This window comes from Nocardia sp. 852002-51101_SCH5132738, assembly GCF_001665695.1.
GTDB lineage: Bacteria > Actinomycetota > Actinomycetes > Mycobacteriales > Mycobacteriaceae > Nocardia > Nocardia nova.
This window is the reverse complement of the sequence record NZ_LZML01000073.1, coordinates 1-56829: the sequence shown is the minus strand read 5'-3', so window position 1 is coordinate 56829 and position 56829 is coordinate 1. Positions and strand designations below refer to the sequence as shown.

57 protein-coding genes and 2 pseudogenes (1 of these 59 only partly in view) are annotated in these 56829 nt (G+C 67.4%); 21 read left to right on the top strand and 38 right to left on the bottom strand.

Going from position 1 to position 56829, the window contains the following annotated elements:
• Positions 1–252, top strand: the end of a protein-coding gene (locus tag A5789_RS11265; protein ID WP_064903337.1) for an acetate--CoA ligase family protein. 1887 nt of this gene lie to the left of the window's left edge; the window shows 252 of its 2139 coding nt (coding positions 1888–2139); its start codon lies beyond the left edge, outside the window; its stop codon occupies positions 250–252.
• 86 nt (positions 253–338) lie between these two features.
• On the opposite strand, the gene A5789_RS11260 is transcribed toward A5789_RS11265, so the two are convergent.
• The 3 genes from A5789_RS11260 to A5789_RS11250 all read right to left on the bottom strand — a co-directional run bounded on the left by A5789_RS11260 (position 339) and on the right by A5789_RS11250 (position 4978).
• Positions 339–1484: an RNA-guided endonuclease TnpB family protein gene (locus tag A5789_RS11260; RefSeq protein WP_064903336.1), complete on the bottom strand. Its 1146-nt coding sequence runs from the start codon at positions 1482–1484 to the stop codon at positions 339–341.
• Positions 1485–1718: 234 nt separating this feature from the next.
• Positions 1719–3578: an acyl-CoA dehydrogenase gene (locus tag A5789_RS11255; protein WP_064903335.1), complete on the bottom strand. Its 1860-nt coding sequence runs from the start codon at positions 3576–3578 to the stop codon at positions 1719–1721.
• A 200-nt stretch (positions 3579–3778) separates the two neighbouring features.
• On the bottom strand, positions 3779–4978 hold the full coding sequence (locus tag A5789_RS11250; protein WP_064903366.1) for an acyl-CoA dehydrogenase family protein: 1200 nt from the start codon (positions 4976–4978) through the stop codon (positions 3779–3781).
• A gap of 641 nt (positions 4979–5619) precedes the next feature.
• Here A5789_RS11250 and A5789_RS11245 point away from each other — a divergent pair.
• Both A5789_RS11245 and A5789_RS11240 read left to right on the top strand, forming a co-directional pair.
• The gene (locus A5789_RS11245) at positions 5620–6660 is read left to right on the top strand and encodes an LLM class F420-dependent oxidoreductase (RefSeq protein ID WP_064903332.1); all 1041 of its coding nucleotides are present in this window, start codon (positions 5620–5622) and stop codon (positions 6658–6660) included.
• 29 nt (positions 6661–6689) lie between these two features.
• On the top strand, positions 6690–8624 hold the full coding sequence (locus A5789_RS11240) for an NAD(P)/FAD-dependent oxidoreductase (RefSeq protein ID WP_064903330.1): 1935 nt from the start codon (positions 6690–6692) through the stop codon (positions 8622–8624).
• A 60-nt stretch (positions 8625–8684) separates the two neighbouring features.
• On the opposite strand, the gene A5789_RS11235 is transcribed toward A5789_RS11240, so the two are convergent.
• The 11 genes from A5789_RS11235 to A5789_RS11185 form a co-directional block, all read right to left on the bottom strand.
• Complete coding sequence (locus A5789_RS11235) at positions 8685–10220, bottom strand: long-chain-fatty-acid--CoA ligase (protein ID WP_064903328.1); 1536 nt, start codon at positions 10218–10220, stop codon at positions 8685–8687.
• A gap of 145 nt (positions 10221–10365) precedes the next feature.
• On the bottom strand, positions 10366–10776 hold the full coding sequence (locus tag A5789_RS11230; protein WP_064903327.1) for a hypothetical protein: 411 nt from the start codon (positions 10774–10776) through the stop codon (positions 10366–10368).
• A 1-nt stretch (position 10777) separates the two neighbouring features.
• Complete coding sequence (locus A5789_RS11225) at positions 10778–11869, bottom strand: phosphotransferase family protein (protein WP_082940620.1); 1092 nt, start codon at positions 11867–11869, stop codon at positions 10778–10780.
• Between the two features lie 25 nt (positions 11870–11894).
• Positions 11895–12701 (bottom strand): SDR family NAD(P)-dependent oxidoreductase, encoded by an 807-nt coding sequence (locus A5789_RS11220; RefSeq protein WP_064903325.1) that lies wholly within the window; start codon positions 12699–12701, stop codon positions 11895–11897.
• A complete protein-coding gene (locus tag A5789_RS11215) occupies positions 12698–13840 on the bottom strand; it encodes an acyl-CoA dehydrogenase family protein (RefSeq protein ID WP_064903322.1) in 1143 nt (380 codons plus the stop codon). Before A5789_RS11215 ends, A5789_RS11220 begins: the two co-directional genes overlap by 4 nt.
• 1 nt (position 13841) lies before the next feature.
• On the bottom strand, positions 13842–15980 hold the full coding sequence (locus A5789_RS11210; protein ID WP_064903362.1) for a 3-hydroxyacyl-CoA dehydrogenase NAD-binding domain-containing protein: 2139 nt from the start codon (positions 15978–15980) through the stop codon (positions 13842–13844).
• Between the two features lie 65 nt (positions 15981–16045).
• Positions 16046–17257 (bottom strand): acetyl-CoA C-acetyltransferase, encoded by a 1212-nt coding sequence (locus A5789_RS11205; protein ID WP_064903320.1) that lies wholly within the window; start codon positions 17255–17257, stop codon positions 16046–16048.
• 111 nt (positions 17258–17368) lie between these two features.
• On the bottom strand, positions 17369–18937 hold the full coding sequence (locus A5789_RS11200) for an AMP-binding protein (protein WP_064903318.1): 1569 nt from the start codon (positions 18935–18937) through the stop codon (positions 17369–17371).
• Positions 18938–18986: 49 nt separating this feature from the next.
• The gene (locus A5789_RS11195) at positions 18987–19976 is read right to left on the bottom strand and encodes a hypothetical protein (RefSeq protein ID WP_064903316.1); all 990 of its coding nucleotides are present in this window, start codon (positions 19974–19976) and stop codon (positions 18987–18989) included.
• A 37-nt stretch (positions 19977–20013) separates the two neighbouring features.
• The gene (locus tag A5789_RS11190) at positions 20014–20853 is read right to left on the bottom strand and encodes an enoyl-CoA hydratase-related protein (protein ID WP_155525793.1); all 840 of its coding nucleotides are present in this window, start codon (positions 20851–20853) and stop codon (positions 20014–20016) included.
• 14 nt (positions 20854–20867) lie between these two features.
• On the bottom strand, positions 20868–21719 hold the full coding sequence (locus A5789_RS11185; RefSeq protein WP_228795425.1) for an SDR family oxidoreductase: 852 nt from the start codon (positions 21717–21719) through the stop codon (positions 20868–20870).
• Between the two features lie 241 nt (positions 21720–21960).
• Here A5789_RS11185 and A5789_RS11180 point away from each other — a divergent pair, with 241 nt between their 5' ends.
• From A5789_RS11180 to A5789_RS11135, 10 genes and pseudogenes are all read left to right on the top strand, one after another.
• Positions 21961–23145: a lipid-transfer protein gene (locus tag A5789_RS11180; RefSeq protein WP_064903310.1), complete on the top strand. Its 1185-nt coding sequence runs from the start codon at positions 21961–21963 to the stop codon at positions 23143–23145.
• Positions 23145–23600: a MaoC family dehydratase N-terminal domain-containing protein gene (locus tag A5789_RS11175; RefSeq protein ID WP_064903308.1), complete on the top strand. Its 456-nt coding sequence runs from the start codon at positions 23145–23147 to the stop codon at positions 23598–23600. Before A5789_RS11180 ends, A5789_RS11175 begins: the two co-directional genes overlap by 1 nt.
• The gene (locus tag A5789_RS11170; protein ID WP_064903306.1) at positions 23597–24013 is read left to right on the top strand and encodes a MaoC/PaaZ C-terminal domain-containing protein; all 417 of its coding nucleotides are present in this window, start codon (positions 23597–23599) and stop codon (positions 24011–24013) included. Before A5789_RS11175 ends, A5789_RS11170 begins: the two co-directional genes overlap by 4 nt.
• 54 nt (positions 24014–24067) lie before the next feature.
• Entirely contained in the window at positions 24068–25312 is a 1245-nt protein-coding gene (locus A5789_RS11165) for a TetR/AcrR family transcriptional regulator (protein ID WP_082940619.1), read from the top strand.
• Between the two features lie 37 nt (positions 25313–25349).
• Positions 25350–26129, top strand: coding sequence for an SDR family NAD(P)-dependent oxidoreductase (locus A5789_RS11160; protein WP_064903304.1), 780 nt, complete (start codon positions 25350–25352; stop codon positions 26127–26129).
• Positions 26130–26794: 665 nt separating this feature from the next.
• Complete coding sequence (locus tag A5789_RS11155) at positions 26795–28000, top strand: cytochrome P450 (protein ID WP_064923266.1); 1206 nt, start codon at positions 26795–26797, stop codon at positions 27998–28000.
• Positions 28001–28039: 39 nt separating this feature from the next.
• A complete protein-coding gene (locus A5789_RS11150) occupies positions 28040–29029 on the top strand; it encodes a PDR/VanB family oxidoreductase (protein WP_064903359.1) in 990 nt (329 codons plus the stop codon).
• A 37-nt stretch (positions 29030–29066) separates the two neighbouring features.
• On the top strand, positions 29067–29894 hold the full coding sequence (locus A5789_RS11145; protein ID WP_064903300.1) for an SDR family NAD(P)-dependent oxidoreductase: 828 nt from the start codon (positions 29067–29069) through the stop codon (positions 29892–29894).
• Between the two features lie 177 nt (positions 29895–30071).
• Entirely contained in the window at positions 30072–30392 is a 321-nt protein-coding gene (locus A5789_RS11140) for a hypothetical protein (protein ID WP_064903297.1), read from the top strand.
• An 84-nt stretch (positions 30393–30476) separates the two neighbouring features.
• Positions 30477–30772 (top strand): annotated as a pseudogene (locus tag A5789_RS11135) (transposase); the annotation flags it as partial.
• Here the strand turns inward: A5789_RS11135 and A5789_RS37755 are convergent.
• Positions 30759–31031 (bottom strand): hypothetical protein, encoded by a 273-nt coding sequence (locus A5789_RS37755; protein ID WP_227462989.1) that lies wholly within the window; start codon positions 31029–31031, stop codon positions 30759–30761. The pseudogene A5789_RS11135 and the gene A5789_RS37755 overlap by 14 nt on opposite strands.
• Before the next feature lie 294 nt (positions 31032–31325).
• Positions 31326–31946 (bottom strand): hypothetical protein, encoded by a 621-nt coding sequence (locus A5789_RS37750; protein WP_227462990.1) that lies wholly within the window; start codon positions 31944–31946, stop codon positions 31326–31328.
• A gap of 118 nt (positions 31947–32064) precedes the next feature.
• On the opposite strand from A5789_RS37750, the gene A5789_RS35455 reads away from it, so the two are divergent.
• Positions 32065–32199 (top strand): recombinase family protein, encoded by a 135-nt coding sequence (locus A5789_RS35455; protein ID WP_227462991.1) that lies wholly within the window; start codon positions 32065–32067, stop codon positions 32197–32199.
• A gap of 590 nt (positions 32200–32789) precedes the next feature.
• Complete coding sequence (locus tag A5789_RS11125; RefSeq protein WP_064903295.1) at positions 32790–33566, top strand: glycoside hydrolase family 19 protein; 777 nt, start codon at positions 32790–32792, stop codon at positions 33564–33566.
• An 85-nt stretch (positions 33567–33651) separates the two neighbouring features.
• Here the strand turns inward: A5789_RS11125 and A5789_RS11120 are convergent, their stop codons facing one another.
• Positions 33652–34269 (bottom strand): TetR/AcrR family transcriptional regulator, encoded by a 618-nt coding sequence (locus tag A5789_RS11120; RefSeq protein ID WP_064903293.1) that lies wholly within the window; start codon positions 34267–34269, stop codon positions 33652–33654.
• A gap of 102 nt (positions 34270–34371) precedes the next feature.
• Between A5789_RS11120 and A5789_RS11115 the strand changes: the two genes are divergently transcribed.
• Positions 34372–34596, top strand: a complete 225-nt coding sequence (locus tag A5789_RS11115; protein ID WP_036525741.1) for a hypothetical protein — start codon at positions 34372–34374, stop codon at positions 34594–34596.
• Positions 34597–34807: 211 nt separating this feature from the next.
• Here the strand turns inward: A5789_RS11115 and A5789_RS11110 are convergent, their stop codons facing one another.
• Both A5789_RS11110 and A5789_RS38495 read right to left on the bottom strand, forming a co-directional pair.
• Positions 34808–35929, bottom strand: coding sequence for an epoxide hydrolase family protein (locus tag A5789_RS11110; RefSeq protein ID WP_064903291.1), 1122 nt, complete (start codon positions 35927–35929; stop codon positions 34808–34810).
• Positions 35930–36147: 218 nt separating this feature from the next.
• Positions 36148–36474: a MarR family transcriptional regulator gene (locus A5789_RS38495; RefSeq protein WP_227462993.1), complete on the bottom strand. Its 327-nt coding sequence runs from the start codon at positions 36472–36474 to the stop codon at positions 36148–36150.
• Between the two features lie 257 nt (positions 36475–36731).
• Between A5789_RS38495 and A5789_RS11100 the strand changes: the two genes are divergently transcribed.
• Entirely contained in the window at positions 36732–37367 is a 636-nt protein-coding gene (locus tag A5789_RS11100) for an MBL fold metallo-hydrolase (protein ID WP_064903289.1), read from the top strand.
• A 77-nt stretch (positions 37368–37444) separates the two neighbouring features.
• On the opposite strand, the gene A5789_RS11095 is transcribed toward A5789_RS11100, so the two are convergent.
• Together A5789_RS11095 and A5789_RS11090 are read right to left on the bottom strand one after the other, a co-directional pair.
• On the bottom strand, positions 37445–38461 hold the full coding sequence (locus A5789_RS11095) for an SMI1/KNR4 family protein (RefSeq protein ID WP_064903287.1): 1017 nt from the start codon (positions 38459–38461) through the stop codon (positions 37445–37447).
• Positions 38462–38778: 317 nt separating this feature from the next.
• A complete protein-coding gene (locus tag A5789_RS11090; RefSeq protein WP_369817523.1) occupies positions 38779–39795 on the bottom strand; it encodes a sigma-70 family RNA polymerase sigma factor in 1017 nt (338 codons plus the stop codon).
• A 146-nt stretch (positions 39796–39941) separates the two neighbouring features.
• Between A5789_RS11090 and A5789_RS11085 the strand changes: the two genes are divergently transcribed.
• Positions 39942–40541: a dihydrofolate reductase family protein gene (locus A5789_RS11085; RefSeq protein ID WP_064903283.1), complete on the top strand. Its 600-nt coding sequence runs from the start codon at positions 39942–39944 to the stop codon at positions 40539–40541.
• Positions 40542–40666: 125 nt separating this feature from the next.
• On the opposite strand, the gene A5789_RS11080 is transcribed toward A5789_RS11085, so the two are convergent.
• The 3 genes from A5789_RS11080 to A5789_RS11070 form a co-directional block, all read right to left on the bottom strand.
• Positions 40667–41026 carry a nuclear transport factor 2 family protein gene (locus A5789_RS11080; protein WP_064903280.1) on the bottom strand — a complete coding sequence of 120 codons (360 nt, stop codon included), beginning with the start codon at positions 41024–41026 and terminating at the stop codon, positions 40667–40669.
• Between the two features lie 188 nt (positions 41027–41214).
• Positions 41215–41745 carry a DoxX family protein gene (locus tag A5789_RS11075; protein ID WP_064903278.1) on the bottom strand — a complete coding sequence of 177 codons (531 nt, stop codon included), beginning with the start codon at positions 41743–41745 and terminating at the stop codon, positions 41215–41217.
• 28 nt (positions 41746–41773) lie between these two features.
• Positions 41774–42556, bottom strand: a complete 783-nt coding sequence (locus A5789_RS11070; protein WP_064903358.1) for a dioxygenase — start codon at positions 42554–42556, stop codon at positions 41774–41776.
• Positions 42557–42641: 85 nt separating this feature from the next.
• On the opposite strand from A5789_RS11070, the gene A5789_RS11065 reads away from it, so the two are divergent.
• Positions 42642–43121 (top strand): MarR family winged helix-turn-helix transcriptional regulator, encoded by a 480-nt coding sequence (locus A5789_RS11065; RefSeq protein ID WP_227462992.1) that lies wholly within the window; start codon positions 42642–42644, stop codon positions 43119–43121.
• 32 nt (positions 43122–43153) lie between these two features.
• On the opposite strand, the gene A5789_RS11060 is transcribed toward A5789_RS11065, so the two are convergent.
• Both A5789_RS11060 and A5789_RS11055 read right to left on the bottom strand, forming a co-directional pair.
• Positions 43154–43954 carry an aldose epimerase gene (locus A5789_RS11060; RefSeq protein WP_064903276.1) on the bottom strand — a complete coding sequence of 267 codons (801 nt, stop codon included), beginning with the start codon at positions 43952–43954 and terminating at the stop codon, positions 43154–43156.
• A gap of 202 nt (positions 43955–44156) precedes the next feature.
• Positions 44157–45026, bottom strand: coding sequence for a LysR family transcriptional regulator (locus tag A5789_RS11055; protein ID WP_064903274.1), 870 nt, complete (start codon positions 45024–45026; stop codon positions 44157–44159).
• Positions 45027–45134: 108 nt separating this feature from the next.
• On the opposite strand from A5789_RS11055, the gene A5789_RS11050 reads away from it, so the two are divergent.
• Complete coding sequence (locus A5789_RS11050; RefSeq protein ID WP_155525794.1) at positions 45135–46133, top strand: 4,5-dihydroxyphthalate decarboxylase; 999 nt, start codon at positions 45135–45137, stop codon at positions 46131–46133.
• 48 nt (positions 46134–46181) lie between these two features.
• Here A5789_RS11050 and A5789_RS11045 read toward each other — a convergent pair whose 3' ends face one another.
• The 9 genes from A5789_RS11045 to A5789_RS11005 all read right to left on the bottom strand — a co-directional run bounded on the left by A5789_RS11045 (position 46182) and on the right by A5789_RS11005 (position 54223).
• Positions 46182–46934, bottom strand: a complete 753-nt coding sequence (locus tag A5789_RS11045; protein ID WP_064903271.1) for a polysaccharide deacetylase family protein — start codon at positions 46932–46934, stop codon at positions 46182–46184.
• A complete protein-coding gene (gene galE / locus A5789_RS11040) occupies positions 46931–47914 on the bottom strand; it encodes a UDP-glucose 4-epimerase GalE (protein ID WP_064903266.1) in 984 nt (327 codons plus the stop codon). Before galE ends, A5789_RS11045 begins: the two co-directional genes overlap by 4 nt.
• On the bottom strand, positions 47911–48828 hold the full coding sequence (locus A5789_RS11035) for a DMT family transporter (RefSeq protein WP_063018631.1): 918 nt from the start codon (positions 48826–48828) through the stop codon (positions 47911–47913). Before A5789_RS11035 ends, galE begins: the two co-directional genes overlap by 4 nt.
• On the bottom strand, positions 48825–49937 hold the full coding sequence (locus tag A5789_RS11030; RefSeq protein WP_064903264.1) for a glycosyl hydrolase: 1113 nt from the start codon (positions 49935–49937) through the stop codon (positions 48825–48827). The genes A5789_RS11035 and A5789_RS11030 overlap by 4 nt, the downstream gene beginning before the upstream one ends.
• A 2-nt stretch (positions 49938–49939) precedes the next feature.
• A complete protein-coding gene (locus A5789_RS11025; RefSeq protein ID WP_197516592.1) occupies positions 49940–50878 on the bottom strand; it encodes an NAD(P)-dependent oxidoreductase in 939 nt (312 codons plus the stop codon).
• Between the two features lie 19 nt (positions 50879–50897).
• Positions 50898–52025, bottom strand: coding sequence for a DegT/DnrJ/EryC1/StrS aminotransferase family protein (locus tag A5789_RS11020; protein ID WP_064903262.1), 1128 nt, complete (start codon positions 52023–52025; stop codon positions 50898–50900).
• Between the two features lie 304 nt (positions 52026–52329).
• Entirely contained in the window at positions 52330–52674 is a 345-nt protein-coding gene (locus A5789_RS11015) for a hypothetical protein (protein ID WP_146101110.1), read from the bottom strand.
• Positions 52671–53702 (bottom strand): SDR family oxidoreductase, encoded by a 1032-nt coding sequence (locus A5789_RS11010; RefSeq protein WP_064903258.1) that lies wholly within the window; start codon positions 53700–53702, stop codon positions 52671–52673. Before A5789_RS11010 ends, A5789_RS11015 begins: the two co-directional genes overlap by 4 nt.
• Before the next feature lie 86 nt (positions 53703–53788).
• A complete protein-coding gene (locus A5789_RS11005; RefSeq protein WP_063018649.1) occupies positions 53789–54223 on the bottom strand; it encodes an SPW repeat protein in 435 nt (144 codons plus the stop codon).
• A 118-nt stretch (positions 54224–54341) separates the two neighbouring features.
• Between A5789_RS11005 and A5789_RS11000 the strand changes: the two genes are divergently transcribed.
• Entirely contained in the window at positions 54342–54791 is a 450-nt protein-coding gene (locus tag A5789_RS11000; protein WP_064903256.1) for a MarR family winged helix-turn-helix transcriptional regulator, read from the top strand.
• 21 nt (positions 54792–54812) lie between these two features.
• Here A5789_RS11000 and A5789_RS10995 read toward each other — a convergent pair whose 3' ends face one another.
• The 3 genes and pseudogenes from A5789_RS10995 to A5789_RS37295 all read right to left on the bottom strand — a co-directional run.
• A complete protein-coding gene (locus tag A5789_RS10995) occupies positions 54813–55829 on the bottom strand; it encodes a lysophospholipid acyltransferase family protein (RefSeq protein WP_064903254.1) in 1017 nt (338 codons plus the stop codon).
• Positions 55830–56013: 184 nt separating this feature from the next.
• A complete protein-coding gene (locus A5789_RS10990) occupies positions 56014–56322 on the bottom strand; it encodes a hypothetical protein (RefSeq protein WP_064903252.1) in 309 nt (102 codons plus the stop codon).
• Between the two features lie 315 nt (positions 56323–56637).
• Positions 56638–56829, bottom strand: a pseudogene (locus A5789_RS37295) (hypothetical protein); the annotation flags it as partial.

Below are 56829 nucleotides of genomic sequence, written 5' to 3'. Positions count from 1 at the left end.
CCGGCGCCGTTGACCCGCATCGACGCCGAAGCGCTCATCGAGGAGTTCCGCGAGCTGCGGATCATGCACGGCTACCGGGGATCGCAGCCGTGGCATCTGGACCGGCTCGCCGAGCTGCTGGTCGGATTCGGCCGCCTGGCCGCGGCCTGCCACAGCTGGCTCGAGTCGCTGGACGTCAATCCGCTGCTGGTCACCGCCGATGGATTGCTCGCTGTCGACGCGCTGTTCATCGTGCGCGAGGGCGCCGATTGACGTCCTCCCGGCCGTGAACGACCGGGATTCCTCCTGAACCCTGCGGTTCTCCGGTGGGCTCCTGTTTCACCGGGGCGTGCCCTCCGCTAAGCGGCTGGACTTACAGCCCCTCCGCAGGCGTTTAGCCTCTCGGCCCGTCCGGCCGCGAGGATGTTGATCGCCGCGTTCAGATCGCGGTCGTGGGTGGTCCCGCACCCGCACGTCCATTCGCGGACATGCAGGGCCTTCGCCTCTCCGATCACCCCGCAGTTCGAGCACATGCGGGTGGACGGCAACCACCGGTCCACCTTCGAGAAGGCCCGTCCATACCGGGCGGCCTTCTCCTCGAGCATGGTCACGAACATCGACCAACCCGCATCGTGAACCGATTTCGCCATACGCGTGCGGGCGAGACCTTTCACGCACAAGTCCTCCACGAATATCGCTTGGTTCTCGCGGATGATCTTCGTGGACTGCTTGTGCGCCCAGTCCCGCCGCGCATCCGCGACCCTGGCATGAGCCTTCGCCACCTCGACCCGGGCCTTGGCCCGGTTCTTCGACCCCTTCTCCTTACGCGACAGGGCCTGTTGCGCCTTCTTCAACCGACGTTCGGCCTGCCGCAGAAACTTCGGGGACTCGATCCGCTGCCCGTTCGACAAAACCGCGAACGTCGCCAACCCCAGGTCGATACCCACCTCGGACTCCACCGGCGGCAACGGCTGGTCGTCGGTGTGCACGACGAACGAGGCGAAGTATCTGCCCGCCGCGTCCTTGATGACCGACACCGACGACGGCGCCGACGGCAGTACCCGAGACCAGCGGACCGGAACATCCCCGATCTTCGGCAACCGCAACTTCCCGCCCAGGGTGACCGCGAACCGGGAATTCCTCGTGAACCGGATCGCCTGCCTGCTGTCCCGACGCGACCGGAACCTAGGCGGACCGACCCGTGCACCTTTCCGCTTCCCCGTCACCGAGGACAGGAAATTCCGGTAGGCGACGTTCAGATCGGCCAGCGCCTGTTGCAGCACCACCGAGGACACTTCCCCCAGCCACGCCCGCTGCGGGGTCGCCTTCGCAGCGGTCAACCGCTTCGACAGTTCCGCGTCGCTGATCCGCTGCCCCGCCTCGAACGCTTCCCGCCGCGCAGCGAGGGCATCGTTGTACACCACCCGCGCCGAACCGAACGCCCGAGCCAGCGCTATCTGCTGGCCGGGCGTCGGGTAGATGCGGAAGTTGTACCGAAGCTGCACACCCTGACGCTACCATTTCAGCACCTCAACCATGTTCGGGGACAACATGATTCACGCTCCCCATCCAGGGCATGCTCGGGCCTTGGCGGCCCTCCCGCGTGGGCCTTCGCCCCGCCCTGAAGGGCGGAGCACTAGCCCACATTTCGGTAGCGCAGCGGACAGACGAAACGGCGCGCCCGACTGGAAGTCGGGCGCGCCGTTCGTTTCCCGGCAGTTGTTCTGCCGGCGGACAGCTCAGAAGGCCGCTTCGTCCAGGGCCATGACCGAATCGTCCACCGCGCGGGCGATCGTGGCCTCCGCGGCCGTGACGGGCAGGACATTGCGGGCGAAGAACCGCGCCGCGGCGACCTTGCCCTCGTAGAACGCCGTGTCCTCGGCCGAGGCGCCGGCCTCGAGTGCGCGCAGGGCAATCGCGGCGCTGCGCAGCAGCAACCAGGCCACCAGGACATCGCCCAGCATGTAGAGCAGCCGGGTCGCGTTCAACCCCACCTTGTAGATCTCGGTCTCCGCGCCGCCGGCCTTCGGGTTCGCGGCGAGCAGGTCGGCGGTCATCTTCTCCACGACCGCCGAGACAGCGCCGACCGCCTCGACCAGCAGGTCGCGCTCGAATGCCAACTCGGCGCCGGCAGCCGGATCGTCGGCGAACGATGTCATCTCCCGGACGAGATGCCCGAACGCGACGCCGGAGTTCCTGGCGATCTTGCGGAAGAACAGGTCCTGGGCCTGGATGGCGGTGGTGCCCTCGTAGACGGTGTCGATCTTCGCGTCGCGCACGTACTGCTCGAGCGGATAGTCCTGCAGGTATCCCGATCCGCCGAAGGTCTGCAGGCATTCGGTGCCCAGCACCGTCCAGGAGCGCTCCGACCCGTAGCCCTTGACCACCGGCAGCAGCAGGTCGTTGACGGCCTCGGCCAGTGCGGTGTCCTCGCCCGCCGCGGCGGCGAGCGCGATCTCGTCCTGCCAGGAGGCGGTGTAGAGGACCAGCGAGCGCATTCCTTCGGCGTAGGACTTCTGGGTGAGCAGCGACCGGCGGATGTCCGGGTGGCGGGTGATGACGACCCGCGGCGCCCCCTTATCCGACGACCGGGTCAGATCGGCGCCCTGCACGCGCATCTTGGCGTAGTCGAGTGCGTTGAGGTAGCCGCTGGACAAAGTCGCGATCGCCTTGGAACCGACCATCATCCGGGCGTCCTCGATCACCTCGAACATCTGGTTGATACCGTCGTGCACCTCGCCGAGCAGCCAGCCGCGGGCCGGTTCGTTCTCGCCGAGAGTCATCTCGCAGGTCGCCGAGACCTTCACGCCCATCTTCTTCTCGACATTGGTGACGTAGACGCCGTTGCGTTCGCCGGTGAGTTCACCGGTCTCGAGGTCGAAGTGGAATTTCGGGACGAGAAAGAGGCTGAGCCCCTTGGTGCCCGGGCCGCCCACGCCCTCGACGCCCATCGGCCGGGCCAGCACGAGATGGATGATGTTGTCGGACAGATCGTGCTCGCCCGCGGTGATGAAGCGCTTGACGCCGACGATGTTCCAGGTGCCGTCCTCGTTCGGGATCGCCTTGGTCCGGCCGGCGCCGACATCGGAACCGGCGTCGGGTTCGGTGAGCATCATCGTCGCGCCCCACTGCTTCTCGGCGGCGATCTGCGCGATCCGCTTGTCGCGTTCGGTGCCGTTGCGGTACACGACTCTGGTCGCGGTCGGGAAGCCGACATAGGTCCACAGCGTGGGGTTGGCGCCGAGCACGAATTCGGCGAGTGCCCAGTTCAGTGAACTCGGCGCGTTCGTCCCGCCGAGTTCCGGCAGGACCCGCAGCCGCCACCACTCGGCGTCCATCCAGGTTTTGTACATGGCCGTGTACGCGGGCGGGATGGCCACCGTGTGCGCGGCGGCGTCGAAGACGGGCGGATGGCGGTCCGCCTCTTCGAAGGACTCGGCGAGATCCTCGCGGGCGAGGCGGTCGACCTCGCGCAGTGCGATCTTCGCGGTGTCCACGTCGACTTCCTCGAAGGGCCCGGCCCCCAGCACCCGGTCGCGTTCGAGCAGCTCGAACAGATTGAACTCCACATCGCGGAGATTGCTCTTGTAATGGCCCATCGTGGGTGCCTCTCACGCTTGTCGACCCACCCACGGCAGGTCGGGAAATATTTCGTGCACTTCGTGGCTCGACGGCGGGACCAGCGGAGGCGTCGGCCACGACCGGTGGGCATGCCGTGCTCACGCGGCATGCCCACCGTGTCATGTACGGCGACCGGGTCCGGCCTGGTCAGATGCTCACGCCTCGGCGGCTCGGATTCTTACGCCTCGGCGGCGTAGACCGGAAGCAGGACCGCGGCGGCGTCGACGAACATCTTCGGGTCGACGAGCAGGTGCTGAGTCGCCACGTTCATGTCCCGCACGAAACGGCCCAGCGTGCTGGTCCGGCCGATGCTCTGGCTGCCGCCCCAGCGATGCGCGAACATTACGATCTCGGCGGTGACCTCGTGCACCCACGACAGCATCTGCGCCGCGCGGGCGACCTGTTCGGGCGTCACCGGCTGCCCGGCGCTCACCGCGGCCTCGGCCGACTCGACGACGTCGTAGCAGTACAGGCGGGCGGCCTGCAGGTCGGCTTCCTTACGCGCGAAATCGAGCCGGAAGATGTCGGCTTCGCCGACCGGAACGGAGTAGGTGGGACGCACCTTGCCGTCGGTGATCTTCGCTACCAGTTCCAGTGCGCGAGTGGCGATTCCGAGCACGATCGGCGCGTGGCAGATGCCGCCGACGAACTCGTTGCCCAGCTTGTACAGGACCTCGGAGCGAGTCGGCGTGCCGCCGAAGGTCTGCGTGGTGTACTCCGCGGGCACGAACTTCTTCGAGATCGTGTAGTCGTGGCTGCCGGTGCCCGCCAGCCCCCAGACGTCCCAGTTGTTCTTGAACTCGACCTGCTCCTTGGGCAGCAGGGCGATGCGCGCCTGCGGCTGACCGTTGGCGCCCAGGATCGGATTGCCCTGTTCGTCGGCGACGTAGAAACCCGCACCGATCCAGGTCGCGTGATCCGAACCGCTGGCGAAGGAGTAGCCGCCGTCGATGATGTAGCCACCCTCGACCTGCACGCCGGGATGCCTCGGGAGGAGCTGACCCGCGACGATGAAGGGCTCGTCCCTGCTCAGCAACGCGTCCACGACCTCGGGCGAGAGTTGGCCGATCACGCCGGCGGTGCCCCAGGTGCTGGCCATCATGGCCCAGCCGGTCGAGCCGTCGGCCTTGGCGAGCTCTTCGTAGACCCGCATGCCCTCACTGGGGAGCAGACCGCCGCCGCCGAGCTCCACGGGCTCCAGCATCCGGTGCAGTCCCAGTTCGTCCAGCGCGTCCGCGACCGGCTTGGTGATCGTGCGGTCACGCTCGATGGCGGCGGCCTCTTGCCTGATCAGCGGCGCGATCGAGCGAGCGCGCTGCACGTAGTCGGTCACCCGGTCGCTGCCGGTAGCTGCCTCACGGGTCAGCGTCTCAGTCATGTTCATGCCTTTCATGCGGATGTCCATCCGGAGGCGCGCTCATCAGTCGAGTGGCTCCCACGCATCCGGTCTTCCCTGCCCCCTGCAGCGCCCCCCGAGGCGGCTCGAGACCAGGTCAGGGGCACTGTTGTGATCAAGGTAACATAGTTACTACTAATGTCAAGAACAGATTATGCAGGCCAGAGTCACTATTTCTGCCACAACGGTCCGAAATGGCCATTCACACCCGCCGCTCTGCCGCGGCGGGTAGCCCGCCACCAGCCAACTCGATCGGCCCGGACAGGCATTTCGCCCATCCGTCTGCCGAGAAAGGGTCGGCGGGCGAACTTCTCATCGAGTCGGCACAGGCGGGGTCGGCGCACCCGGAACTCGAGGACCACGAGCCTCCCGCCGAGGACGGCGGTTCGAGTCAGCCACTCCGGCGCATCACCACCGAGCCCGGCAATGCCCCATATTCACAAATAACTTTAGTTCAAAAATGGCGACTTTAACTAGCATTGACCACTTATAGTCACCATAGTTAGCATTAACACTCACTCGGAGCGGCGACTGTCGCGCCCCCCGAAGCCGGGTCAGCACGGTCGGCCGAACCCCCATCGAACGCAGCGCGGGCTGCGAATTTGCGGAAAGCAGGAGAGCACATGCGTATCGGCACGGTGCTGGACTTCGGTCCACCGTTCGACGAGATCGCCGCTCAGATCGTCGACTACGAGGCCGCCGGCCTCGACTCGGTGACGATGGGCGAGGCGTACACCTTCGATGCGGTCAGCCAGCTGGGCTACCTCGCGGCGCGCACCTCACGCATCGAACTCGCCACCGGCATCCTCCCGATCGCCTCCCGTACCCCGACCACACTGGCCATGACCGCCGCGGGCCTCGACTATGTGTCGAAGAGGCGATTCCGCCTCGGAATCGGTGCCTCCGGACCGCAGGTGGTCGAAGGATTTCATGGCGTCCCCTTCGGGCACGCGCTGGGCAAGACCAGGGAGACAATCGAGATCTGCCGCACCGTCTGGCGGCGCGAAGCACTGCGCCACCAGGGCAGGCACTTCCAGATCCCGCTTCCCGCCGACCGCGGCACCGGCCTGGGCAAACCGCTCAAACTCATCAATCACCCGGTCCGCGATCGGATTCCGGTCTCGATCGCCGCCTTGGGCGAGCAGATGGTCGAGCTCACCGCCGAGATCGCCGAGGGTTGGGAGCCCATCTTCTTCCACCCGGAGAAGCTGGAATCGGTGTGGGGTGCGGCGCTCGCCCGCGGAAGAGCCGAGCGCGCCGCCGAGTTGGGCGAGCTGAACATCATCGTGCGCCTTCCCCTCGCCGTCACCGACGATCCCGCGCCGTGGCTCGACCAGGCCCGCCCCCAACTCGCCCTCTACATCGGCGGCATGGGATCACGGACCCGCAACTTCTACAACGACCTCGCCAAACGCTACGGATTCGTCGCCGAGGCCGAGGCCATCCAGGAGCTGTTCCTTGCGGGCAAGCACCGTGCGGCGGCCGCCGCCGTCCCCGACGAACTCGTCCGCGCGACCTCACTGATCGGCCCCGCCTCCTATGTCGCCGAGCGCATCGCGATGCTCCGCGAGATCGGCGTCGGGCTGCTCAATGTCAGCCCCATGGCACCGACCCACGCCGAGCGGCTCTCGGCGATCGAACTCCTGCGCTCACTGACCGACTGACCATCCAATCCACTCCCGAAGGACACGACATGAGCCCGACCATCCCACCGAACCCCGATCTCGACCGCGCCACCGTGCACGCCGCCGTCACCGCGGGCAACATTCCCTGCCTGCTGCCGGTGATCTACCAGCTGACCGGCGAGGAGAAGTGGCTGTCGGCGCCCTACGTCCCCGCCGCACCCAAGGGGTACGAGGAACTGAACTCGGGCGGACTCGATCCGGCGATCCAAGCCGAGATCCACGAGGCCGCCACCGACGCCATCCTCGACTGGAGCAGGGGCAAGCCGATCGCGCAGCCCGCACCGACCGGCGGCGAACTCGCTCGCCTGATGAGCACCGTCATGGGCGAGCCGATCCCGGAGACCTACTCCCCCATGATCGCCGAGCAACTCGGCTTCACCCCGTTCGAACCCGCCGACATCGGGGCGCTCATCGAGCACGACCGGCCCGACTTCGGCGTCGTCATCGTCGGCGCGGGTATCTCCGGCCTGGCCTGCGCCATCCACCTCGACAAGGCGGGTATCCCCTACACCGTGTTCGAGCGCAACGACCGCATCGGCGGCACCTGGTGGGAGAACACCTATCCCGGCGCGCGCGTCGACATCCCCAGCGATCTGTACTCCTACTCGTTCCGGCCCAAGAACTGGACCGAAAACTTCGCCCGCCGCGACGAGCTCTTCGGCTACCTCGAGGATGTCGCTCGCGAATCCGGCGTGCTCGACAAGATCCGACTGCGCCATTCCGTCGACAACGCCGTCTGGGACGACCAGGCCCGGCAGTGGGTGATCTCGGTGACCGGACCGGACGGCGAGCGACAGGAACTGCGCGCCACCGCGCTGGTGACCGCGGCCGGCCTGCACAGCACCCCCAATGTCCCGGAATTCCCCGGCACGGACGATTTCCGCGGCCAGATCGTGCATGCGGCGCGCTGGCCCGAGGACATCGACCTCACCGGCAAGCGGGTGGCGGTCGTGGGCAGCGGCGCCGCCGCCATGCAGCTGGTCGTGGCCATCACCGACCAGGTGCAGAGCATGGTGGTGCTGCAGCGTCAGCCGCAATGGATCGCGCCCAACGAACACTATTTCCAGCCCTCGCCGCAGTCCAAGCACTGGCTGTACGACAACATTCCCTTCTACCGCGGCTGGTACCGGTTCCGGCTGTACTGGCTCTACACCGAACGCACCTACGCCGCCCTGCCGGTCGACCCGCAGCGCGAGGCGAAGGGCAAGCTCGTCAGCTCGCTCAACGACGCGTATCGCGCCTACCTGACCCAGTATCTGGAGCAGCAGTTGGCCGGGCACGAGCAGCTGCGTGAGCAGACGCTGCCCACCTACCCGCCGTTCGGCAAGCGGCTGCTGATCGACAACGGCTGGTTCACCACGCTGGTGAAGCCGCATGTCGAACTGCTCACCGACAGTGTCGAGCGGCTGACGCCGGCCGGGCTCGTCACCGTGGGCGGCGAGGAACGCGAGATCGACGTGCTGATCTTGTGCACGGGCTTCCAGCAGCAGCGCTACCTGTACCCGATGGACATCCGCGGCCGTGACGGCATCGCGCTGCGCGAGCACTGGGACGACGACAACGGACGCGCCCATCTGGGCATCACCACGCCGGGCTTTCCGAACCTGTTCTTCCTCTACGGACCGAACACCAATCCGCCGGGCGGAAGCTTCATCACCATCGGTGAGGCGCAGGTCCGTTACGTCGTCGAGGCGATCAGCCGCCTGGTCACCGACGACCTGGCGACCCTGGAATGCCGCCAGGATGCCTACGACCGGTACAACGAAGAACTCGACGAGGCGAACTCGCGCATGGTGTACGCCATGGACGGCGTGAACAGCTACTACCGCAATTCCACCGGACGAGTGGTGACCAACTCCCCGTGGCCGGTCGTCGAATACTGGACGCGGACACAGCACCCCGATCCCGCCGACTTCGTGGCGACGCCGCGCGGTGCGGACTGAGCTGTTCGGCACGGCCGGTGCGGTGAGCTCACCGCACCGGCTCGTACGCACGGCGCCGCCTCAGTTGATGCGGCGATCCATCCCCTGCCAATAGGGTTCGCGTAGATCGCGCTTGAGGACCTTGCCGACCGCGCTGCGCGGCAGCGCGTCGACGAACGTCACAGAGACCGGGCATTTGAACTTCGCGAGGTTGGCCCGGCAGTGCTCCAGGACCATCTGCTCGGTGACGGTCGCGCCCGCGGCGAGCACGACCACCGCGACAGGACTCTCGCCCCAACGCTCGCTCGGTACGCCGATGACCGCCACATCGGCGATGCCGGGCATCTCGAACAGGACTTCCTCGATCTCGCGCGGGTAGATGTTCTCCCCACCGGAGACGATCATGTCCTTCACCCGATCGGAGATGAACACGAGCCCCTCGGCGTCGAGATAGCCCGCGTCGCCGGTGTGCATCCACCCGCCCGCGAGCGCGGCCCGGCTCGCCTCCTCCAGTCCCCAGTAGCCGTCCATGAGTTGCGGGCCGCGGACCACGATCTCGCCGACCGCACCGACCGGGAGCGGCTCACCGTCGCGTCCGACCACGCGGACGGCGGACCCGAGCACCGGACGTCCCGCCGAGGCCAGGATGTCCGGGCGGCCTGCCACGGCCCGGCGATGGTCCTCGGGAGCCAGAATCGTGGCCACCGCGGTGGTTTCGGTCATGCCGTAGGCCTGGGCGAAATCGCAGCCGAACACCTCCATCGCCCGCTTGACGAGTTCGACCGCCATCGGCGCCGAGCCGTAGACCATCAGCTCCAGCGCCGAAAAGTCCAGCTGCGCGGCGAGGGGGTCCTCGATCATGCCCTGGATCATTGCGGGGGCCAGCGTGAGGAGCTGGATGCGTCGCTCGGACATCTCCCGCAGCACCGTGGTGCGGTCGAAATCGCGCACCACATGCACCGAGCAGCCGCCGGAGGTGTAGGCCAGGATCTGCAGCGCGGCACCGGCGTGGAACAGCGGCATGACGCAGAGCGTGGCGCGGCGCACCGAGCTCAGCGCCAGCTGGATCTGCAGGGCGTTGGTGCAGGCCGCCCGGTGCGACACCATGGCGCCCTTGGGTTTTCCGGTAGTGCCGCTGGTGTACATCTGGTGGTAGATCGCCTCGGCCGGGACATCGCGGTCGATCGCGTCGTCCGAGGTCGCGGCGACCTCCTCGGCGAACCGCAGGCGCGACGGGCTGTCGTCGCGGATGACCGACGCCGTGATGCCGGGGACGGCCGCGGTCAGCGCCTGCGCGTAGTCCTCGTGGACGACGGCCAGGCGGCACCCGGCGTCCTCTGCGATGTATTTCCACTCCTGGGGCGCCAGCCGGAAGTTGAGCGGCACCGGCACCACGCCCGCGCGGGACGCGCCGAAGTACAGCGCGATCATCTCGAGCGAGTTGCGGTCGAGCAGGCAGAAGCGCTCGCCGGGCCGCAGTTCGCCTGCCAGCCAGTTGCCGACCCGGTGGGTCCACCGGCGCATCTCGTCCCAGGTGAGACTGCGGCTGCCGTCGGTCACATAGACCTCGTCCGGGAAACGTTCGGCCCAGTGGTCCAGCAGTTCGTGGACGCGCATCTGCGCCCTCCTCCGATAGTCGAAAGCCGGGCCGCCCGGTGGGCGGCCCGGCGGTAGGTGATCAGATCACGAGGGGTGACTCCCCATCCGTCGATACGACGACCTGCCCCTTCGAGGGCCGGTCCGTCGCCCTGGATGTTCCGGGTCAGATCGGCAGTCCGGCGCGCAGGCCCACCGAGATCTGTTCGGCGACATCCGTTTCCGAGAATTCCAGGACGGATTCGACGAGCCCGGCGCGCGGGGCGCCGTCGCGGTAGGCCGCGCGCAGGACGTCGGACACGTCGCGGCGGCGCGCGCGCAAGGCGTCGACCCCGGCGTGGACATCGCCTGCCGGCGCGAGCCCGAGGCGCGTCGCCAGTGCCTCGGTGCGCTCGCAGGTCTGCGCGAGTGCCGCCTGGTCCCAGGCGATCCGCTGGGTGAGGTTGTCGAGCTGCTCGAGCACCGCGGCGAGTTCCTGGCGGGCGGTGCCGTCGGCCAGTGCGGGCGCCACGCGGTGGCCGAGGGTGTCCTTGATCGTGGCCAGCAGGCCGGTCAGGTCGGTCGAGTAGACGGTCATCTCAGTGTCCCCATTCTCCCTCGCGCAGCATGGTGGTCAGCCAGCCGACGCTGTAGTAGACGCTGTGGGCCATGTTCGAGTACCGCAGTTCGTCGCGGTCGCCACGCTTGTAGACATCAACGGCCTGCAGGCAGCCCACGGCCGTCTTGACCAGCGATTGCACCGACCACCAGGTGAGCGTTTCGGAGCTCGGCCGCCACCCGCCCGCGCGCTCGTATTCGTCGAGGAACGGCTCGAGCTCGATCAGCTTGCACAGCAGCGGTGAGCGGCCGCGCGAGGTGCGCTGCGCGAACCAGGCGATATCGGCCACCGGATCGGAGAAGTGCGCGGTCTCCCAATCCAGCACGCCGGAGATCGATCCGTCCTCGATCACCAGATTGCCGATCCGGAAATCGTTGTGCACCAGGCTCACCCCGCCCGACACGGTGTCGGCGCGATGGTCGAGCCACGCGCAGGCCAGGTCGAGCACGGGTATCGGGATGTCGGCCACCTCGCGGTAGGCGCGGGCCCACTTGTCGTTCTCGATCCGGCCGGTGTCGGCGCCGTCGGGCACCGGCCCGAGCATGTCCAGCCCCATCGAGGCCGGATCGGCGCTGTGCAGACGGGCCATCTCCCTGGCGACCTGCCGTCCGAGATCCGCGCGCACCGCGGCGTCGGGGATCAGGCGCGAGACGTTGTGCGGCATCGGGATGATGCCAGGCACCTTCTCCATCACGAAGAATCCGCGCTCACCGTCACGCTCGCCACGGTGCGCGAGCACGGCAGGCACCCGCATCCCCGCCCGGTCGGCGGCCTGCAGCAAGGCGACCTCGCGGTCCACGTCGTAGTCGTCGATGATGCCGCTGACCGGCTGGCGTTTGACCGCGTAGGTCGCGCTTCGCCGGTCGGCGCCTACGGTCCACTCGGCCGTGACCAGGTAGGTCTCCCACGAGTTGCCCTCGCCGCGCTGGTCGATGTCGATCAGGCGCAGAGTGTTGTTCGCGGACAGAGCGGTGTCCAGCGATGCGGTCAGCTCGGCGAAGAAGTCTTCGGCCTCGCCGGCGGTGGTTCCCCCGCTGTCGGGGGTGCGGTCTGCCTCGGCCACGGTCGTCACGGAAACCTCACTCGTGTCTCGGTCGTCAGAAGATCGTCGGGTTCGGGCCGCCGCCGTCGACGACGAGCCGTTGTCCGGTCACATAGCCGGAGTCCGGCGAGACCAGGAAAGCCACCGTGCCCGCGACGTCCTCGGGACGGCACACCCGCCCGAACGGCGAGTCGGCGTCGAGATCGCCGATGTCGGCGCCACGCGCCGCGGAGACGAGTCGTTTACCCATCTCGGTGGCGATCAGACCGGGGGCGACGATATTGGCGTGGATGCCGTAGCGGCGTTCCTCCCACGCGAGGGTCCGCACGCAGGTCTCCATCGCCGCCTTGGCCATGGTGTAGGGCGCGGCGTTCGGCGGGGCCGACGCCGTGGTGTTGGAGGAGATCATCACGATGTCGCCCCGGCCGGCCGCACCGGAGGCGGCCTCGCGCATGTCCGGCAGCAGCTGCTGGATCAGCGCGATCGGGCCGAATGCGTGCACCTGCATCAGCTGCAGGTAGTCGGCCTGCGGGGTCGAGGCCACGTCCTGGCCACGGCTGGCCGAACCGGCATTGCTGACGATCAGGTCCACCAGGCCGAGATCGGCGCGGATCGCGGTCACCATCTCGGCGACGGCCGCCGCGTCGTCGATCGACGCGCGGTAGGCCGCCGCGCGACCGCCCGAGGCGACGATCTGCTCGACCACCTCGTCGGCGGCCGCCGCGTCGCGCCGGTAGTTCACCGCCACCGCGGCGCCGTCGCGGGCCAGCCGCAGCGCGACCGCGCGACCGACGCCGCGCGAGCCGCCGGTGACGAGTGCGGTCCGTCCGGCGAGCGGGCCCGCCTGCGATGCGCTGGTCATCCGGCCACCACCGCGCGGCCGACGAGATCGGTCATCACTTCGTTCGCTCCTCCGTAGATGCGCTGGATGCGCGCGTCGCGCCACATCCGTGCGATGGGGTATTCCTCCATGTAGCCGTAGCCGCCGAACAGTTGCAGGCAGCGGTCGAGCACATTCCACTGCAGTTCGGTGGCTTTGTATTTGGCGCCGGCGGCCTCGGCGGCGGACAGTTCGCCGCGGTTGAGCGCGGTGACGCAACCGTCGATGTAGTGCTGCAGGATCTGGACGTCGGTGTGCATGTCGGCGATGGACATCCGCACCGACTGCAGGTCGGCCAGCGGCGCGCCGAACGCGACGCGCGAGCGCACGTGGTCCAGCGCCAGGCTCAGCCCGTGCGCTGCCGAAGCCACCGCCGAGACCGCGATCGAGAGCCGCTCGCGCGGCAGATTCGCGATCGCGGAGCCGAAGCCGCGCCCCGGTTCGCCGAGGATGTTCGCGACCGGGACCCGGCAGTCGGTGAAGAACAGTTCCGCCGTGTCCTGGGCCTTGCGCCCGATCTTGTGCATCGGGTTGCCGCGTTCGAATCCCGGTGTGCCGTATTCGACTCCGACCAGCGAGGTGCCGCGCCCGTCGCGTTCGCCGGTGCGCACGAGCACGATCGCCAGGTCGCAGGTCGCGCCGCTGGTGATGAACGTCTTGGCGCCGTTGATCACCAGGTGGTCGCCGTCGCGGACGGCGCTGGTGCGGATCGAGGCGAGGTCCGAGCCCGCTCCCGGTTCGGTCATCGCCAGGGCGGTGACGCCATCGCCGCGGGTGAATCTCGGCAGCCAACGCTGCTTCTGCTCGTCGGTGGCCAGGTCGCGCAGGTACGGGACGATGATGTCGTTCTGCATGCTGAACGTGTCACCGGCCATGCCCGAGCGCACGACCTCCTCGGCCATGACGGCGTTGTAGCGGAAGTCGTCGATGCCCAGGCCGCCGTATTCGGGATCGAATTCGAAACCCAGGAAACCGGATTCGGCCGCGGTGGTGATGAACCCGCGATCGACGGTGCCCGCCTGCTCCCACTTCTCGACGTTCGGCACGGCTTCCCGGTCGAGCAGTGCGCGGAAGGCCGAGCGGAACGCCTCGTGCTCGTCGGTGTACAGCTCTCTGCGCAACTCACCGCTCCGTCAGCGAGGCGGGCGGGGTGAACCGCGCGCCGTACCGGTCGGCCAGTTCCTGAGCGCGCGCCACGAACGCGGCGGTGCCGCCCGGGTAGCCCGCGACGAACTGGCTGGTGCCGCCGGTCCAGGTGGGGAAGCCGATGCCCAGCAGCGAGCCCACATTGGCGTCGGCGGTCGAGCGCAGGATGCCGTCGTCGTGGCAGCGGACGGTTTCGAGCACCTCGGCGAAGAGCAGACGATCGCGCAGCTCGGTGAGGTCGGCCTGCCGCTCGGTACGCGGGAACTTCTCGGCCAGACCCGACCACAGCCCCGCCCGCTTGCCGTCGACGTAGTCGTAGAAGCCGGCGCCGGCGAGGCGGCTCGGCCTGCCCAATTCCTCGACCATCGTGGTGAGCACCACGTCGCCGGGGTGGGCGGCGAGCTCTCCGCCGTTCTGTTCGGCGACCTCACGGAACTGGCCGCGGATCTTCAACGGCAACGACAGGGTCAGTTCGTCGAGCAGCGCCAGCGTGCCCACGGGGTAGCCGGCCTGCAGCGAGGCCTGCTCGATGGACTGCGGGTGGATGCCCTCGCCCACCATCGCGGCGGCCTCGACCAGGCGCTGAAGGATCACCCGGCTGGTGAAGAAGCCGCGGCCGTCGCCGACGACGATCGGGGTCTTGCGCATCTGCAGCGCGATGTCGAAGGCCTTGGCCAGGGTGGCATCGCTGGTCTTGTCGCCGACGATGATCTCGATCAGTTCCATGCGGTCGACCGGCGAGAAGAAGTGCAGGCCGATGAAATCCTCGGGGCGAGGCAGATCGCGGGCGAGGTCGGTGATCGGGAGCGTGGAGGTGTTGGAAGCCAGCACCGCGTCGGGGGCCACTACGTCGAGCACCTCGGCGAAGACCGTGCGCTTGAGATCAGGGTCCTCGAACACCGCCTCGATCACCAGATCAGCGCCGGCGAGATCCTGCACCGACGCGGTGGGGGTGATGAGTTCGAGGATCGCGTCGGCGTCCGCGCGGGTGCGGCTGCCCTTCTCGACCTGCTTGCCGAGCACCTTGCGGGCGTAGTCCTTACCGCGCTCGGCGGCGGCGAGATCGACGTCCTTCAGTGCCACCTTCATGCCGACGAGCGCGCACGACAGTGCCACGCCCGCGCCCATCATGCCCGCGCCGAGCACGGCGGCGAAGGTGGCGCGGTGGGTGGGGAAATCCTTCGGCCGGCTCGCGCCGGACTTGATGACCTGCTTGTCGAAGAAGGTGCCCTGGATGATGTTCTTGGCGATCGGGCCGGTGACCAGCTCGACGAAATAGCGGGTCTCGATCGCCGAAGCGGTGTCGAAGTCGACCTGGGTGCCCTCGACGGCCGCGCAGAGGATATTGGCCGGGGCAGGCATGGGCGCGCCCTTGTAACGGTTGCGCAGCGCGGCGGCGCGCATCGGCAGCACGGCCTCGATCGACGGCGTGTTGGCGGTGCCGCCGGGGATCCGCTCGCCGCGGTCCCACGGCTGGGTGGCGCCCGGGTTGGCCGAGATCCATTCCAGCGCTGCGGGAATCAGCGCCTCGGCGTCGGGGACGACGCGGTCGATCAGTCCGAGCGCGAGCGCGTCACCGACACGATAGGCGGTGCCGGGCAGCAGGACCTTGTCCAGGGCTGTGTCCAGGCCTAGCAGGCGGACGGTGCGCACGACGCCGCCACCGCCGGGCAGCAGGCCCAGGGTGACCTCGGGCAGTCCGATCCGGATCGACGGCGCGTCCACGGCGATGCGGTGGTGGCAGGCGAGCGCGATCTCGAGTCCACCGCCGAGCGCGCTGCCGCCCAGCGCGGCGACCACCGGGACGCCGAGGGTCTCGAGCTTGCGCAGCATGGCCTTGGCGCCGTCGGCGAAGGCGGTCAGTTCACCGGCCTGCTCGGTGGTGGTGGCGAGCAGATCACCGAGATCGCCGCCGGCGAAGAAGGTCTTCTTGGCCGAGGTCAGGATCACACCGGCCAGCTCGGAGCCCAGCCCGGCCAGCCGGTCCAGGGCCGCGGCGAAGGAGGCGGACCAGGCCGCGGTCATGGTGTTGACCGACTGGGTGGGGTCGTCGAAAGTCAGGACGACGACGCCGGATTCGGTTTGCTCCCAGGTGATGGTCTCGGTGGTGGTCACGGCGTCGGCCTCGCTCGAAGAGTTGTCGGAATTCTGATGGGGAGATGTCTGGGTCATCGGTGCGTTCACACCCGCTCGACGATCGTGGCGATGCCCATGCCGCCGCCGACGCACAGGGTGATCAGGCCGCGGCGCTGATCGCGGCGTTCGAGCTCGTCGATGACGGTGGAGATCAGCATGGCGCCGGTCGCGCCGAGCGGATGGCCCATGGCGATCGCGCCGCCGTTGACGTTGAGCTTCTCGTGCGGGATGTCGAGGTCTTTCATGAAGCGCAGGGCGACCGAGGAGAACGCCTCGTTGATCTCGAACAGGTCGATGTCGTCCACGCTCAGACCCGCGACGTCGAGCGCCTTGCGGCTGGCCGGGGCGGGACCGGTCAGCATGATCGTGGGATCGGCGCCGCTCACCGCGCCCGCGACGATGCGGGCGCGCGGGGTCAGGCCGAGTTCCTTGCCGACCGCCTCGTTGCCGAGCGCGACCAGAGAAGCGCCGTCGACGATGCCCGAGGAGTTACCACCGGTGTGCACATGATCGATCCGCTCCACCCAGTGGTACTTCTGCAGCGCGACCGCGTCGAATCCGGCCTGCGCGCCCAGCGCGGCGAAGGCGGGCTTGATCTTGCCCAGCGATTCGAGGGTGGTGCCGCGGCGGATGTGCTCGTCGTGGTCGAGGATCGTCTGACCGTTGCGGTCCAGCACCGGCACGATCGACCGCGCGAAACGGCCCTCGTCCCAGGCGGTCGCGGCGCGCCGCTGCGATTCGACGGCGAACGCGTCGACGTCCTCACGAGTGAAGCCCTCGAGCGTGGCGATCAGGTCGGCGCCGATGCCCTGCGGAACGAATCCGGTGGTCAGGTTGGTCTCCGGGTCGTTGGCCCAGGCACCACCGTCGGAGCCCATCGGCACCCGGGACATGCTCTCCACGCCGCCCGCGAGCACCAGCGACTCCCAGCCCGAGGCCACCTTCTGCGAGGCGGTGTTGACGGCCTCGAGCCCGGAGGCGCAGAACCGGTTCATCTGCACACCCGCCACGGTGTCGGGCAGGCCGGCGGCGAGCGCGGCGGTGCGCGCGATGTCGGCGCCCTGGTCGCGCAGCGGGCTGACCACGCCGAGGATCAGGTCGTCGATACGCTTGGGGTCCAGGCTCGGGTTGCGTTCCTGCAGCGCGCGCAGCAGGCCGACGACGAGCGAGACCGGCTTGACGCCGTGCAGGGATCCGTTCCTGCCGCGACCTCGCGGGGTGCGGAAGGCGTCGTACACGTACACGTCGTGAGGCATTTTGGGTGATCCTGTTCTGGGTGAGGGCCGCGCTCATAGGGCGGGGGTTCGGTCTGCGGCGCCCGCGCCGGGGTGGCGCTCGGTGGGCGGAACAGTCGGCGGGTGAGGCGGTCAGCCGGCGGCCGCGGACGATTCCGCGGTCTGCCAGTAGGCATCGCGCAACGGTTTCTTGTAGAGCTTTCCGGTGGGCAGTCGGGGCATCTCGTCGATGAAGTCGAACGACTTGGGGCACTTGAACTTCGCTAGGTTCCCGCGGCAGAACGCAGCCAGTTCGGCGGCCAGCTCCACACCGGCCACGGCCGGATCGACGGCCTGGATCACGGCCTTCACGGCTTCGCCGAAATCCTCGTCGGGGACGCCGAAGACGGCGGCGTCCATCACCTTCGGATGGGTGACGAGCAGGTTCTCGATCTCCTGCGGGTAGATGTTCACCCCGCCGGAGATGATGACGAACGCCTGACGGTCGGTGAGGTACAGGAATCCGTCCTCGTCGAGATAGCCGATGTCACCGATCTTGGACATCGTCCCGGTGGCGTCCTTGGCCTCGGCGGTCTTGCCCGGGTCGTTGAAGTACTCGAAGCCGCTGCCCGCACCGCGGAACCAGATGGTTCCCGCGACGCCGGGCGGGCACTGGTTGCCGTCCTCGTCGAGGATCACCGGCTCGCCCATGAACGGCCTGCCGACGGTGCCCTTGTGCGCCAGCCACTCCTCAGGCGTGCAGCCGCACATGCCGTTGGCCTCGGTGCCGCCGTAGTACTCGTAGACGACCGGGCCCCACCAGTCGAGCATGGCTTCCTTGACCGCGACCGGGCAGGGCGCGGCGCCGTGCACCACGACCTCGAGCGAGGAGAGGTCGCGGGCGCGCTTGTCCGCGGGCAGCTTGAGCATGCGGGAGAACATCGTCGGCACCACCATCGAGTGCGTGATGCGGTGCTTTTCGATCAGTTCGAGGTAGAGCTCGGCGTCGAATTTCTCCATCACGACCACCGTGGCGCCCAGGCGCAGGCTGATCGCGACCGTCGACTGCGGTCCGGAGTGGTAGAGCGGTGCGGGCGAGAGGAAGCGCATGCCCTCGCGCAGGTGGAACAGTGTGCGGCCGAAGTCCTCGATCGCCAGGATCTCGCCCGGATGCGCGTCGGGCAACAGGCGTTTGATCGCCTTGGGTTTGCCGGTGGTGCCGGAGGAGTAGAACATCGGGGTGCCGAGCCGTTCGTGCTCTCCCGGCTCGGGGCCGAATTCGGCGACCGCCGCGCGGTAGGACTCGTACGGTCCGGTCAGTGCGGGCGAGCCGGGTTCGGCGTCGACCATGAGCCACCGGCTCACCCGCGAACACAGTTCCGGGAACTGTTGTGCGACAGCAGCTTTCGCCACCGTGGTGATGACCAGCCTGGACTGCGAGTCGTCGATGATGTAAGCGGCCTCGGCGGCCGAGAGGAACGAGTTGACCGGGGTGTAGAACAGCCCCGACCGTTCGGCCGCCGACATCGCGACGATCATCTCGAGGTGGTTCTCCATGAACAGCGCGATGTGCTCACCCGGCGCCAGGCCCTCGGCGCGCAACAGCGCGGCCAGCCGGTTGGCCCGTGCGTCGAGGTCCGCATAGGTCAGGACCTCGCCGCCGGGGGCCATGACGATGGCTGGGCGATCGGGATGTTCGACGGCGTGGCGGCCCGGATACATGGGCGTACTCCTCGGAGGCTGTTCGGTCGGGGTGGCGCGGCGTGACTGCCTACGGGCGGATCGGACGTAGGAACTCCGCGACCGCCCAGCCGCCGTGTCCCTCGGCGAGGTCGACGGTCATCTGGCCCATCCGCACGGCGCGGTCCTCGGTGCGCTGGGTGACCGGGACGAAGTGCCGGATGGCGCCGTCGACGAGGATCGTCGGCAGGCCCTCGGCGGTGATGATGCCGACATGGCGTCCCGAGTAGGTGGATTCGCCCGCGTAGTCGGTGTGCACGATGTACTCGGTGATCGGGTGCGCGACACCGTCGGTGGTGAGGACCGCACCGGCGGACACCCGCACCCCGGACTTCTCGTATTCACCGTAGGCGCTGAAGGCGGTGCCGTCGGCGAGCCAGCCCGCCACCCATTCACCGGTGTAGGAGGCCCACTCGCGCGGCCCCCACGAGTGGTCGCGGAAGGAGGTGACCTTGTCGAGCACCCAGGTGCGGCTGCCGACCCGGATGGTGCCCGACAGGTGCCCGAACTGCTCGTAATGGTCGGTGGCGATGGTGGAACTGCCCGGAGTGCAGTCGCCGTCGCCGTCGCTGTTGATCACGAACATCGGGCTCGACGCCTCGTAGGACAGCGAGATCTCGCATTCCTCCGACGGCGCGTTCTTCAACGCGATGCGGCCCTGCTCGGCCATCAACGACGGATGGACCACGCGGGCAACGGTATTGCGGTAGGTGATCTCGGCCTTGCGAGTCGGTTCGGTGAAGATGATCTCGAGGCCCTGACCGGAGAAGTCGTCGTTGGTCTCGCGCGGGGTGCGCCCGGCCCGGAACGCGATAGCCCCACCGGGCAGGGTCAGCTGCACCGAGGTCTCGCTGTAGCCGAGGTTCGGCCGGTTGCCGATCCGGACCAGCCCGCCGAGCTGGGAGACCGGATCGACGAAGTTGAAGTAGACGCTCTCGTTGAAGTTGGGGATGCCCGCGAAGTCGTGGGTGCCCTCCGCGTCGGCGCCGTACTTACAGACGGTGAACGGTTCGTTGGTCATGGTGCTCCTCGGTGCAGCCTTCGGGCCGGGGACGGGCTCAGAACTTTTCGGCCGGAGACGGGTCGAGCGGAGGGAACACCGCGGGGCGGTGCTCGAGGAAGGACATGATTCCTTCGCGCGCGTCCGCCGAATCGACCCTGCTCGCGTACGCGCGGGATTCGTCCGCGGCCGCCGGCCCGGGATGGGAGTACTGCCACGCGGAGGCGAGCAGTCGCTTGGACAGCGCGACCGAGGTCGGCGAGGTGTCACGCGCGAACTGGTTCGCGTACTCCCTCGCCACGGTCATCACCTGATCGGCGGGGACCACCCGGGTGAGGTAGCCCGCCTCGTAAGCCTCGGCGGCGTCGAACACGCGACCGGTCAGGATCCAGTCCGTCGCCCGGCCGATCCCGACCAGCCGGGGCAGGAACCACGACGACGCGCCCTCCGGCACCACGCCACGGCGATTGAACACGAAGCCGAACCGAGCCTTCTCGCTGCCGATGCGGATGTCCATCGCCGCGGCTATCGTCGCCCCGCCGCCGATCGCGTGCCCGTTGAACGCGGCGATCACCGGCTTCTGCATGGCGAACAGCCGCTCGCTGATCCGGCCCGCGGGCTCGCGGTAACCGGTGGGGGTGTGCCCGTCGACGTCCTCGGCCAGCGCCTTCGACAGCGTCTCCGGGCCGTCCAGCGCCGCGCCCAGGGAGAAGGCCTCCCCGGCGCCGGTCACGATCACCGCGCGCACCGCGGGATCGCGGTCGGCCCGATCGAGTGCGCGCAGCAGATCCACCAGCATCGGGACCCGGAACGCGTTGCGACGCTGCGGGGCGTCGAGGGTCACTACGGCGATGCCCTCGGACGCCTCGTAGCGCACGTCCTCGAACTGTTCGGTCACGGCAGGAGCCTCGGTCACAGCCCGCCGCCGCAGACCAGGGTCTCGCCGGTGATGTAGCTCGACTCGGGGCTGCACAGCAGGTAGACCGCACCCGCGGCCTCCTCGACGGTGCCCGCCCGGCCGAGCGCGATCTGCTTGGTGGCCGCCTCCATCACCGCGGGATTCACCCCGACCTTGATGTCGCGGTCCTCCACCTTGATGGTCTTCTCCTCGGTGGTCACCGAGGTCAGACGGGTGTTGATCACGCCGTAGGCCACCGCATTGACGGTGACGTTGTAGCGCCCCCACTCCTTGGCGAGCGTCTTGGTCAGGCCGATCATGCCGGCCTTGGCCGAGGAGTAGTTCGCCTGGCCGGGGTTGCCCTGCATGCCGGAGGTGGAGGAGATGTTCACAACCTTGCGGCAGGGCACCGAGCCTGCTTCCCGCTCGCGCTTGACCGCCGCGCTGATCACCGGCTGTGCGGCGCGCAGGATGCGGAACGGCGCGGTGAGGTGCACGTCGATGATGTCGTTCCACTGCTGGTCGGTCATCTTCTGAATGACGTTGTCCCAGGTGTAGCCGGCGTTGTTGACGATGACGTCGATGCCGCCGAAGGTGTCCAACGCGGTGGCCACGAAGCGATCGGCGAACTCCGGGTCGGTGACGCTGCCGACGCAGGCCACGGCCTGACCGCCCAGCGCCTCGATCTCGGCGACGACCTCCTTCGCCGGCTCCGGATCGAGATCGTTGATCACAACTTTGGCCCCTTCGGACACCAGCTTCAGCGCGACCGCGCGCCCGATGCCACGGCCCGAGCCGGAAACCAACGCAACCTTGTCCTGCAGTTTCTGCACGCTCACGTGCTGCCTCCTGAGATTTGCCGCCATCGGCCCGACACCGGGGAATCGGCGTCGACCGGCGTGGAATAGTTCGCACCGACAGTCTGTGACTGCGGTCACTGGGGTGAATACTAACTTCAGACTACTTCACCGTCAATGCCGAGTTTTCTCAGGCATGATGCAGCATTTGTTAGTCGTGAATATGTATAGTCCCCTCAGGCCCGACGGTGCGCACACCCCCTCGGGCGCGCACTCCCTCGACCCAGACCCCTCGAGCAAGGACGGACCCATGACTAACGTCTGTATCAGCGGCGTCGGAATGATGCCCTTCACAAAACCCGGCAAGAGCGAGACCTACGAGAAGATGGGCGCCGCGGCGACCATCGCGGCCCTGCAGGACGCAGGCATCGACTACAGCGATGTCCAGCAGGCCTACGTCGGCTACGTCTACGGCGACTCCACCTCGGGCCAGAACGCCCTCTACCAGGTGGGCATGACCGGGATTCCGGTGGTCAATGTCAACAACAACTGCTCCACCGGATCGAGCGCCCTGTGGCTGGCGCGCCAAGCGGTCGCCTCCGGCACCGCCGACTGCGTGCTCGCCCTCGGCTTCGAGCAGATGCAGCCCGGCGCACTGGTCAACGCCTACGCCGACCGCCCGAGCCCGACCGCGCGCGGCGAGAACATCGCCGCGGCCAGGCCCGGCGGCGACGCACCGGCCCCGAGCGCGGCGAAGATGTTCGGCGGCGCGGGCGTGGAGTACATGTCCCGCTACGGCGTGACCAACGAAGTGTTCGGACGCGTCTCGGTGAAAGCACGCTCGCACGCGGGCCGCAACCCGCTGGCGGTCTTCCGCGACCCCATCGACCTGGACACCGTGATGAACTCCAAGCAGATCTGGGGCCCGCTGACCCTGCTGATGTGCTGCCCGCCCACCAACGGCGCCGCCGCGGCGATCGTGTGCAGCGAGGAGTTCGCCCGCGCCCGCGGCCTGGACGCGAGCATCCGCGTGCGGGCCCAGTCGATGGTCACCGACCTGGCGGGCACCTTCGACACCACCGACATGATGAAAGTCGCCGGCTACGACATGACCGCCAAGGCCGCCGCCGAGGTCTACGAACAGTCCGGCATCGACCCGCTCGACATCCCGGTGGTCGAGCTGCACGACTGCTTCAGCACCAACGAGGTCATCACCTACGAAGGCCTCGGCCTCACCCCCGAGGGCACCGCGGAGAAGTTCGTCCTCGACGGCGACAACACCTACGGCGGCCGCGTCGTGACCAACCCGTCCGGCGGCCTGCTCTCCAAGGGCCACCCCTTGGGCGCCACCGGCCTGGCGCAGTGCGCCGAACTGGTGTGGCAGCTGCGCGGCCAGGCCGGCGATCGCCAGGTCGACGGCGCGCGAATCGCATTGCAGCACAACCTCGGTCTCGGCGGCGCCTGCGTCGTGACCCTGTACGAGAAGGTGGGCTGATGTCCCTCGATCACGCAATCCTCGATGTCGTCACGCCGCCGGTGATCGCCGACATCGAACGCGGCCGGATCAAGCAGTTCGCCATCGCGATCGGCGAGCAGAACCGGATCTACCGCGACCGGGACGCCGCGATCGCGGCGGGCCATCCCGATGTGCTCGCCCCGCCGACCTTCCTGTTCGGCCTCGAACTCGAGAACTCCCCCGTCTTCGACGATCTCGCCGCCCACGGCGTCGACCTCGGCACCGTGCTGCACGGTGAGCAGCGATTCCGCTACTACGCCGACGTCCACGCCGGAGACCGGGTGCAGTTCGACTCCGCCTACGTCGACGCCTACTCCAAAGCTGGTGGCGCGCTCGACTTCCTGGTCCGCCGCACCACGGTGACCAGGGAGGGCGCGGTCGTGGCCGAACTCGAGAGCGTCAGCGTCATCAAGAACCCCGGAGGCACCTCGTGAACTCACCCGCACCCGCCACGACAACGTCTGTTCCGGAACTGCGTCCCGGCGCCGTCTCCCGCACGACGCTGGCCCTCTTCGCCGGCGCCTCGGGCGACCACAACCCGATCCACATCGATATCGACTCGGCACGGGCCTCCGGCATGGACGACGTCTTCGCCCACGGCATGCTGTCGATGGCCTACCTGGGCCGACTGCTCACCGACTGGGTGCCGCAGAGCCGCATCCTCGAACTGTCCACCCGATTCACCGCGATCACACCGGTTCTCGCCGAACCTGTGTTCCGCGCCGAGATCACCGGCATCGAGACCGTCGACGGCGAACAGCGCGCCCATCTCGACCTGACGGCCGAACTCGCGGACGGGACCAAGACGCTGGCCGGAAAAGCAGTTGTGGCGTGGCCAGGAGCATGACATGCCCAAGATGCGAAAATAGCCGCATGATCGCGCCCACAGGGAAGAGCTGACATGTCACGACCGACGGCGACGCCGACGACGAACACTGACACCGACGGTGAATCCGCGAGCCTGCCCACGCGAGGTAGCCAGCGCACCGAGCAGATCGCACGGGCCGCCGCGCGTCTGTTCCAGGACTTGGGGTACCAGAACGTCAGTATCGACCAGATCGGCGCCGCCGTCGGCCTGACCGGGCCCGCGGTCTACCGGCACTTCAAGGGCAAATACAACATCCTGGTGCGCGCGCTGCAAGGCCAGACCGACATGGTGGCCGAACTCGAGAAAACCGCGGACAGGACGGGTTCGACTCCCCGCGAGCAACTCGACCTGTTCCTCGAAGGGCTCAGTGATCTGACGGCCAACGGCGACGAGGCGACCTTGTGGCGGCGTGAGCGTCGGCACCTGCTCCAGGCCGAATACGAGTTGTTCCGCGGCTACTTCACCGCCAACCGCGACTACATCGCCTCGAAGATCACCGCCCTGAATCCGGCCGTAGACGAGCGTAAGGCCGAATTGCTCGGCTTCGCCGTGCTCACCATGTACTCGAACACGCCCGATATCCGCGGCCATCTGTCACCCGAGCGGTTGATGGAAATCCAAGCGGCCCTGGCCGAGACGATCATCGACTGCCCGTTGCCCGACATCGCGCCGGACGCGGTCGCACTGCCTCCCGCCGTGCCACGGCGCCCGGCAGGACGACGCGAGCGCATCATCGAGGCCTCCACCAGGTTGTTCGAGGAGCGCGGCTTCTACGACGTGCGCATCGACGACATCGCCAAGGCCTCGGAGATGTCGGTGGCCACGCTGTACCAGCACGTGACCGGCAAAGGGCAGGTGTTGCGCGCCATCCTGGAGCGAGGCGCCGAAGGGCTGCTCTACATGACCGCCGATGCCCTGGCGCACGCGACCGACGCGCGCGAGGTGCTCGACGCGCTCATCCGCACCTACATCAGACAGGCGCTGGGTGTGCACGGCCGGATCATGCAGATTCTGGCCACGGACCTGCTGTACCTGTCCGACGAGGAACAATCCGCTATGCGCGAGACCCAGCGCGAGTACGTCGCCGAGTGGGTGCAGGCCATCTGCGAACTCGCACCCGCCCTCACGACCGCGGACGCCCGCGCGCTCGCCCAGGCGGTGATCGGCGTCGTCACCGACATCTCGCAGCTTCCGCAGTTCCGGCAGCGGCCCGGGATCGCCGAGGAGCTCACCACCCTGGCGACCGCGATGGTGCTGCCGCAGAGCCTCATTCGATGAACATCCACTTTTACCCTCCGATAAGGGGACCCCAGCAATGTCAGAGACAGCACGGCGTCATGCCGTAGTCGTAGGTGGCGCTTCCGGCATCGGCGCCGCGATCGCCCGCGCAGTGGCCGCGGACGGAACGACGGTCACCGTCGCCGACCGCAATGCCGACCAGGCCCGCGCACTCGCCGATGAACTCGGCGCGGGCCATGACTCCGCCCGGGTGGAGATCACCGACGAGGACTCCGTCCGCGAGCTCTTCGAGACGGCACGCTCGGCCCACGGACGGGTCGACATCGCCGTGAACAGCGCCGGCGTCAGCGCGGCGGGCGCGGTCACCGATCTGCCCGTCGAGAAGTTCCGCCGAGTCGTCGATGTGTGCTTGACCGGCGCTTTCCTCGTTGTCAAACATGCGGCCCGCGCCATGGAGGCGGGCGGCGTCATCATCTCGCTGTCCTCGCTCAATGCCCGGCAGCCGGGAACCGGGATGGCGGCCTACTGCTCGGCGAAGGCCGGTCTGGCCATGCTGACCCAGGTCTCCGCGCTCGAACTCGCCCCGCGCGGCATCCGGGTCAACGCCATCGCCCCCGGTATCGTCATGACACCGTTGACCAGCCCCTCGATGAGCGTTCCCGGCCTCGAGGACGATTACATCGCCAACACTCCGCTGGGCAGACCGGGCACCCCGGAGGAAATCGCCGACGCCGCGGTCTACATCGCTCGCGCCGCGTGGCTCACCGGCGAGACCCTCGACATCAACGGCGGCGCACACCTGGTCAAGTACCCGGACCTGCTCACGCATTTCCAGCGCGCACGCGCCTCCGCCTGACAACGCCGCGCCGAGCGCGGTCCGAATCGTCCTGAGCTGCCGCCGCAGCGGGCCACCGCTGCGGCGTTTCGATGCTGCGGTGATCGGACGGCCGCGCGATCGAGTGCCTTTCGGACGGCTCAGAGCGTTCGGAGCGACCCTCGGGCAACCGCTGCCCGAGCTGTCGGCATTCCGCTGCGCCACCCACCACCTGAGCCTTGGCGCGGGGCCGGATCGCAGAGGCGACGTGCCACGTACTGTCGCTACGCCCAACGCGTCCACGGCGACAACCAGAAAGCCATAAGTTCATAATCGGCACTAACTCTATCGGCCACGACGGCCGTTTGCCGGGCCCGGAGCAGCCGATCGAAACAGCGAGGAACGGCTACCGAAGATCGCTCGCTTCACCCAGAATTTCGCTTTTTACCAGCAATTTTGCGGACACACATCCGCCACTTCCCGACGGCGCGAGCGGCTGCGAACAAGATTTATCACCAACCCCCATTGACGAGTCGTTTGCGACATGTCACGATATGAGCGCTAACACACTCTGTGCCCTCCGTCACATTCCACCGGATGGGCGAGCTCTCCCGGTTCCCCCGGATCACCGGGAGGCTCTCAGTTCGTCATCGAGCGGCGCCGGCCCCGACGGCCCACGGCACACCGGCCCCAACGAAGGAGCAGTAATGACAACGCAACCCGCCGAAGCAGAGGTCGGCACCGACGACCTCGCCTCGTTCCCGTTCCGTCGCGAGTGCCCGTTCTCGCTGTCGAAGCAGTACGAGTCCTACTCCGACGACGCGCTGCGCAAGGTCGACTTCAAGGGCACGCCCGGCTGGCTGGTCACCGGTTACAACAACGTCCGCTCCGTGCTCGCCGATCCGCGCACGAGCGTTCGCGGCATCGACGACTCCTCCCGCGGCGACGCCGGCGACCAGGCCGTGCCCGGCTTCTTCGTCGCCATGGACCCGCCGCAGCACGACGATCTGCGCCGCATCCTGGCCAAGGAGTTCACCCCGCGCCGGATGGCCGCCATGCGCCCGACCATCCAGCGCATCACCGACGAGCTGATCGACACCATGCTGGCCTCCGAGGGTCCGGTAGACCTGGTGGACGCGCTGGCCCTGCCGCTGCCCTCCCTGGTGATCTGCGAACTGCTCGGCGTCCCCTACGACAAGCACGATTTCTTCCAGGAACGCACCCGGGCCGTGCTGGCCCCGAACAGCACTCCCGAGGACATCGAGGCGGCGATCGGCGCGGTCATGATGTACCTCGCAGAGCTGGTGACCATCAAGCAGGCCGAGCCCGGCGACGACCTGATCAGCCTGCTGGCCAAGCACATCGACTCCGGTGCGCTGACCGTCATCGACGTCGCGGGCATGTCGACCTTCCTGCTGATGGCCGGACACGAGACGACCGGCAATATGATCGGCCTCGGCCTGTTCTCGCTGTTGGAGCACCCCGACCAGCTTGCCGAGCTGCGCAACGATCTCCAGCTCATGCCGCAGGCAGTCGAGGAACTGCTGCGCCACCTCGACATCATCGGCAACCTGCCCCGGACCGTCACCGAGGACATCGAGATCAACGGCCAGAAGATCGCCAAGGGCGAGCTGGTGATGATGTCCACCGAGGCGGCCAACAAAGACGCCGGCGTCTTCGACGACCCCGAACGCTTCGACATCCACCGCGACGCCAGCCGTCACATGACGTTCGGCCACGGCATCCACACCTGCCTCGGCGCTCCGCTGGCCCGCCTCGAGCTGGACATCGTGTTCACCACGCTGCTCGAGCGGATCCCCACGCTGCGCCTGGCGGTGCCCGCGGCCGAGGTCAAGGTCAAATTCGCCAGGATCTTCGGACTCGACGAATTGCCCATCACCTGGGATCGCTGACAGTTATCGCTCTCGTGTCCTGATGGAAGGAACGTGTCGTTGACACCTTCGAAAGTCTCGGCAGGTTCGACAGGCGAGGCCGCCGATGATCTGGATGTCGTCGTCGAAAGCATCGAGGATGTCGCAGCCTGCGTCAAAGCGCTGACCCTGCGACCGGTGACCGGCGCCGCGCTGCCCGCATGGCAGCCCGGTTCTCACATCGACGTGTTCCTTCCCTCGGGCGCGGTGCGCCAGTACTCGCTGTGCGGCGATCGCCACGATTCAGATGCGTGGCGGATCGCGGTGCTGCGCGAGCCAGCCGGCAAGGGCCGGGGCGGTTCGGAGTACATCCACACCTCGCTGCGTGCGGGCACGAAGATCCGGGTCGGCGCGCCCCGCGACAACTTCGCCCTGGTCGAGTCGCAGCGGTATCTGTTCATCGCGGGTGGCATCGGGATCACCCCGATCCTGCCGATGATCGCGCACGTCCACGAGCAAGGCGCCACGTGGCGACTGGTCTACGGCGGCCGCACCGCCGACTCCATGGCCTTCCGCGACGAACTCGAGCGATATGGCGATCGCGTCGAGTTCTGGCCCGAAGACCGCGCCGGCCTGATCGATCTGGCCCGCGTTCTCACCGAAACCCCCACGGACACCGCGATCTACAGCTGCGGCCCCACCGCGCTTCTCGAAGCGCTCGAAGAGCACTGCCGCGATCGGCCCGCGGGCGCATTGCACACCGAGCGTTTCGTGCCGAAGGCCGACGCCCGCACCGCCACTGACACGGCCTTCGAAGTCGTTCTGGCCAAACAGGATCGGACGATCACCATTCCGCCGGACAAGAGCATCCTGCACACGCTCGAAGCCGCCGGAGTCGAGGTGCTCTCGTCCTGCCAGCAGGGCATGTGCGGCCGGTGTGAACAGACGGTCCTCGAAGGGAGGCCGGACCACCGGGACGAGGTCCTGACTCCCGAAGAACGCGAAAGCAACGAATACATCCTCATCTGTGTATCCCGGTGCCTGGGCGAGCGCCTGGTCCTGGATCTGTGAACCGACTTCCGAACACATATTTCGACAGGAGAGAACAATGGGTCGCGTAGAAGGCAAGATTGCGATCGTCACCGGTGCGACATTCGTCGAGCAGGGCGGTCTCAACATCGGCGGCGCCACCGCCACGGAACTGGCGGCCGAAGGCGCGCGCGTGGTCGTGGCCGACATCAATATCGAAGGCGCGCAGCGCCTCGCGGACATCCTCAACGAGCGGCACGGCGAGAAGACCGCCCTCGCGTACGGCCTCGATCTGCGCAACGAGAACGAGATCGAGCAGCTGGTGCAGCGGACCGTCGAGTACTTCGGCGCCCCCGGCATCGTGGTCAACAACGCGGGCATCTTCCCCATGGACGACGGTGACGTCGCCACCATGTCCATCGAGACCTGGGACAACGTCCTGGCCGTCAACCTGCGCGCCGCGATGCTGGTAACCAAGCACACCCTGCCCTACCTGCGTGAACACGGTGGCTCGATCATCAACACCGCCTCCACGCATGCCTTCGCCGGCGACAACAGCCTCACCGGTTACGGCGCCACGAAGGCCGCCCTGCTCGCGCTGACCAAGTACACCGCGACCCAGTACGGCAAGGAGGGCGTGCGCTGCAACGCGATCTGCCCCGGCACCACCACCACTCCCCCAGCGCAGGCACTGCCGCAGGAGATCAAGGACATCTACATCCGGCACACGATGAACCCGACGCTCAACGGCCCTACCGAACTGGCCAAGGCGTACCTGTTCCTCGCCTCCGACGACTCGCGCGGCATCAACGGCGAGGTGATCCGGGTCGACGGCGGCCTGCTCGCCCACCAGCCGTTCGTCCCGGACATGCGCAACCTCGGAATGACCACGGCCGAAAGCCAGTGACCCCCGACCTGTCGAACCCCGACCTGCCCTGATCCACTCCACCATCGGTTCGACAGCATCCGCATACGGCCCCGGGGAGCCCCTCCGCTTCTCCGGGGCCGGCCTGCGTTCCGCCCGCACCCGAAAACGTTCCCGCCGAGTGCGATTCGCACGTCGCTACCGAACAGGACACCGAAGATGACGACCTTTCAACCGAACCGGCAGGCCATCACCGCCGGGCGGGGCGTCCCCGCGCACCATCGACGGCCTCACCCGCGCGAGCGGATCCCGGCTGGACCGCAGGCCCAGCGCGGGCCCCGGCCGGATGCCTGGCAGATCGTGGAGTTCGCCGAGGCGTGGTCCCCCTTCGGCGGCCCGCCGGACGAAGAGTTGTTCGTGCAATTCGGCATGAGCCGCTCCCGGTTCGCCGAAGTCCTCGCCGAGTCGGTCGAGCAGATCACCCGCCAATTACGCCCGGGACAACGCCGTTTCTCGGATCGTGGACAGCGCCTCCGATAATCGGCAGTCATGAGGTGCAGTCACGATCGGTAACCCTGTCTACTCGTGGACTGGGGTATTCGATCTCCTCGGAGACAGTTCTGGCCGATCGAGGTGAAGGTTCCTCGGGACACCGCCGGCACGTTCGAGCCGCAGATCGTCCGCAAACGCCAGCGGCGGCTGCCCGGGGTGGATGAGATGGTGCTGTCGCTGTCGGCCAAGGGCCTGACCCACGGTGAGATCAGCGCGCACCTTGCCGAGGGCTATGGCGCCGAGGTGTCACAGCAGACGATCTCGGTCATCACCGACAAGGTGATCGACGGGATGGCCGACTGGGGAGAACCGGCCCCCTGGACCGCGTCTACCCGATCCTGTTCGTGGATGCCATCAAGGTGAAGATCCCGGGTCTGGCGCAGACTTCGTGATCTTGCAACTGCGGCCGGAATTCGCACTGCGGCCACCAGCCCCGCTTCGGATGCCGGACCACGTCTCGTTGATGTCGTCGCGCGCCCATTCGACGATGTCACCGTCGGCGCGGACGTCACCGGTGAGCCAGAACGCTTCGTCGGGTGCCCATCCCGCGATCACCGACGCCGCGTCACCGTCGACATCGATAGCGATGCCCGCAGCCGCGAGATAGCCGGCGACGGTGAGGTGCACTCCCCCGTACTCCTCGGCTACGGCATGCCAGTCGGGCAGAACCCACCGTCCGTCGCGGCCCGTGGTGCGGTACCAGTCGTGGCGTTTCTGCGCCGTGACCTCGAGCGGGAACCGCTGACACAGATGCGCCCAGGCGGCAGCGCCGTCGATTTCGAACGTATCGATGTCTGCCGGGATGATCTGTCGCCGAGCCCAGGCACGATACTCACCCGCGGAGTCTTCGACGAACCACAGGGACGCGGGCGAACCGTCATCGAGTGTCCGCGTGGAGCACGGAACACCGAGCGGCGACGACTACCACACGCCGGAGTAGGCGGCTGTCGGATCGGTGGGGCGTTCTCGCGCCGCGCGTTTCTCCTCTGCAACGACCCGGTCCAGCCATGTGGTGAGCACTTTCCCGACCGAAGGAACGCTGTCGTGTCGCTTGCCCCATCTCAGGGACCACTGCTCGTCGCGAACAACGCCGGTGGTCCACCACCGAGCGTGCTCCGACGCACTGAGGTGTTCGGCGACGCGTCGCAGTTCTGGAAGCATCGGGTCCGTCATGGCGAGAACATCTTCGCCTTCGGGCTCCTGCCAGTACCGGGCGGAATCTGTGGTCGCCGCGAGCGCGGTATGCAAATCCTTTTTCGTCACATCGGGCAGCGGCACGTCCGCCAGCAGTCGCGCCACGTGTTCGGGGGCAACGCGCGGAAGGGGCTGGTCGGCGCCGGGTCCGTAGCTGACGCATGCGACTCCGCTTCCCGCGTCGAGTTGGTGAGCGGCGTAGAACACTCCGGAGCAGAAGGAGTCCTGCGTGTGTTCGACGCGCACACGCTCGTCGGCGAGGCGCGCGTACTCGAGGAGAAGACGACGACCCCGTGGGCCCGCCAGCAGTGCCTCGGTGAGCGTCGCCGGAGTTTCCCCTGCCACCATGAATCCAGTAGATCACTACCGCTGCGGCGACTTCGATCGAACGGCTGTTCCGCCGCGCCTATCCGGATCGATGCGGGTTGAGCTTTGTTGCGCCACTTGATGATTGACGATTCGAGCGGTGGTTCGACTGCGTGAACGCGAGGTGCGTTTCGGGCTCGGCAGCCGGATCAACGACGGGAACGATCCGTTCGGCAATCTCTTCCTGCAAACCCTGGCGATGGTCGCCGAATTCGAAGCCAACCTCGGCCACTGACGAACCCGCGAAGACATGGCCGAGGCGCGAGCGAAGGGCCGACCGCAGGGCCGACCAGGCCGGCGAAATACGCCCCCGTCCAGCCTCGTGACGCTCGAACACGTAACGGCCGTCGTGATGTGAACGTGATCTGGAGTACAAAACCGCAAACTGTGAGCGGCGACATAGTTTAGGAAAGTTCCCCCGGTCAGACGCCTGAAAATGTGGTAACCAACCATCGCGCGGCTCCGCTTCCGACGTCTCGTCGTTGTCGGAGTGATGCCGGAGCGTTATCGTATGGATATACGTTCGGCTACCTGGTCCGAATGTGCCTTGCGAATCGTAATTCGCACCTCCCAATTGAAACCGCCGCCAAATTCTAGCCGCGCCTTCGGCGTGAGAAACCGGTCGGCGGACTGATCGCGGTAGGACGCGCGCCCGACTCCGGTCGAGGCGCGGCACAGCGCAGCGCCCGCAGCATCGCGACAGTTCGGTCGTTCCGGGTCAGGCCATCCCCACAGCACTCCGTGCAGAGGCGAGTTCATTCGGACCCGCCCGGCTGCTCGCTGCCCGCTGTGTGCCCGAACAGTCGAGAACAGGAATCAGACCGCATGTCCGCAACATCCACACGCCGCAGATCCATGACCTCGATCGTCCGCACCGCCGGTGCCGTGTCGCTGGCCGCCACCGCGGCAGCGACCATCATCGCCACGGCCGGCGGTGGCCAGTCGTCCACAGCACAGGCGATCGATATCAAGGCGCTCGCGACTACCGTCGCCGCAGCCGGCGCGCCCGGAGCAGCTCAGGCACCCGGCCCGGCCCCTCAGCCCGCCGCGGCCCCGGCCCCTCCGCCCATCGCGGCCCCCGCGGCGCTGCCCGGCGCCGATCAGGCGAATGTCACCACCTGGCTACCGGACATCAACAGCGCGATGCAGTCGGCCGGAATCGACACACCGCAGCGTGCCGCCGCTTTCCTCGCCCAGGTCGGACAGGAGACCGCCGGTTTCGCCACGTTGACCGAATACAGCGACGGTAGCGACTACAACGGACGGGCAGATCTCGGCAACACCCAACCGGGCGACGGCCCCAGGTACAAAGGGCGCGGTGGCCTCCAACTCACCGGACGCCACAACTACGAACGCGCAAGCCAGGCGCTCGGTGTCGACTTCGTCAATCACCCCGAGCTTGTGGCGGATCCGAAGTACGCGTTCGCCACCGCCGCGTGGTACTGGAACACCCACAACCTCAACGCCGCCGCCGACAACGCGCACCCCCAGGACCCCGCGAGCATCGATCCCGTCTCACGCATCATCAACGGCGGTTCCAACGGAAGAGACGTCCGGCGTGAACACTTCATCCAGGCATGCCAAATCCTGAAATGCCCGTAAGCCGCGCAGGCTCGCCGCTGATCGGAATGTCTCGCTCGGTGATCCGGAAACGGGTTGCGCAGTGCGCACCAGGGGTCGCGGGCGCCTATCCCGACCACTGCCGCATAACCGAGGCGTCGTCGGACACGTGTAGCGCCAGCTCGGCCGCCACCGTTTCGCCGATCGCCGTACGCCGGGCCGACCGTCGGGCAGCGTCGGGCTCCGTGGCGGTGGCCAGGCGATCCAGGGTAGGCAACGCATGCCAGCTGTAACACAGCGACAGAATCGTCAGAAGTAGTTCTCTCGCAGCGGATTCCGGAAGCTCCGGCACGGCGTCGCGGATACTTCGAAGCTTGCCCAGCATGCTCTCGCGCCGCTCGGATTCGGCCACCGGTGCCCCCAATTCCAGACTCTCCCAGAACAGCAGGCGCGCCAATGCGGGCTTGTAGCAGAGGTGATCGAAGAACCGCTCGGCATAACCGATCACCGCAGCGGTTCCCTCCCCTTCGACCTGAACCGCCTCACCGAGTTCGCCGATTTCCCGGGCGATCACGATGGCGAAGAGCTGATCCTTGGTGCCGAAATACTTGTAGATCCGCTCCTTGTTGACCCCCGCAGCGGCCGCGATGCGGTCCACGCGCGCACCTGCCAGCCCGCGCTCACCGAATTCCGCCACTGCGGCGTCCAGCAGCAATCGTCGGGTGCGTTCGGTGTCCCAGGCCATGCGGCCAGACTAGCAAATTCTCCAACTAAACAGTTGCAGAATTTCTCTCGGAGGTGTCTACTCACATCTACAACCATCTAGTTGGAGTCTTGAGGAGTCACTGTGAGCACCACCGTTCCCGCCCCATCCGTGCACGTCCGCGCCGCCGTCACCTGGCTCGCGATCTTCCCTATGGTCGCCCTCGGAATGACCGCGATGGCACCGTTCACGGCCGGCTGGCATCCCGTGCTGCGCGCACTCGTACTCACCGCGTTCGTGGTTCCGGCCGCGGTGTACGTCGTCGTCCCCCGTCTGCTCGGCGTCCTCGCCCGACATGTTCACCGGTGACACGCGGGCATGTGCGGAATGGCGTCGATGTCCCGGCTCACCCCGATGAGGGCCGCACACCAGCGCGAGGCACGCAATGCGTGAATTCGACACTCCCGACGCCATTTTCACCGTCATCGACGTGAGAGGGCACGCGTGGGTCCGGATTCTCGCGGCGGCGCTCCTGAGATGCTGGCGGACTGGGCCGGCCGCAGTCGGTTGGGTCAGACCGTCAGCGGAAGAGGCGGAAGAAGCCACGCACCTGCTCGACCAGCGACTTCGGCTGCTCCAGCGCGGCGAAGTGGCCACCTCGCGGCAGTTCCTCGAACCAGCGCAGGTCGGTGAACCGCAGCTCGGCCTCCCGCCGCGACGGGCGGGTTATGTCGCGCGGGTAGACCGATAACCCGGACGGCGCGGTGACTTTGTCGCGAAAAGCGGCGAAGCTCTCCCAATACAGGCGGGCCGACGACGTGGCCGACGCGGTGAACCAGTAAACCGAGATCTCATCGAGGATCTGCTGGCGCGACAACGCGTCCTCGGGATGACCATTGTTGTCCGTCCAGGCCCAGAACTTCTCGGCGATCCACGTGGCCTGGCCCGCCGGGGAGTCGGTGAGGCCGTAGCCGAGCGTCTGCGGCCGCGTCGCCTGGATCGCCGAGTACCCCCGGCCGGTGCGTCGGAACTCCTTGGCGGCCTTCAGGTTCGCCAGCTCCGCGGGCGTCGGATCGTCGAACGTGCCCGCCGCCACGGACCCCATGTTCAGGTGCACGCCGGCGACCCGCTCGGGCGCCACCTCGCCCAGCGCGCCGGACACCGCCGAACCCCAATCACCGCCCTGCGCGCCGTACCGCTCGTAACCCAGCGAGACCATCAACGTGTCCCAGGCCCGCGCGATGCGATCGACGCCCCACCCGGTCGTCGACGGCTTGTCACTCCAGCCGTATCCGGGCAATGACGGCGCGACGACGTGGAACGCGTCCGCCCGGTCCGCACCGTGCGCGCGCGGGTCGGTCAGCGGGCCCAGGATCTCCAGGAATTCGAGCACCGAACCCGGCCACCCGTGCGTGAGCACCAGCGGGAACGCATCCGGCTCCGGCGAGCGGACGTGCAGGAAGTGGATGCCCAGCCCGTCGATCGTGTCGCGATACTGCGGGAACACGTTCAGCCGCTCGGCGAACCCGAAGTCGTAGTCCTCGGCCCAGCTACGGCACAGCTCCTGCGCATAAGACAGCGGCAAACCCTGCGACCAGTCGTCCACCGGCTCGGCCTCGGGCCACCGCGTCCTTCGCAATCGTTCACGCAAATCCGCGATCTCGGCTTCGGTGATTCCGACTTCGAACGGCTCGGCGGTCACTGGGGCTCCCTTCCTCGGCAAGACTTGTCGGATCAGATGTGTCACGGTGAAACCGCCGATCCGCTCACAGGGTGTAAACCGTCATCGCGGGCTCCACGTCGTACCACACCTGCTCACCAGCGTACGAATCAGCCGACAGCACAATCTTTTTCGCATTGCCGCCCCAGGCCGCGGCAAGCGTCCGGCGGATCGAAGCTCGAAATGATGCGCCGGATAGTTCACCTACGGTCGCCCTCGTACGCGGACAGTCGGTCCAAGAGCTGAGGGACGGCGCTGAGCTGCGCCCGCTCGTCCGCGCTCAGGAGAGCATCGATGGCCTCGGCAACCCATTCGCGCCTGGCCTCCCGATCTCGGTCGAGGGCAGCGCGTCCCTGCTCGGTGAGGGTCACGAGGAAGCCGCGGCGGTCCCGGGGATCGTCCCGTCGGGCGACATACCCCCTGGCCTGCAGATCCGCTACCGCCCGGCTCTGACTCTGGTGGCGTACCCCACGCCACTGGGCAAGGGACGCCGTCGAGGCATCACCTTCACGATCGAGCAGGCCCATAGTCTCCGCAAGAGGTGGCGGCAGAGTGTCGGCATGCGCGCGAGTCGCACGCACGAACCTGCCGATGGAGACCCGCAGCCGCTCCGCCAAGTGATCTCGGTCCGCCACGGATCAACTATACAGCCCCGCTGTATTTGACCCACTGCGCCGAAGGCCGCAGCAACAGCAAACACGAGCAAGTACACGACGCTCGACATATACAGCAAAACTGTATACTTTGAACCGTGCGACAACGCCCGAGCAGGAACGGAACCACCATGCAACTGACGAAATACGCCCACGCCTGCGTCGCCCTGGAGAAGGACGGATCCAGAATCGTGCTGGACCCCGGCACGTTCACCCCCGACGCGAAGGCCGCCGTCACGGGGGCCGCAGCAGTGCTCATCACCCACGAGCACTTCGACCATTTCGACGACAGCCTGCTGGCAGCCGCCCTGGACGACGATCCGGAACTGCGGATCTTCGGACCGCGCGCGGTGCTGGACAAGCTCGGCAGCCACGGCGGGCGGGTGCAAATCCTCACCACCGGGGACGACCTGAGCGTCGGCGGCTTCACCGTCGGTGTCCACGGCGACCGCCACGCCACGATTCACGCCGACATCCCCTGCGTCGACAATCTCGGCTACCTCATCGACGAGACGCTGTTCCACCCCGGCGACGCCTACTTCGTACCCGAGGCGCCCCTCGACACCCTGTTACTGCCCACGAGCGGGCCCTGGACCAAACTGGGCGAGGCGGCCGACTACCTGCGCGCGGTCAAGCCTCGCCGGGTAATCCAGATCCACGAGCTCATGCTCAGCGAACTCGGCCAAACCTCCACCCGAACCCTCTTGGCCGGCCTGACCGGCATCGAAATCACGGTCTTGCCCCCTGGCCAGAGCATCGATCTGTGAAACCCCGAGACCGGAACAGAAGGTGGAAAGAACTGCACGAGGCCCTCGCTGAGATGGAAGCGGACGCCTGAGGCCAGTCAGTTTCCCAGTGTCCCGTTGATGGTCAGGTAGAAGGTGCGTAGCGTGACTGCCGGCTTCTCGCTGCGGACACGGATCTGTACCACCGCGTCCGGCGTGTTGGCGGGGACGAGAATCCGGCCCTCCGCCATGCGCGACCGTGGCGACTCCGACAGGGTTCCGCGGGCGACAATCATTCCGTCGCAGACTATTTCGAGCAGATCGGCCTCGGCGTCCTCGTCCGTGTGTGCCCACGCGAACAGCCGATAGGCGATTCCGGGCGCGAGGCCGCCGCCACCGAGCCGGATCCTCGTCGCACCGTCGGCGGCTATCAGCGGGACGACTTCGCCGGTTCGCCCGAAGACGTCCTGATCACCACCCGAAATCTCGACACGGCCCCACGGCAACGGTGAACCTGCGCTCACCTGCACACCGGCCCGATCGTCGCCGCCATGGAGGGAAGCCTCCGGGGGCCCGCCGTAGCGGTGTTTCCAGTCGCTGATCATCGTCCACAGCACGTGTCCGGCGTGTGAGCCGAGTACCGAACGGGCATAAAGGTATTCACCGGTCACGAGTTCGGTCAGAAAGTCGACCATGTTACCGTCGTACCGGGCCCAGACCGCGGGGCCGTGGAGATGCGCGAGCACCGTCCAACCGTCGGGATCCTCACCTTCGGTGACCCAGAAGAACATGTCGCCGTTGGTACTGCCACCCCACTGGAGCAGGCCACCGGGCTCCGGATAACCGACGAGCGGATTGCCGTCGTCGTCGTAGTCGAAAACCTGGTTGGCAACCAGATCCTGGGCATTGTCGATCAGCGACGTGAGCCGAACCTCACCATTGAGCCGACGGGACGCCGGGTACAGCACGTACAGCTCGCCGATCCTGCCGTTGCCGTAGTTGTCGATGAAATCCCGATAGTCCGACGGCAGCCGGACCCCACAGGCCGATTCGATGTCGTCCCACGGCGGCGACACCGCTTCGGGCAGCGGTGAGGGCGCCATGATCCCCTTCAGCCGGGAAACCGATGCGTGCATCCCCGAGCTCCTTCCGAATTTCTTTGAACCACAGTCGGTTCCGGTGGTAATAGCCGAATATCCAACGGATATGGCGTAGCGCGTGGTGAGAGATCTGTTTGAGTTCTGCTGCGGGACAAAGCCGCTGGTGGTTGCCCTGGCGGCCCGAGCGTACCCGCGACCTGAACCAGGGACCACGTCGGACAGGTCACGGTCGTGAAGATACCCGGTCAGGGGGGGCGGCTGCGTCGGTGTGCGCCAACGTCATCGGATCGCCCGAATCCTGCCCGGCCGGGGTCCGGGATGTGCGGCGGTAGCCGGCATGAGTCGACGGCGTTCTACCGTGCACGTGGCAGGGATAGCGGCAGCCCGAACGTAGGGAGGACGTTCTCCTCGAAGCGGGTCATGGCGCTGATTCGGCCGCCGGCGAGGGTGAGCACGAACAGGCCGACTCCCTGACTACCGGTGGGGGTGTGCAGGTAGACACCGAACGCCGGTTGACCGTTGGCTCGCGTCGGCACCAGTTCGAATCTCCGTCCCGAGCCGAAAACGAGGGCGCAGAAGCGGGCCACGCTGTTTCGGCCCCGGTACTCCAACGGAATCGGTGGCATCGACATGAAGACGTCGTCGGTCAACAGCGCCACCAACGCATCGATGTCGGCGGATTCGTAGGCGCTGACGAACTTCGCCGCGAGCGCGTTCTCGGCAGGCGAGCCGGCGGCGGGCGGCTGGGCTCCGGCAGCCGTCACCGGAAGTCGATGTCGCATGCCCGCCCGTGCGCGTTTGAGGGCGCTTTTGACCGATTCGACGGTCGTATCGAGCATGTCGGCTACTTCGTTGGCGTGGAATCCGAGGACGTCGCGCAGGATGAGAACGGCGAGCTGGCGAGGCGGCAGAATCTGCAGGGCGGTCACGAACGCCAGGGAAATGGATTCGGATTGCCCGTAGCGGGCCTCCGGACCCAGCGGCACACTGATCGCGCCGTCCAGAAGGGTGTCGGGATAGGGCTCGAGCCAATGGATTTCGCCGAAACCCGTCGGTTCCGGCGGTTCGACTCCCGGAACGTCCCACTGCTTCGCGGGACGCCGGTGTTCGGCGCGCAACGCGTCGAGACACCGGTTGGTCGCGATGCGGTACAGCCACGTGCGAACCGAGGCGCGGCCCTCGAATCGGTCGAGGCCCCGCCACGCCGCCAACATGGTGTCCTGAAGAGCGTCCTCGGCATCCTGAAACGATCCGAGCATCCGGTAGCAGTGCACCTGTAGCTCGCGACGGTGCGGCTCGGTCAGCGCTCGGAACGCCTCGCCGTCGCCGGCCCGCGCCCGCGACATCAGGTCTGTTTTCGCCAGCTCCACTCCGGCCACCTTTCTCCGCGTGTGCGGTTCCATCCTGTACGGACGCCGGCCGCTGCGCGAAGGGGGCGCTCGGGCATCACCCCCTTTTCCGATGTCGCGGCGTCCACACCCGTGACAACCGACAACCTCGTCAAAGGAGCACGGAAATGGGAAAGATCGTCCTCACCTCGAACGTCACACTCGACGGAGTGGTCCAAGACCCGGACGGCGCGGAGGGCTTCGAACACGGCGGCTGGTTCCACCAGTTCGTAGGAGCCAAGGACCTCGAAGACTGGACCGTCCGTGAGACGCGGGAGGCGCTGGACGCCGAGGTGCTGCTCCTGGGCGGGCGGACCAATGAGTGGTTCGCGGACCGGATGACAGAGCAGAACCTGGCGGAGGGCCGTGTGGGCCCCGAGTGGGCGAACAGGGTGCGCAGCATGCCCAAATACGTCGTGTCCTCGACTGTCGAGGACCCTCGGTGGAGCAACGTCACCGTCCTGCGCGGCGACGCGGTCGAGGAGGTTTCGGAGCTGAAGGACACAGTGGACGGGGACATCCTGATCTACGCCAGCTACCGGCTCGGACGCACACTGATCGAACACAACCTGCTCGACGAACTGCGGCTGGTCGTCTTTCCGGTGGTGGTGGGAACCGGCCGGCGGCTGTTCGACGAGGGCGGCGCCAAGAAGCCGCTACACCTGGTCGACACCCGACAGCTCGGTGACGGCCTGGTGTACTACAGCTACGAACTCGCGCAAGGCTAACGCCCCATCAGCCGGTTCGGCAGGAACGAAAGTAACTGGGTAGCAGTAGGACTCGATGCCAACTGCCGGCGGACATCATCTCTGGAAGGGCTGGCACACGGTCGCGAAAGTGCAGCTCGGCTGCGTCAATCAGTCGTGCTGGCGTGCACGGCGATGATTCGCCAACCGTGGGTCTCGTCGTACAGCCAAGTGCGGGTGTAGCGCATCCTGGCCGCGAACGGCGTACCGGAGACGGTCCCTTCGATCGTGCCGAGAAACCACGTCACCCCGGTACGCCCGTCGGTGAGCACGGTCAACTCCTCCTCGGTCACCTTCGTCACCACCTGCGCTCGGGTGCGGTGCAGCTCCAGGTCGTCCGCCTTGGTCTGAACGTTCGCACCGAAGGTGAAAATCAGCCGATCATCCAGCAGCCGATCCAGCGCCTCGACATCTCCGGCGAGCTGCGCGCTCTGGAGTCGGCGCTCGGCGTCCCGCAAGTTCTCCATGGGGAACACTCTCCCAGCCGGCGCCGCATCCGCGCCAGGACGTTCACACTCGGCTGATCTTCACAGTCCGTCCCGGCAAGGTCGAAGCACCGACCGAGGCGCCGGATTCGTTGCGGTGCCAGGGCGGCCGCTTCGGCGCCGGGGCGGTATGCCCGGTCCCGGGACGGAAGCCGAACAGTGACGGCAGGTCAGTTGCGTACCAGCAGCACGATGCTCGCGGCGACTACGGCCAGCACGATCGCCGCCACGCCGTACACGAGCCGGTGAGTGCGCAGCACTGGAAGGTAGTGGTCGACGGAGAAGCGGCCGGGTCCGGTGAGGGCGAGCGCGGCAGCGGCGAGGGCGAGGGTCGATTCGTATTCGAAACCCTTGGGGGCGAAGAACGAACCGGTTCCGTGCACCTCGATGGCGTTGATCATGACGCCCAGCACGGCGGCCGCCGCCAACGGGGTGAGCAGACCGAGTGCCAGGCCGAGACCGCCGAGGGTTTCGCTGAGCCCGGCAACCGCCGCCATGGCGTCACTCGCGGGATAGCCACTGGCGCTGAAGAATTGGCCGGTGCCGGAGATGCCGCCGCCGCCGAACCAGCCGAAGAGCTTCTGGGTGCCGTGCGCGGCGACGGCCAGGCCGATCACCAGACGCAACACCAGCAGCCCGGTGTCATAGCCGACCTGGCTGGAGGCGTACGCCACAGGGGCGGTCGCGGTGGTGCTGGTCATGGAAACTCCTATTGTCGGGGTGAGTGATTCAGCCGAGTTGGATGGAGCGTTTGGCGAGGCCGCGCCAAAAGCCGTCGATGACGCTGCGCTGGGTGGCGAGGTCGGCTTCGCCCGCACCGAGGGTGACGAACAGCGGGACGAAGTGCTCGGTGCGCGGGTGCGCGAGATGCGCTGCGGGGGCCTTGTTCTCGAAGTCGAGCAGGGCATCGATATCGCCCGCGGCGAGCACGCCGTGGCCCCACTCGTCGAATTCGGCCATCACCGGATGCACGGAGCCGTCTTCGGTGAGCGCCCGCAGATTGTGCGAGAAGAATCCACTGCCCACGATCAGTACGCCCTCGTCCCGAACCGGAGCGAGCTTGCGCCCGAGCGCCATCAGCTCCGCGGGATCGAGAGTGGGCAGCGACATCTGCAGCACCGGAACGTCTGCCTCCGGATACATCTCCACCAGTGGCACGTACGCACCGTGATCCAGGCCCCGGTCCGGCGCTTCCCGCACCGCCGTCCCCGGACCTTGCACCAACTTCCGAACCTGCGCCGCCAACTCCGGCGCGCCCGGTGCTGGATAACGAACGTCGTAGTAGTGCTGCGGGAAGCCCCAGAAGTCGTACACCAGCGGAACCGTCTCGGTTGCCCCGAGCGTTACCGGCGCGTCTTCCCAATGTGCCGAAACCATCAGCACCGCTTTCGGTTTCGGCAATGCCGCCGACCACTGCGCCAGCTGTTCGGGCCAGATCGGGTCGTCGGCCAGCGGTGGCGCACCGTGCGACAAGTACAAAACCGGCATCCGGTCTGTCCGCTCGGCAGTCATCACACCTCCTGTTGTTCAAATTTGAACCTTATGCGGCGATAGTACGCCTTTATTCAAATTCGAACAAGATGGGTAGACTGAGCCCGTGCGATGGCTCGACGACCAGGAAATGCGCGCCTGGAAGGCGCTGCTCTCCGGCTGGGCGCTGCTCGAGCGAGAGATCGACGGCCAGCTCAAACGCGATGCCGGACTGTCCCACGGGCAATACGAGGTGCTGGTCCGGCTGGCCGACGCCCCTGACAGCACCCTCCGCATGACCGCGCTCGCCGACTCGCTGATCAACTCCAAGAGCAGGTTGAGCTATCAGGTGGATCAGCTGGAGAAGGCCGGGCTGGTCTGCCGCGGGACCGTTCCCGGCGACAGCCGCGGCGTCACCGCCACCCTGACCGACAAGGGCCGCCGCGCACTCGAACAAGCCGCCCCCGGGCACGTCACACTGGTCCGCGATCTGCTGATCGACGTTCTCACACCGACACAGTTGACCGCCCTCGCCGACGGCCTCGGCGAAGTCGCACGCCGGATCCAGGAAGCCGAAGGCCAGACCAAAGGCCGAAGCCGGCCCTGACATGCCGCCGGCTGCCGAGTCGTTCGGCCCTGTTATGTCAGGCGCTGCCAACTCCAGGTCATGGAGATCTCGAGAGGGTCGATGGGCGTGACCAGCCGCGGCAGGGTGTTGAGGCCGTTCGGTGGCCCGCTCTGCGGTTCGACGCAAACCGCCCCGGGCTGCTGGTCGTAGATGACGACCCATTCGGCGGCGCTGGTGACCTTCAGTTCGAGAGCACCAGGCCACGCGAGGGTGACGTCGACGCCGTCGGGCATCCCGAAGCAGTCGTCCCAGGGACCGGGCAGGGGTTCGATGCGCTCACCGGTGGGCAGGTAGTCCGGGCCACGGGATTCCTGCCACGACGCGTGAAAGTCGATCTCGACATCGCCACCCTTGCCGAGGTTGCGCAGGAACCAGGGATGCCAGCCGGCCTGCGCCGGGAACGAATCCGCCGAGGCTTCGATCCCCAGACTGAGTGTCACAGAGTGTTCGCCGAGTTCGACCCGCTGCGTGACGCGGCCGGAGTAAGGCCACGGGTCGGCAAGGTCGACGGTGAATGCAGCTGATGTGTCGTCTGCCTGGGTTGTGGTCCAGGCGGAGTCCCGTCCGGTGCCGTGGATGGCGTGCGGCGGGTGGTTGACCGGCATCTGGTGGACGACGCCACCGTTGCGAAAGCGGCCGTAAGCGAGGCGGCCGCACCAGGGCACCATCGGGAAGGCGCCGTATTCGGTTCCCTGGCGGAGCAATTCGATGCCGTCAACGGTCATGCCGCTGATCCGGCATCCGTTGCGAGGGTCGATGGTGACAGCAGCGTTGCCCTGGGCGAGTCGTACGATCTGCTCGGCGTTGGCCACTCCCTGGACAATACGGTTCGAACGCCGATAGCGAGGGGGCCGCACCGGACCGCGGTGCGCTCGATTCGATCTCGACTTACTACCTAGAGCAACTCGATTTCATCGAATCCGACGGTCAAGTTGTGGCGGCGTTCTCGTAGTACGTTCGTCCACGAGATCATCCGCTAGTTCTCGATTCAGCACCGCCCGCGCGCCGGTACGTTCAGGCGCCGTCGTCCGGGGCGCCATATCCCCCCGCGGCTGTCCGGACGAAACTGCGGATCAGCGGGCTGCGAGCGGTTTTCGACCATGCCACGACCAGACGGCTCGGCGGGCGATCGGGAAACGGGACGGTCACCAGCCCGGCGGGTAGTGGCTGGTCGAGCGGGGCGAGGGCCGAGGTCCCGTTCCAGAGGACCGCTTGCAGGCATTCCTGGATCGTGCGCAGTTCCGGCGCGGCGCCATCGGGTGTGCCGCACGTCCAGTACGCGGTCCACGCCGGGTCGGTCTCGGCGGGCAGCCGCACCCAGCGGCGGTCGGTCAGATCGTCCGCCGTGACCGACGAACGGTGGGCGAGGGGATCGTTCTCGCGCATCACCACACCGACCGGTATCGAGCGGAGCACACGCATGCCGATTCCGTTGGCGTCGAACGGAGTTCGGGTCAGCGCCACGTCCACGAGCCCGGCGCGCAGCCCGGCCGTCGGATCGCCGAGATCGGTTTCGTGAATCCTGACCTGCACATGCGGATGGCGGGCGCGAAACGCGGCCACCAGCCGGCTGTCGACGTGGGCGGCGGTATCGGCCAGTGTCCCGATGGTCAGTGTCGCGGTGCCGGCCGCGGTGGTCACCCGCTCGCGGATGCGGTCGGCCCGGCGCAGCAGGGCGCACGCCTCCTCGTACAACACCGATCCGGCCGCAGTCGGGACGACACCCTTGGGCGTGCGCTCGAACAACGCCACACCCACGTAGTCCTCGAGTTCGCGGATCGCGCGGGTCAGCGGCGGTTGGGTCATGTGCAGGCGGTGCGCCGCCCGGCCGACATGGCGCTCCTCCGCGACGGCCACGAAGTACCGGAGCAGGCGAAGATCCACCCCACGCACGATACCGAGAGGGTATCGACGATGCGGAGCGGGACTTGGACACCTTGTACGTCCACCGGCCACCGTGGAAAGCGCAGAACCGAAAGGAGATTCACGCTCATGACCGACGACACGCTCACCGCCGATTGCTTCCGCTACGACACCACCCGCGCACTGTTCGATGCGACCACCACCGTCGACGGCAGCGCGCTCACCATGCACACCGCGGCCACCCTGCCGGAGATCTTCGAACGGACGATCCGCGACCGGGGATACGACATCGCGGAACTGGGACTCACGTTCTACCTGCGCCTGCTCGACGCGGGCCTACCGTACGTGGCGCTGCCGATCTTCCCGAACCGGGTGTTCCGTCATTCCTGCGTCTTCGTCAACGTCCACGCCGGTATCACTCGCCCCGCACAGCTCGCCGGGCGCACCATCGGGGAGTTCGGCACCTACGGTCAGGACTCCGGCGTGTGGGCCAAAGGCATCTTCGCCGACGATTACGACTTTCACCCGGAACGCAGCCGCTGGGTGATCGGCGGACTGGACAAACCCATGGCCCCCTTCGATTTCGTACCGCACCCGCATCCCGCCGACGTCGACGTGACCGCCGCACCCGAGGGCGCCTGTCTGAGCGCGATGCTGGACGCGGGCGAGATCGACGCCCTGTTCTCGGCGAACGTCCCTCAGTGCGTACTCGACGGATCACCGAACGTCGCCCGCCTGTTTCCCGACGCCGAACTCCTGGAGCGCGAGTATCACCGGCGCACCGGGATCTTCCCGATCATGCACGTCATCGTCGTGCGCCGCGACCTGCTGCGCGAACGTCCCGGCCTCGCGCGCGAAATCTTCCGCGTCTTCAACGAGGCGAAAGACACTGCGGCCGAATACTATCGGTGCAATCGCCGCCTCTACGAGGTGCAGACCATGGTGCCGTGGTTCAACGCACTCGTCGAACGCAACGCCGAGCAGTTCGGCGACGACTGGTGGCCCTACGGCATCGCGGCCAACCGCCCCACCCTCGACACCTATCTGCGCTACCACGCCGAACAGGGACTGTCCTCGCGACAGTGGGCGATCGAGGACCTCTTCGCCCGAGAACTGCTCGACACCTGACCGTCGAACTTCCGCGGTCCAGCATCAGGGGTGGCCCCATGGTAGCGATCAGCTCCCCGTGCGGCTGTCGGCCTCACTCCCCTGGGTGCGGGTCCGCTCCGCCAGAGAGCCGACACACAGATCACGCTCGGCACACTCGGTCAAAATTCGCGGCAGCGCCTCCAGGGTCGCGCGCCACGAGCCTGGCGCCGATGTGCAGTCGGAGTCGTGCAGCAGGATGGTGCCCCCGGGGCGGAGTTCGCGGATCACTCGGCGTGCCACCGTGTCCGGCGTTGCGGTCCGCATCCAGTCCTTACCGCACGCGGTCCACAGCACCGGCGTCATTTCCAGCCGCCGGGCCGTGGTCAGCGCCGCGGCCGAGAGTATTCCGTAGGGCGGTCGGTAGTGCAGCGGTCTACTCCGAGTCGTCTCCGCGATCAGGCCGTACGCGCGCGCGATGTCGCGGTGCGTCGATACCGGCCCGCGCGCCAGCAGGCAGCGGTGGCTCCAGCCGTGCAGCGCTACCTCGTGACCTTCCGCGACGATCCGAGCGCCGAGCGCCGGTGCCCGCTCGAGCATCGATCCGAGGAGGAAGAACGTCGCGTGCACGCCGGCAGTGGCCAGTGCGTCCAGGACGGCCGGTGTCGACGCCGGATCCGGACCGTCGTCGAAGGTCAATGCGACCGTGCCGGTATCCGAGTATCCGGACAGGCGAGGGGTCAGGTGCTCGCGAACCGCGGAGATCGCCGTGACCGATGGGAGCGCATTGAGCGTCACGGCACCGGCACCAGCGATCATCGCCTGCGCGACAGCGGATTTCATGCGCTCGTTCGCCCCCGCACGGCGTTTCGCGCTTCCCACTCGCTGCCCAGCATGTCAGCGAGTCCCAGCCGCGCGTGCCACCCCAGTTCCCGACCGATTCTGGCGATATCGGCGATCACGCGGGGCGGGTCGCCCGGCCGTCGGTCGCCGACCTCGTACCGGAACCGCTCACCGGTCACCGCGTGGGCGGCATCGAGAATTTCGAATACCGAGTACCCGCGCCCGGTGCCGACGTTGTACACCGAATTCCCCGTCCCGCCGCACTCGAGCCGTTCGACCGCGCTGACGTGTGCGTTCGCGACATCGAGCACGTGTACGAAGTCGCGGACGCAGGATCCGTCCGGCGTCGGGTAGTCCGCACCGAAGACGACCGGCGGCCGGCCGGTCGAAATCGCGTGCAGCACATTGGGAATCAAGCCGGTCGCGTTTCGATCCCCGAGCCCCGGGCCGCCCGCCCCCGCGACGTTGAAATAGCGCAGTACGGTCGAACTCAGCGCGTCGAACGCCGCGGCGGCGTCGGCGACGATCCACTCGCATGCGAGCTTGCTGCGCCCGTACGGGTTTATCGGGCACGGCGGTGTCTGTTCGCGTACCGAACCGTTTCCGACCTGCGAGCCGTATATCGCTGCGCTGGAAGAGAATACGAGATGTTCGACGCCGGTAGCGCGCATCGCGGCGAGCAAGGTGCGGGTTCCGCCGGTGTTCTGCTCGTAGTACTCGAGCGGGTGGGACATCGAATCCACTGCCGATTTCCGGCCGGCGAGGTGGGCGACTCCGGTGATTTCGTGGTCGCGCAGTGCGGCGGTCATGGCCGCGAAGTCGGTGACCGACGCCGCGACCGTCGCGACATCATCGGGTATCGCAGCGCGGCGACCGGTCGAGAAATCGTCGAGGACGACCACGGACCGGCCGGTCGCGCGGAGCGCGCGCACCACGTGCGATCCGATATAACCGCCACCACCGGTCACCAGCCAGCTCACCCTACCCTCCTCGGGGTCGGGTCGGTCTCTGCCTCGAGCCTGCGCGCGGCCGACGCGCGATCGCGGCCGAGACATGTCACACCGACAGATACCGCCAGCAACGCGAGGACGAAGGCGGCGCCCGCGCCGCCTCCGGGGATCTCGTCACCGAGCACGGTGACACCGAGCACGACGGGAACGAACGAGGACAGAAAGCTGGCGACCGGAAATGTGAGGACCGCGGCGCCCGCCTGCAGACCGCGCTGTAGCAGGCTGATCCCGAGCACCGAACATACCGCCAGGACATACGGTGTCGGCGTGGCGAGCATCGTCCAGGGACGGTGTAGCTCGAAAGTGAGTCCGACCTGGCGTGTCGCGACCGTTGCGATGCCGTAGGCGATTCCCGCCGCGGTGCCGAACCCGAGCGCCGCGACCCATGGTCGTGGGGTCCTGGTACCGAGGTCCCCCACGACCGCCCCGGCCGCGGCGGCCACTACGCCGCCAACGACGAACAGGAGCATCTCTACGTTCGACGCGGGCGAACCGAGTGCCGATTCGTCGTTGAACGCATACGCCATCAGGCCGGTGCCGAGCACCATCGCGACGATCCCGTAGCGCCCCACCGCCGCCAGCCGTTCATCGAGACCGCGGCGGGCAATCACAACGAGAAACACCATGTCCAGGGTCAGCAAGGGCGCGACCAGAGTCGCCGGCGCCACCGAGAACGCGTATGCCTCGGCCGCGAAACCGCCCATCTCACAAGCCAATCCGAACAGCCACAGCGGCCGCACGGCGAGCCGCGCCAGCAACAGCAGTCCCAGGCCGCCGCCGTGCGCGGTCCGCCGCGCCGCCGTGGCCTGGATTGCCGGCGCGCACCCGTACAGCGCCGCGGCTACGACCACCGCCGGCAACCCGTAAGTCAGCGACTGATTCACGGCGCCGACGCCCGGCCGCCCAGCCCGACCCGGTCCAGCGTGGCGCCGAACGCTTCTTCCCACGCCTCGGGTTCGACGGCAATTCGAGTCGGCGGTGGTTCGATTCGCTCCAGACAAGCCAGAACGCAACGCCGGATCGCCTCCGGTTGCGCGGAGGTCACCGCGGCAGCGCCACGCACGAGCTCCTGATGGAGGTTGTCTCGACCGTGTCCGGGCACGACGTCGAGCAGCAGCAAGTCGCGGCCGATCACTCTCGCCTCGGCGCAGGTATCCCCCGACGAGGTGATGACGAGATCGGCGGCGGACATCAGCACGGGAATCTCGTCGGTGAAACCGAAGGGGACGATCCGCTCCGTTCCAGCGGCCATCGACCGCAGCCGCGCTTCCAGTCCGGCATTGCGGCCCGCCACGACCAGCACGTGAACGCCCGCGCGCGCGATCAGGTCGGCCGCCTCGGCCAGCGGACCGATACCCCACGCCCCCGATATGAGCAGCACGCATTTCGCGTTCCGGGGCACGCCCAACGCGTCCCGCGCCTCGGCTTGCGGCGGCGCCCGGTAGAACTGCGGGCGTACCGGCGCCGGTACCACCGCGATCTCCGCGCCGGGTTCGAAGCGCCGGATGTAGCGGGCCGCCGGGTCCGAGGTCACCAGGTAGAGATCGGTGTTCGGATGCACCCACAACCGATGCGGGCAGGTGTCGGTGCAGAACACCGCATTCACCACATCGGGATGACGATCCTTGATCCGACTGGCCGCGGCGGCGCCGGTGGCGAACACCGACACCAGCAACTGCACCGGCCGGTCGCGCAGCCGCGCGTCCAGGGCCGGAACCAGGTAGCGGCACGATGCCGCGTCGATGAACCGGGCCAGCCGGCCCCCGGAGCGCAGTGGCCCGAAGTGGAAGGCGTCGTACAGGCCGGGCACGGCGAGCATGCCGCGAAACACCTTCTCGCCGAGTCCACCTCGACGGTTTCCCATCATGCGCATGCTGTCGACCGTGTCGGTCGCCCAGCCGCGCCGGCGCAGCGACACCGCGCATGCGTCGGCCATCACATCGTGTCCCATACCGAGCGAGCCGGACAGCAGCAGCGCGGAGGGAGTCGACATAGCTACCCGTTTCCGCGGGCCGCGGCCGTGTCCGGATGCTCCGCCAGATACCACTCGACGTATCGCCGGACGCCGTCCTGGAACGAGGTCGTGGGTCGCCACCCGATCAGCTTGTCGGCCAGGGCGTTCGATACGTCGATGCCCCGGAAATCACCCGGCCGCGCCGGAACATGCTCGATCGGGGTACCGGGAAAACGCGCCTGCACCGCCTCCGCCATATCGAGCACACTCACCCGCTCGCTGCCTTCGAGCGCGATCACCTGGTTCTCGGCAGCGTCGTCGAGCACCCGTGCATGCGCGTCGGCGAGGTCCTCGACGAAAACGTAGTTGCGGAATTGTTTGCCGTCTCCGGCGACAGTCAGCGGCTCACCCGCGATGGCTTTGCGAACGAATCGGGCCAGGACGAGTTCGTCTCTCATGCCGGGCCCATACGGCACGCCGTAGCGCAAAATCGTGAACGGCACGTCGTAGGTCTCGGCGTAGCTGTGGATCAGCATCTCCGCGGCGATCTTCGTCGAGGTGTAGATGTGGCCGGCCTTGGCCAACGCCATCGGCGCCGCCTCCGTCAGCGGCCGCGTTCCGTCCGAGACGTCGAAGGCGGCCCCGTACACCCATACGGTGCTGGCGAAGACGACTCGGCGCAGGCCGTGCACGCGGGCCGCGTCCAGGATGTTGGCGGTGCCGTCCACGTTCAATCGCACCGTCCGCAGCGGATCGCGATGCGCCACATCGACATTCGACATGCCGGCCAAATGGAAGATCACCTCGAGATCCGCCGAGGCGCCGACGACGGCGGACGAGTCGAGCACGTCCACCCGGCGGAATCGCGCTCGAGGGTCCGGACTCGACGGGGCGACCGTATCCAGGGCGTAGACCGTGTGTCCGGATTCGGCGAGCCGGTGAATCACGTGGGCTCCGATGAAGCCGGAGCCGCCTGTCACTCCGATCCGCATGTCTTGTTCAGCCTCCCATCAGTGTGTCTCGGACCTCGCACAACGCAGCCAGCACATGATCGACCTCGGCATCGGTCATGTCGGAATGCAACGGCAGGCAGATGTGCCGGGCACAGATATCGTCGGCAACCTCGAGCCGGCGGCCGCCGAAGCGCTCGAACACCGGTTGCCGATGCAGCGGCGCCTCGTACACCTCACCGGTCAGCGCGACCTCGAACCGTTCCTTGACCGCCTTCTTGAACTGCGCCCGGTCGATGTCGTCGGTGGGCAACACGATGTACTTGTAGTAGTTGCTGCGCCCTTCGGGAGCGATGGCGAGCCGCTCGAATCCGTCCATCGCGTCGATCGCCGCGTCGTAGCGGTGTGCCGCGGCCTGGCGCACCCGCAGAAATTCGGGAAGGTGACGCAGGTGAACCAGGCCGACCGCAGCGTGCAGCTCACTCATCCGCCAGGCATACCCCTCACGGATGTGCACGTTTCCGAGGAAGCCGGCCTTGCCCTGGTCTCGGTAGATCACGGCCTCGTCGCGGATACGCTCGTCGGCGGTCACGATCATTCCGCCCTCGCCGCTGGTCAGCACCTTCGTCGGATAGAACGAGAAAGCACCCGCGACGCCGAAGGAGCCCGCGAACCGCCCACCGTAGCTACAGCCGTGGGCATGCGCCGCATCCTCGACGAGCACGATCCCCCGCTCGTCGCACAGCTCCCGCAGGGCCGGCGCATCGGGCGAGACCAATCCGCCGATATGGACGAGCACGACGGCCGCCGTGTCGGGTCCGAGCGCAGCCTCCACGGTCGCGGGCGACAGCGCGAAGGTATCGCGATCGACGTCGGCGAAGACCGGGTTGCCGCCCGCGCGCAGCACCGAAAATCCGGTGGCGGCGAAGGTATTCGCCGGCACGACGACGTCATGTCCGGCAACGCCGACGCTGCGCAGGATGATCTCCAACGCGGCGGTTCCGCTGCTGACCGCGACCGCATAGGGGGCGCCGTGGGCGGCGGCGAAATCGGATTCGAACTCTCGCGTATTGGGCCCGAGAGTGAGCGCACCGGTGCTCAGCGCGGTGGTGACACGACGGGCGATTTCGTCTCGATCATCGTCGGTGAACAGGATTCGCGCAGCCGGAATCTGCATACGAGCCTTCCCTCGTCAGCGAAGTATCCATTTGTCGGCTACCGCGGACGCCATCGGACAACTCGAAATGCGCCGCCGTACTGCCACTACACAACCGGGCTACGCACGAACACGGAAGGCCGAGTACCCACCGGCTCCAGCCGCGGCATCATCCATTTCGACCAAGCAGGACGAATCTTACACGGGCGAGCACCTCTACCAGCGATTATTCGATCCGATCCGTCACGCGGTCAGCGTCCTGGTCACCACATCGGAGCCCCACGGCTCACCTTTTCGCACGGCGTGTCGGTGCGGTCCGAGGCGATCACCGACGGTTGCTCGGCCGGGCCAGCAGCGTCAGGCCGACCGAGAACGCGGCGCTGGCCAGGGCCGGGCGCCGGTATCGGGGTGAGCCGAGGAATGCGAGCATGCTCAGGGCGTGCAGGACATCCACCGCGCGCACGACGCGGACCGGCGGTCGAGGCACCACCAGCAGCATTGCGCCCTGCACGCCGTATCGGGCGCCGAGCAGCCGCGCCACGGTCACGGCCCTCGGGGCGGGGCCGACGAACCGGCGGGGAGCGCTCAGCAGAATCACACCGCATACGCCGGCGACGATGCCCGCCAGCCGGCTCCGCCGGACCGCCGAACCGGATGCGCGGGCGCTCACAGCCGGGACCGGCGCGAACGGGACCACAGGCCCAGCGCCGCCGTAGCGACCCCGGCGACGGCAGCGGCCACCGCGCCGTGGTGCTGACCGGCCCACAACTGCGCACTGTGTCCGGTGGACCGGGCATCGAAGATGCCGTGGGCGCCGAAGTCCCTGCCCTGCTCGCCATCGGCGGGATGCCACAGATTTTCGGGCTGCTCAGGGTCGCGGGGTTGATCGGTCTGCTGGGAATCGAAACCCGTTTTGGCTAGATAACGATCGAGCAGGCCCGGCGCGATCGCATTGGCGGCCAGCGTGGCCGCGGTGCTGCCGCCAACCCAGTATTCGCGTCGGTTCGGGTGGTCGGCGGCGTACAGCACAGCGCGGGCGGCGACCTCCGGCTGGTAGATCGGCGGCACCGGCTGAGCCTGCTTCGGCAGCCGCGACAGCACCCATGAGAACTGCGGCGTGTTCACCGCGGGCATCTGCACCATGGTCACCCGCACCCCGCTGCGCTCGTGCAGCAGTTCGCATCGCAACGACTCGTGAAAACCTTGGATGGCATGTTTCGCTCCGCAATAGGCGCTCTGCAGCGGGATGCCGCGATACGCCAGCGCCGACCCGACATGCACGATCGTGCCTCGATTGCGGGCCTTCATCCGCTTCAGAGCCGCCATCGTGGCGTAGACGTAGCCGAGGTAGGAGACCTCGGTGACCCGCCGGAACTCCGCGGGCTCGATCTCGTCGAACGGTGCGAACACGGAAGTGAACGCGACATTCACCCACACATCGACCGGCCCGAGTTCCTGTTCGACCCGCTCGGCCGCCGCTGTCACCTGCTCGCTCTCGGCCACATCGGTGGGCACGACCAGAGCGGTACCGCCCGCCCGACGAATCTGCTCGGCCGCGGCCGCCAAACCGGTTTCGCCCCTGGCCAGCAGCGCTACCCTGTCCCCTCGCCGGCCGAAGGCCACCGCGGTCGCGCGGCCGATACCGCCGCTGGCACCGGTCACCACAACCACCCGCGACTTATGTTCGCTGTCGGTCATACACCCTCCGTTCCTCCCCCCTGCTGTCCGGTGCGAGCCGAATCCCACTGGTTATCGGCTCGCACTCCATCGTTGGCGGTTCGCGCTCATGCGGTCCGGCGCATGCCCAGTGCCATCGAGCTCAGCCCGAGCAGCACGGCGACCGCACCGGCGACCACGTTGCTCCAGATCGTCGCGGGATGGGCGACATTGCCGCTGACCACCCAGGGGCTGATGATCATCCAGACGCCGATCAGCGGAGCGGCCCAGACGATGCCGTGCACGCGTCCGTACATCGAGGCGAACCCCAGCGCCAGCACCGCCAGAGCGGTTCCGACGATCAGGTTGTTCGCGGTCAAGGTCGGATAGCCGTGGAAACCGACGACCCACGCCGAGATCGCGATGTAGAGCCCGGTCAGGAACATCACGCCGATGACAGCTTGCGCGGCCGGTTCCATCGCGGCGAGTTCATACTTCTCGTACTTGGCCCGCAACTCCACGATGTCGGGATGCAGGCTCATGTTCATGGCGTCAGTAGCCATGTCTTCCACCACCTTTCGGCTGCACGGTGAAGACCAGCGGCTGAGATCGACAACGACGAGAGGCGGAACCGGTCCGGAACACCGCCGGTCTTATGTCATGACATGATAATATCATGGCATGACATATGAGTCGACGTCGTCGCCCGATCTCACCGATCAGGAGTACTCGCGGCTGTTGATGTTCCGCGTCGGACTGCGCCGGTTCCTGCGCTGGAGCGAACACCGGGCGGCCGACGTGGGACTCACCGCCGCGCAGCACCAACTGCTCCTGGCGATCCGAGGCCATCTCGGCCCGGATGGACCCAGCATCGGCGAGCTCGCGGAATACCTGTGCACCCGGCACCACAGCGTGGTGCAGCTGATCGATCGCACCGAACAACTCGGGCTCGTCACCCGCAACCGGGAAGGCGGCACGGACCGACGCGTCGTGCGCCTCTCCCTGACCGAGACCGGAAAACGTGCTCTCGCCCAGCTCAGTGCTACCCATCTGGAAGAACTTCGTCGGCTGACCCCGCTCGTCGATGCAGTGACCGGCTCGGCCACTACCGGCCTGCAGGCACAGCTCTGAACCGAAAGCCTCGAAGCGCAGTTAGTTGTCGGGGCCGGTGAAAGGGTGCGGACGTTTGTCGAGCAGTTTGTACAGCGTCTGTTGAATGGTTTCGCGGATGTGGCCGGCGAGGTCGAACATGGCCATCGGATCGCCGGCGGCCGCCGGGGCGAAGCCGTCGGTCGGGATCGGGGTGCCGAATTCGATGTACCACTTGGAGGGCAGCGGGACCGCACCGAGCACGCCAAGGTGCGGGAATGTCGGTGTCACCGGGAAGTAGGGCAACCCGAGCAGCCGGGCCAGCGGGGTGATGTCGGCGAGCTTGGGGTAGATCTCCTCGGAGCCGACGATCGAGCACGGAATGATCGGCACGCGCGCCTCGACCGCCGCAGAAGCGAATCCGCCGCGTCCGAACCGCTGCAGCTTGTACCGCTGACGGTAGGGCTTGCCGACACCCTTGAACCCTTCGGGGAACACTCCGGCCAGCTCGCCGGAGCGCAGCAGGCGTTCGGCGTCGGCGGGGCAGGCCAGGGTATGCCCGGCCTTGCGGGCCAACCCGCCCAGGATGGGCAGGTCGAAGACCAGATCGGCGGCCAGCAACCGCAGAAGCCGTTGTTCGGGGTGTCGGTCGTGCACGGCCAGCTGGAGCATCAGGGCGTCGATGGGGAGTACGCCCGCGTGGTTGGCCACGATCAGGGCGCCGCCGGTTTCGGGGATGTTGTCGACGCCGGTGACCTGGACCCGGAACCAGAGGTCCGACAGGGGCCGCAGAGCCGGCAGCAGAACCGATTCCAACAGGTGTTCGTCCAAGCCGAACTCGTCGACCCTGTAGTCGCCGGCGAAGCGGCGGCGAGCGAATTCGGCGGTGCCGCGGATTCCGTTGATGATCGTGGCGCCGGCCGGGGCGCCCGGGCTGCGCGGGGTCGCCGGCGCCAGTCGCCCGGTCAGTGACGTCACCGGGCGTAACGCCGGCCGGCTCGGCCATTGCCGCGACGCCGGCCGTTGCCGCGCCTCGAAGTCGCTGTCGCGCAGTCGAATCACCTTGGCCACGTCACTCATCAGCCCGACCCCGTTCCGGCCTCGGCCAGGGGTCATCGAGTGCCGGAACTATCGTGGCTTTCCCGATAGGCATAGTGAGCACCACCGTTCGATTCGTTGCGGAAACACTTCCCGGCCCCTCGGCCGGTTCGAGCTCAGCGGGGCCGGGATCAACGTGGCGTCGCTGTGGACAGTGGCGGAACGGTCAGCGGAGAGTGACCATGATCGCGCTGCCGACCACGGTCGCGGTGACGCCGAGCAGGTGTTCGGTGATCATCGCGGCGATCGGCTGGATGTGGCGGTCCTTGCGGGCGACGACGGCGAGAGTGCGGGCGTCGATGACGTGAGTGAAGGCGAGATCGCCCACCGTCGTTGCCGCGAGCATGTCCCGCGGAAGTGTCGGAGCGGGTAACGCGCGCACGGCGTCTCGCACCCGGTGGATAACGCCGACCGCGTGCTGCGGGATCTCGAGCGGGTGGTGGATCGGGGGCGGGGGAAGCATCGCGGTGGTCATCGCATTTCCTCGAATCTCCGGTATGGGCGGTTGTGTCGAGTCGCCGCCCTGCCGGGCCGGTGGGTCATGAATGACGCGTGTCATAACCGGGGTGGCTTGGCTGGCGAGCCTCGCACGAATCAGTTTATACAAAGCAATATTGTACAAACTAGGAGGTGGGTCACATGCCCGCCACGGACGTGACGCAGAACAGACCGTCGGAGGTGGATGTGAACAATCAGCCGCGTCAGTTCGATTGCCGGGTCGCCACGGCGGACGGCGAACGACCAGGGCAGGGGCAGGTCGAGGAGGATACGATGCCGGCCCCGGCGCTGGTTATCGCGCGGAGTCCGTTTGCGCCGGGGCGGACCCGGCGCTGCCGGTCGTGGTGAGATGGGCCAAGCACAGATCGGGTTCCGCGAATGCCTCGAGCCGCTCGACAGTCACCGGTGCGGCCCGGCCCTCCAGCACGCCCTGCATCAGGCCCAGATGGATCGGGCACACCACACTCGCACGAGTTTCGGCCAG

Excerpts from the sequence above, each read along its gene's own strand:
- A5789_RS11255 (WP_064903335.1), bottom strand. The coding sequence starts at position 3,578 with ATGGGCCATTACAAGAGCAATCTCCGCGATGTGGAGTTCAATCTGTTC.
- A5789_RS11250 (WP_064903366.1), bottom strand. The coding sequence starts at position 4,978 with ATGACTGAGACGCTGACCCGTGAGGCAGCTACCGGCAGCGACCGGGTG.
- A5789_RS11245 (WP_064903332.1), top strand. The coding sequence starts at position 5,620 with ATGCGTATCGGCACGGTGCTGGACTTCGGTCCACCGTTCGACGAGATC.
- A5789_RS11240 (WP_064903330.1), top strand. The coding sequence starts at position 6,690 with ATGAGCCCGACCATCCCACCGAACCCCGATCTCGACCGCGCCACCGTG.
- A5789_RS11235 (WP_064903328.1), bottom strand. The coding sequence starts at position 10,220 with ATGCGCGTCCACGAACTGCTGGACCACTGGGCCGAACGTTTCCCGGAC.
- A5789_RS11230 (WP_064903327.1), bottom strand. The coding sequence starts at position 10,776 with ATGACCGTCTACTCGACCGACCTGACCGGCCTGCTGGCCACGATCAAG.
- A5789_RS11220 (WP_064903325.1), bottom strand. The coding sequence starts at position 12,701 with ATGACCAGCGCATCGCAGGCGGGCCCGCTCGCCGGACGGACCGCACTC.
- A5789_RS11205 (WP_064903320.1), bottom strand. The coding sequence starts at position 17,257 with ATGCCTCACGACGTGTACGTGTACGACGCCTTCCGCACCCCGCGAGGT.
- A5789_RS11200 (WP_064903318.1), bottom strand. The coding sequence starts at position 18,937 with ATGTATCCGGGCCGCCACGCCGTCGAACATCCCGATCGCCCAGCCATC.
- A5789_RS11195 (WP_064903316.1), bottom strand. The coding sequence starts at position 19,976 with ATGACCAACGAACCGTTCACCGTCTGTAAGTACGGCGCCGACGCGGAG.
- A5789_RS11185 (WP_228795425.1), bottom strand. The coding sequence starts at position 21,719 with ATGGCGGCAAATCTCAGGAGGCAGCACGTGAGCGTGCAGAAACTGCAG.
- A5789_RS11180 (WP_064903310.1), top strand. The coding sequence starts at position 21,961 with ATGACTAACGTCTGTATCAGCGGCGTCGGAATGATGCCCTTCACAAAA.
- A5789_RS11175 (WP_064903308.1), top strand. The coding sequence starts at position 23,145 with ATGTCCCTCGATCACGCAATCCTCGATGTCGTCACGCCGCCGGTGATC.
- A5789_RS11165 (WP_082940619.1), top strand. The coding sequence starts at position 24,068 with ATGTCACGACCGACGGCGACGCCGACGACGAACACTGACACCGACGGT.
- A5789_RS11160 (WP_064903304.1), top strand. The coding sequence starts at position 25,350 with ATGTCAGAGACAGCACGGCGTCATGCCGTAGTCGTAGGTGGCGCTTCC.
- A5789_RS11155 (WP_064923266.1), top strand. The coding sequence starts at position 26,795 with ATGACAACGCAACCCGCCGAAGCAGAGGTCGGCACCGACGACCTCGCC.
- A5789_RS11145 (WP_064903300.1), top strand. The coding sequence starts at position 29,067 with ATGGGTCGCGTAGAAGGCAAGATTGCGATCGTCACCGGTGCGACATTC.
- A5789_RS11140 (WP_064903297.1), top strand. The coding sequence starts at position 30,072 with ATGACGACCTTTCAACCGAACCGGCAGGCCATCACCGCCGGGCGGGGC.
- A5789_RS37750 (WP_227462990.1), bottom strand. The coding sequence starts at position 31,946 with ATGGTGGCAGGGGAAACTCCGGCGACGCTCACCGAGGCACTGCTGGCG.
- A5789_RS11125 (WP_064903295.1), top strand. The coding sequence starts at position 32,790 with ATGTCCGCAACATCCACACGCCGCAGATCCATGACCTCGATCGTCCGC.
- A5789_RS11120 (WP_064903293.1), bottom strand. The coding sequence starts at position 34,269 with ATGGCCTGGGACACCGAACGCACCCGACGATTGCTGCTGGACGCCGCA.
- A5789_RS38495 (WP_227462993.1), bottom strand. The coding sequence starts at position 36,474 with ATGGGCCTGCTCGATCGTGAAGGTGATGCCTCGACGGCGTCCCTTGCC.
- A5789_RS11100 (WP_064903289.1), top strand. The coding sequence starts at position 36,732 with ATGCAACTGACGAAATACGCCCACGCCTGCGTCGCCCTGGAGAAGGAC.
- A5789_RS11095 (WP_064903287.1), bottom strand. The coding sequence starts at position 38,461 with ATGCACGCATCGGTTTCCCGGCTGAAGGGGATCATGGCGCCCTCACCG.
- A5789_RS11085 (WP_064903283.1), top strand. The coding sequence starts at position 39,942 with ATGGGAAAGATCGTCCTCACCTCGAACGTCACACTCGACGGAGTGGTC.
- A5789_RS11080 (WP_064903280.1), bottom strand. The coding sequence starts at position 41,026 with ATGGAGAACTTGCGGGACGCCGAGCGCCGACTCCAGAGCGCGCAGCTC.
- A5789_RS11075 (WP_064903278.1), bottom strand. The coding sequence starts at position 41,745 with ATGACCAGCACCACCGCGACCGCCCCTGTGGCGTACGCCTCCAGCCAG.
- A5789_RS11070 (WP_064903358.1), bottom strand. The coding sequence starts at position 42,556 with ATGACTGCCGAGCGGACAGACCGGATGCCGGTTTTGTACTTGTCGCAC.
- A5789_RS11050 (WP_155525794.1), top strand. The coding sequence starts at position 45,135 with ATGACCGACGACACGCTCACCGCCGATTGCTTCCGCTACGACACCACC.
- A5789_RS11045 (WP_064903271.1), bottom strand. The coding sequence starts at position 46,934 with ATGAAATCCGCTGTCGCGCAGGCGATGATCGCTGGTGCCGGTGCCGTG.
- A5789_RS11030 (WP_064903264.1), bottom strand. The coding sequence starts at position 49,937 with ATGTCGACTCCCTCCGCGCTGCTGCTGTCCGGCTCGCTCGGTATGGGA.
- A5789_RS11020 (WP_064903262.1), bottom strand. The coding sequence starts at position 52,025 with ATGCAGATTCCGGCTGCGCGAATCCTGTTCACCGACGATGATCGAGAC.
- A5789_RS11010 (WP_064903258.1), bottom strand. The coding sequence starts at position 53,702 with ATGACCGACAGCGAACATAAGTCGCGGGTGGTTGTGGTGACCGGTGCC.
- A5789_RS11005 (WP_063018649.1), bottom strand. The coding sequence starts at position 54,223 with ATGGCTACTGACGCCATGAACATGAGCCTGCATCCCGACATCGTGGAG.
- A5789_RS11000 (WP_064903256.1), top strand. The coding sequence starts at position 54,342 with ATGACATATGAGTCGACGTCGTCGCCCGATCTCACCGATCAGGAGTAC.
- A5789_RS10995 (WP_064903254.1), bottom strand. The coding sequence starts at position 55,829 with ATGAGTGACGTGGCCAAGGTGATTCGACTGCGCGACAGCGACTTCGAG.
- A5789_RS10990 (WP_064903252.1), bottom strand. The coding sequence starts at position 56,322 with ATGACCACCGCGATGCTTCCCCCGCCCCCGATCCACCACCCGCTCGAG.